This window comes from Variovorax sp. J22R115, assembly GCF_030317005.1.
Taxonomy (GTDB): domain Bacteria; phylum Pseudomonadota; class Gammaproteobacteria; order Burkholderiales; family Burkholderiaceae_C; genus Variovorax.
In genome coordinates, this window is sequence record NZ_JASZYM010000006.1 from 53,875 (window position 1) to 109,828 (window position 55,954).

At 65.1% G+C, this 55,954-nt stretch carries 56 protein-coding genes and 3 pseudogenes (2 of these 59 running past the window's edge); 29 read left to right on the plus strand and 30 right to left on the minus strand.

Annotation, left to right across the window (positions count from 1 at the left end; all coding sequences use genetic code 11):
* The 10 genes from QTI04_RS11895 to QTI04_RS11940 all read right to left on the minus strand — a co-directional run.
* On the minus strand, positions 1 to 1,602 hold the 5' portion of the coding sequence (locus QTI04_RS11895) for an AsmA family protein (RefSeq protein WP_286615821.1). Its footprint begins 438 nt before the window's first position; the window shows 1,602 of its 2,040 coding nt (coding positions 1-1,602); it begins with the start codon at positions 1,600 to 1,602; its stop codon lies beyond the left edge, outside the window.
* 202 nt (positions 1,603 to 1,804) lie between these two features.
* Positions 1,805 to 2,092, minus strand: a complete 288-nt coding sequence (locus QTI04_RS11900) for a hypothetical protein (RefSeq protein WP_286603220.1) — start codon at positions 2,090 to 2,092, stop codon at positions 1,805 to 1,807.
* Positions 2,093 to 2,497: 405 nt separating this feature from the next.
* On the minus strand, positions 2,498 to 2,779 hold the full coding sequence (locus QTI04_RS11905; RefSeq protein ID WP_286615823.1) for a hypothetical protein: 282 nt from the start codon (positions 2,777 to 2,779) through the stop codon (positions 2,498 to 2,500).
* A gap of 52 nt (positions 2,780 to 2,831) precedes the next feature.
* Positions 2,832 to 3,719: a Ku protein gene (locus QTI04_RS11910; RefSeq protein WP_286615825.1), complete on the minus strand. Its 888-nt coding sequence runs from the start codon at positions 3,717 to 3,719 to the stop codon at positions 2,832 to 2,834.
* A gap of 1 nt (position 3,720) precedes the next feature.
* Positions 3,721 to 3,900: a DUF3606 domain-containing protein gene (locus QTI04_RS11915; protein WP_286603216.1), complete on the minus strand. Its 180-nt coding sequence runs from the start codon at positions 3,898 to 3,900 to the stop codon at positions 3,721 to 3,723.
* 143 nt (positions 3,901 to 4,043) lie between these two features.
* Positions 4,044 to 5,669 (minus strand): UdgX family uracil-DNA binding protein, encoded by a 1,626-nt coding sequence (locus QTI04_RS11920; protein ID WP_286615827.1) that lies wholly within the window; start codon positions 5,667 to 5,669, stop codon positions 4,044 to 4,046.
* A 3-nt stretch (positions 5,670 to 5,672) separates the two neighbouring features.
* Positions 5,673 to 7,076, minus strand: coding sequence for a putative DNA modification/repair radical SAM protein (locus QTI04_RS11925; RefSeq protein ID WP_286616113.1), 1,404 nt, complete (start codon positions 7,074 to 7,076; stop codon positions 5,673 to 5,675).
* 173 nt (positions 7,077 to 7,249) lie between these two features.
* Positions 7,250 to 7,891, minus strand: coding sequence for a glutathione S-transferase family protein (locus QTI04_RS11930; protein ID WP_286615828.1), 642 nt, complete (start codon positions 7,889 to 7,891; stop codon positions 7,250 to 7,252).
* Between the two features lie 269 nt (positions 7,892 to 8,160).
* Positions 8,161 to 8,652, minus strand: coding sequence for a hypothetical protein (locus QTI04_RS11935; RefSeq protein WP_286615830.1), 492 nt, complete (start codon positions 8,650 to 8,652; stop codon positions 8,161 to 8,163).
* A gap of 31 nt (positions 8,653 to 8,683) precedes the next feature.
* Positions 8,684 to 9,856: a hypothetical protein gene (locus QTI04_RS11940; RefSeq protein WP_286615831.1), complete on the minus strand. Its 1,173-nt coding sequence runs from the start codon at positions 9,854 to 9,856 to the stop codon at positions 8,684 to 8,686.
* A gap of 643 nt (positions 9,857 to 10,499) precedes the next feature.
* Between QTI04_RS11940 and QTI04_RS11945 the strand changes: the two genes are divergently transcribed.
* The gene (locus QTI04_RS11945) at positions 10,500 to 12,170 is read left to right on the plus strand and encodes a helix-turn-helix transcriptional regulator (RefSeq protein WP_286615833.1); all 1,671 of its coding nucleotides are present in this window, start codon (positions 10,500 to 10,502) and stop codon (positions 12,168 to 12,170) included.
* Between the two features lie 63 nt (positions 12,171 to 12,233).
* The gene (locus tag QTI04_RS11950) at positions 12,234 to 13,199 is read left to right on the plus strand and encodes a class I SAM-dependent methyltransferase (protein ID WP_286615835.1); all 966 of its coding nucleotides are present in this window, start codon (positions 12,234 to 12,236) and stop codon (positions 13,197 to 13,199) included.
* 277 nt (positions 13,200 to 13,476) lie between these two features.
* Here the strand turns inward: QTI04_RS11950 and QTI04_RS11955 are convergent, their stop codons facing one another.
* Entirely contained in the window at positions 13,477 to 14,298 is an 822-nt protein-coding gene (locus QTI04_RS11955) for a methyltransferase domain-containing protein (RefSeq protein ID WP_286615837.1), read from the minus strand.
* A gap of 65 nt (positions 14,299 to 14,363) precedes the next feature.
* Positions 14,364 to 15,203, minus strand: coding sequence for a class I SAM-dependent methyltransferase (locus QTI04_RS11960; protein ID WP_286615838.1), 840 nt, complete (start codon positions 15,201 to 15,203; stop codon positions 14,364 to 14,366).
* A 560-nt stretch (positions 15,204 to 15,763) separates the two neighbouring features.
* Here QTI04_RS11960 and QTI04_RS11965 point away from each other — a divergent pair.
* Entirely contained in the window at positions 15,764 to 16,549 is a 786-nt protein-coding gene (locus QTI04_RS11965) for a methyltransferase domain-containing protein (protein WP_286615839.1), read from the plus strand.
* Between the two features lie 93 nt (positions 16,550 to 16,642).
* On the opposite strand, the gene QTI04_RS11970 is transcribed toward QTI04_RS11965, so the two are convergent.
* From QTI04_RS11970 to QTI04_RS11985, 4 genes are all read right to left on the minus strand, one after another.
* A complete protein-coding gene (locus QTI04_RS11970) occupies positions 16,643 to 16,828 on the minus strand; it encodes a hypothetical protein (RefSeq protein WP_286615840.1) in 186 nt (61 codons plus the stop codon).
* A gap of 46 nt (positions 16,829 to 16,874) precedes the next feature.
* Positions 16,875 to 17,177, minus strand: coding sequence for a hypothetical protein (locus QTI04_RS11975; RefSeq protein WP_286615842.1), 303 nt, complete (start codon positions 17,175 to 17,177; stop codon positions 16,875 to 16,877).
* A 794-nt stretch (positions 17,178 to 17,971) separates the two neighbouring features.
* Positions 17,972 to 18,766: a response regulator transcription factor gene (locus tag QTI04_RS11980; RefSeq protein ID WP_286615843.1), complete on the minus strand. Its 795-nt coding sequence runs from the start codon at positions 18,764 to 18,766 to the stop codon at positions 17,972 to 17,974.
* Positions 18,767 to 19,748: 982 nt separating this feature from the next.
* Complete coding sequence (locus QTI04_RS11985) at positions 19,749 to 20,060, minus strand: hypothetical protein (protein WP_286615845.1); 312 nt, start codon at positions 20,058 to 20,060, stop codon at positions 19,749 to 19,751.
* A gap of 189 nt (positions 20,061 to 20,249) precedes the next feature.
* Here QTI04_RS11985 and QTI04_RS11990 point away from each other — a divergent pair, with 189 nt between their 5' ends.
* Positions 20,250 to 20,915: a M48 family metalloprotease gene (locus tag QTI04_RS11990; protein WP_286615847.1), complete on the plus strand. Its 666-nt coding sequence runs from the start codon at positions 20,250 to 20,252 to the stop codon at positions 20,913 to 20,915.
* A gap of 525 nt (positions 20,916 to 21,440) precedes the next feature.
* Here the strand turns inward: QTI04_RS11990 and QTI04_RS34285 are convergent.
* Together QTI04_RS34285 and QTI04_RS11995 are read right to left on the minus strand one after the other, a co-directional pair.
* A pseudogene (locus QTI04_RS34285) lies at positions 21,441 to 21,521 on the minus strand (hypothetical protein); the annotation flags it as partial.
* A 1,184-nt stretch (positions 21,522 to 22,705) separates the two neighbouring features.
* Positions 22,706 to 23,719, minus strand: a complete 1,014-nt coding sequence (locus tag QTI04_RS11995; RefSeq protein ID WP_286615849.1) for a LysR family transcriptional regulator — start codon at positions 23,717 to 23,719, stop codon at positions 22,706 to 22,708.
* Between the two features lie 137 nt (positions 23,720 to 23,856).
* Here QTI04_RS11995 and QTI04_RS12000 point away from each other — a divergent pair, with 137 nt between their 5' ends.
* From QTI04_RS12000 to QTI04_RS12010, 3 genes are all read left to right on the plus strand, one after another.
* Positions 23,857 to 24,846: a tripartite tricarboxylate transporter substrate binding protein gene (locus tag QTI04_RS12000; RefSeq protein ID WP_286615851.1), complete on the plus strand. Its 990-nt coding sequence runs from the start codon at positions 23,857 to 23,859 to the stop codon at positions 24,844 to 24,846.
* The gene (locus QTI04_RS12005; RefSeq protein WP_286615853.1) at positions 24,846 to 25,871 is read left to right on the plus strand and encodes a methyltransferase; all 1,026 of its coding nucleotides are present in this window, start codon (positions 24,846 to 24,848) and stop codon (positions 25,869 to 25,871) included. Before QTI04_RS12000 ends, QTI04_RS12005 begins: the two co-directional genes overlap by 1 nt.
* A gap of 390 nt (positions 25,872 to 26,261) precedes the next feature.
* The gene (locus tag QTI04_RS12010; protein ID WP_286615854.1) at positions 26,262 to 26,777 is read left to right on the plus strand and encodes a hypothetical protein; all 516 of its coding nucleotides are present in this window, start codon (positions 26,262 to 26,264) and stop codon (positions 26,775 to 26,777) included.
* A gap of 20 nt (positions 26,778 to 26,797) precedes the next feature.
* On the opposite strand, the gene QTI04_RS12015 is transcribed toward QTI04_RS12010, so the two are convergent.
* Positions 26,798 to 27,310 (minus strand): MFS transporter, encoded by a 513-nt coding sequence (locus QTI04_RS12015; RefSeq protein ID WP_286615856.1) that lies wholly within the window; start codon positions 27,308 to 27,310, stop codon positions 26,798 to 26,800.
* A gap of 59 nt (positions 27,311 to 27,369) precedes the next feature.
* Positions 27,370 to 27,980: pseudogene (locus tag QTI04_RS12020) on the minus strand (FMN-dependent NADH-azoreductase).
* Between the two features lie 123 nt (positions 27,981 to 28,103).
* Here QTI04_RS12020 and QTI04_RS12025 point away from each other — a divergent pair.
* From QTI04_RS12025 to QTI04_RS12035, 3 genes are all read left to right on the plus strand, one after another.
* Entirely contained in the window at positions 28,104 to 28,724 is a 621-nt protein-coding gene (locus QTI04_RS12025; protein ID WP_286615857.1) for a GntR family transcriptional regulator, read from the plus strand.
* A gap of 116 nt (positions 28,725 to 28,840) precedes the next feature.
* The gene (locus tag QTI04_RS12030) at positions 28,841 to 29,296 is read left to right on the plus strand and encodes a carboxymuconolactone decarboxylase family protein (protein ID WP_286615859.1); all 456 of its coding nucleotides are present in this window, start codon (positions 28,841 to 28,843) and stop codon (positions 29,294 to 29,296) included.
* An 18-nt stretch (positions 29,297 to 29,314) separates the two neighbouring features.
* A complete protein-coding gene (locus QTI04_RS12035; RefSeq protein WP_286615861.1) occupies positions 29,315 to 29,635 on the plus strand; it encodes a multidrug efflux SMR transporter in 321 nt (106 codons plus the stop codon).
* 230 nt (positions 29,636 to 29,865) lie between these two features.
* Here QTI04_RS12035 and QTI04_RS12040 read toward each other — a convergent pair whose 3' ends face one another.
* The 4 genes and pseudogenes from QTI04_RS12040 to QTI04_RS12055 form a co-directional block, all read right to left on the minus strand.
* A complete protein-coding gene (locus QTI04_RS12040) occupies positions 29,866 to 32,109 on the minus strand; it encodes a xanthine dehydrogenase family protein molybdopterin-binding subunit (protein ID WP_286616114.1) in 2,244 nt (747 codons plus the stop codon).
* 107 nt (positions 32,110 to 32,216) lie between these two features.
* A complete protein-coding gene (locus tag QTI04_RS12045; RefSeq protein WP_286615862.1) occupies positions 32,217 to 32,681 on the minus strand; it encodes a (2Fe-2S)-binding protein in 465 nt (154 codons plus the stop codon).
* A gap of 1,133 nt (positions 32,682 to 33,814) precedes the next feature.
* Positions 33,815 to 34,222: an MBL fold metallo-hydrolase gene (locus QTI04_RS12050; RefSeq protein ID WP_286615864.1), complete on the minus strand. Its 408-nt coding sequence runs from the start codon at positions 34,220 to 34,222 to the stop codon at positions 33,815 to 33,817.
* A 76-nt stretch (positions 34,223 to 34,298) separates the two neighbouring features.
* Positions 34,299 to 34,514 (minus strand): annotated as a pseudogene (locus tag QTI04_RS12055) (tripartite tricarboxylate transporter substrate-binding protein); the annotation flags it as partial.
* 35 nt (positions 34,515 to 34,549) lie between these two features.
* Here QTI04_RS12055 and QTI04_RS12060 point away from each other — a divergent pair.
* Entirely contained in the window at positions 34,550 to 35,170 is a 621-nt protein-coding gene (locus tag QTI04_RS12060) for an AMP-binding protein (protein ID WP_286615865.1), read from the plus strand.
* A gap of 190 nt (positions 35,171 to 35,360) precedes the next feature.
* Here QTI04_RS12060 and QTI04_RS12065 read toward each other — a convergent pair whose 3' ends face one another.
* Positions 35,361 to 36,119, minus strand: coding sequence for an SOS response-associated peptidase (locus QTI04_RS12065; protein ID WP_286615867.1), 759 nt, complete (start codon positions 36,117 to 36,119; stop codon positions 35,361 to 35,363).
* Entirely contained in the window at positions 36,119 to 36,325 is a 207-nt protein-coding gene (locus tag QTI04_RS12070; RefSeq protein ID WP_286615869.1) for a hypothetical protein, read from the minus strand. The genes QTI04_RS12065 and QTI04_RS12070 overlap by 1 nt, the downstream gene beginning before the upstream one ends.
* Before the next feature lie 71 nt (positions 36,326 to 36,396).
* On the opposite strand from QTI04_RS12070, the gene QTI04_RS34200 reads away from it, so the two are divergent.
* The 4 genes from QTI04_RS34200 to QTI04_RS12085 all read left to right on the plus strand — a co-directional run bounded on the left by QTI04_RS34200 (position 36,397) and on the right by QTI04_RS12085 (position 39,356).
* A complete protein-coding gene (locus QTI04_RS34200; RefSeq protein ID WP_336621883.1) occupies positions 36,397 to 36,816 on the plus strand; it encodes a hypothetical protein in 420 nt (139 codons plus the stop codon).
* Positions 36,817 to 36,952: 136 nt separating this feature from the next.
* Complete coding sequence (locus tag QTI04_RS12075) at positions 36,953 to 37,849, plus strand: tyrosine-type recombinase/integrase (RefSeq protein WP_286615871.1); 897 nt, start codon at positions 36,953 to 36,955, stop codon at positions 37,847 to 37,849.
* A 269-nt stretch (positions 37,850 to 38,118) separates the two neighbouring features.
* A complete protein-coding gene (locus QTI04_RS12080) occupies positions 38,119 to 38,706 on the plus strand; it encodes a sigma-70 family RNA polymerase sigma factor (RefSeq protein ID WP_286615873.1) in 588 nt (195 codons plus the stop codon).
* Positions 38,703 to 39,356 (plus strand): ChrR family anti-sigma-E factor, encoded by a 654-nt coding sequence (locus tag QTI04_RS12085; protein ID WP_286603195.1) that lies wholly within the window; start codon positions 38,703 to 38,705, stop codon positions 39,354 to 39,356. The genes QTI04_RS12080 and QTI04_RS12085 overlap by 4 nt, the downstream gene beginning before the upstream one ends.
* A gap of 313 nt (positions 39,357 to 39,669) precedes the next feature.
* Here the strand turns inward: QTI04_RS12085 and QTI04_RS12090 are convergent, their stop codons facing one another.
* The 4 genes from QTI04_RS12090 to QTI04_RS12105 all read right to left on the minus strand — a co-directional run bounded on the left by QTI04_RS12090 (position 39,670) and on the right by QTI04_RS12105 (position 42,021).
* On the minus strand, positions 39,670 to 39,975 hold the full coding sequence (locus QTI04_RS12090) for a hypothetical protein (RefSeq protein ID WP_286603193.1): 306 nt from the start codon (positions 39,973 to 39,975) through the stop codon (positions 39,670 to 39,672).
* Positions 39,962 to 40,216 (minus strand): hypothetical protein, encoded by a 255-nt coding sequence (locus tag QTI04_RS12095; RefSeq protein ID WP_286603191.1) that lies wholly within the window; start codon positions 40,214 to 40,216, stop codon positions 39,962 to 39,964. Before QTI04_RS12095 ends, QTI04_RS12090 begins: the two co-directional genes overlap by 14 nt.
* A 105-nt stretch (positions 40,217 to 40,321) precedes the next feature.
* Entirely contained in the window at positions 40,322 to 41,236 is a 915-nt protein-coding gene (locus QTI04_RS12100) for a ParB/RepB/Spo0J family partition protein (RefSeq protein ID WP_286615875.1), read from the minus strand.
* Positions 41,236 to 42,021, minus strand: a complete 786-nt coding sequence (locus QTI04_RS12105; protein WP_286615876.1) for a ParA family protein — start codon at positions 42,019 to 42,021, stop codon at positions 41,236 to 41,238. The genes QTI04_RS12100 and QTI04_RS12105 overlap by 1 nt, the downstream gene beginning before the upstream one ends.
* 333 nt (positions 42,022 to 42,354) lie before the next feature.
* Between QTI04_RS12105 and QTI04_RS12110 the strand changes: the two genes are divergently transcribed.
* The 14 genes from QTI04_RS12110 to QTI04_RS12175 all read left to right on the plus strand — a co-directional run.
* Positions 42,355 to 42,891 carry a hypothetical protein gene (locus tag QTI04_RS12110; RefSeq protein ID WP_286615877.1) on the plus strand — a complete coding sequence of 179 codons (537 nt, stop codon included), beginning with the start codon at positions 42,355 to 42,357 and terminating at the stop codon, positions 42,889 to 42,891.
* Between the two features lie 64 nt (positions 42,892 to 42,955).
* Entirely contained in the window at positions 42,956 to 43,258 is a 303-nt protein-coding gene (locus QTI04_RS12115) for a hypothetical protein (protein ID WP_286615879.1), read from the plus strand.
* 11 nt (positions 43,259 to 43,269) lie between these two features.
* Positions 43,270 to 43,572 carry a TrbC/VirB2 family protein gene (locus QTI04_RS12120; protein WP_286615880.1) on the plus strand — a complete coding sequence of 101 codons (303 nt, stop codon included), beginning with the start codon at positions 43,270 to 43,272 and terminating at the stop codon, positions 43,570 to 43,572.
* 11 nt (positions 43,573 to 43,583) lie between these two features.
* The gene (locus QTI04_RS12125; protein WP_286615882.1) at positions 43,584 to 43,964 is read left to right on the plus strand and encodes a type IV secretion system protein VirB3; all 381 of its coding nucleotides are present in this window, start codon (positions 43,584 to 43,586) and stop codon (positions 43,962 to 43,964) included.
* Entirely contained in the window at positions 43,961 to 46,477 is a 2,517-nt protein-coding gene (locus tag QTI04_RS12130) for a VirB4 family type IV secretion/conjugal transfer ATPase (protein ID WP_286615884.1), read from the plus strand. The genes QTI04_RS12125 and QTI04_RS12130 overlap by 4 nt, the downstream gene beginning before the upstream one ends.
* A complete protein-coding gene (virB5, locus tag QTI04_RS12135) occupies positions 46,470 to 47,204 on the plus strand; it encodes a P-type DNA transfer protein VirB5 (protein ID WP_286615885.1) in 735 nt (244 codons plus the stop codon). The genes QTI04_RS12130 and virB5 overlap by 8 nt, the downstream gene beginning before the upstream one ends.
* A gap of 251 nt (positions 47,205 to 47,455) precedes the next feature.
* Positions 47,456 to 48,508: a type IV secretion system protein gene (locus tag QTI04_RS12140; protein WP_286615886.1), complete on the plus strand. Its 1,053-nt coding sequence runs from the start codon at positions 47,456 to 47,458 to the stop codon at positions 48,506 to 48,508.
* Positions 48,509 to 48,663: 155 nt separating this feature from the next.
* Complete coding sequence (locus QTI04_RS12145; RefSeq protein WP_286615888.1) at positions 48,664 to 49,386, plus strand: virB8 family protein; 723 nt, start codon at positions 48,664 to 48,666, stop codon at positions 49,384 to 49,386.
* Positions 49,383 to 50,216: a TrbG/VirB9 family P-type conjugative transfer protein gene (locus QTI04_RS12150; RefSeq protein WP_286615890.1), complete on the plus strand. Its 834-nt coding sequence runs from the start codon at positions 49,383 to 49,385 to the stop codon at positions 50,214 to 50,216. Before QTI04_RS12145 ends, QTI04_RS12150 begins: the two co-directional genes overlap by 4 nt.
* Entirely contained in the window at positions 50,213 to 51,571 is a 1,359-nt protein-coding gene (gene virB10, locus QTI04_RS12155; RefSeq protein WP_286615892.1) for a type IV secretion system protein VirB10, read from the plus strand. The genes QTI04_RS12150 and virB10 overlap by 4 nt, the downstream gene beginning before the upstream one ends.
* Positions 51,540 to 52,673 carry a P-type DNA transfer ATPase VirB11 gene (virB11, locus tag QTI04_RS12160; RefSeq protein WP_286615894.1) on the plus strand — a complete coding sequence of 378 codons (1,134 nt, stop codon included), beginning with the start codon at positions 51,540 to 51,542 and terminating at the stop codon, positions 52,671 to 52,673. The genes virB10 and virB11 overlap by 32 nt, the downstream gene beginning before the upstream one ends.
* Positions 52,639 to 54,543 carry a type IV secretory system conjugative DNA transfer family protein gene (locus tag QTI04_RS12165; RefSeq protein ID WP_286615896.1) on the plus strand — a complete coding sequence of 635 codons (1,905 nt, stop codon included), beginning with the start codon at positions 52,639 to 52,641 and terminating at the stop codon, positions 54,541 to 54,543. Before virB11 ends, QTI04_RS12165 begins: the two co-directional genes overlap by 35 nt.
* Before the next feature lie 33 nt (positions 54,544 to 54,576).
* Complete coding sequence (locus QTI04_RS12170; RefSeq protein ID WP_286615897.1) at positions 54,577 to 55,746, plus strand: LPD7 domain-containing protein; 1,170 nt, start codon at positions 54,577 to 54,579, stop codon at positions 55,744 to 55,746.
* Positions 55,747 to 55,756: 10 nt separating this feature from the next.
* Positions 55,757 to 55,954, plus strand: the start of a protein-coding gene (locus QTI04_RS12175) for a phospholipase D family protein (protein WP_286615899.1). 402 nt of this gene lie beyond the right edge of the window; 198 of the gene's 600 nt are visible here — the first part of the coding sequence; its start codon is at positions 55,757 to 55,759; the stop codon falls past the right edge of the window.

Here is a 55,954-nt window from a genome sequence, read left to right on the forward strand (position 1 = left end):
AAGCGCTTTACCGCCGTTGAGCCCGCTCAATGCGTCCAGCAAGTTGGAGACCTCGCCATTGACGATCGTGGCTGAAAGCTTCCCATTGGCCACGGCCGCCGCATCCGCGATCGAATTGCCGCTGCCTTGCAGTTGAAGCCGTGCCCCCAGGCGCCCCGCGCCTTTGGCCAGGGTCTTTGAATCGGGGATCAAACGGTCCACGCGCACGCGCTGCAAGTCGACCTGAACGTCTGCCCGGATGGTCGGCTCGCGTGCGTCAAGCGTGACGCGTCCAGCGATCTTGCCGCCGGCGAACCCAAAGTCCAGGCGTGGCATCTTCAGCACCGAATCATGCAAATGCAATGCTGCGTCCAGACTTTCCAATGGAAGCGCATGGGGCACAACCAGTTTGGTTGCGGTCAGGGTGACATCGGCATCGATCTTCTGCAGGCGGCTGCCCTCGAACTCGCCGGCGGGCAACAGGCGGTCCGGCGTCACGGCCTTGTCTTTCTGCTTCGCGGCAGGGCGAGTGGCGGTCTCGCCTTGCGACAGATCTGGCTTTCCGCCGGTCTGTTTTGTCTCGATGCCGATCAGCGGTCCAAGGTCCGCGATGTTCAGGAGCTTGCTGTGCAGATCCGCCGTAAGCAGTGGCCGCGGCTCCCGCTCGAGATATGCGCCCTTGCCCGTCACGTCGGTGGATCCGATCTTTCCGGAGAGATCCTCCATCGTGTAGCGAGGACCTTTCTGTGTCAGGTGGCCCTGCAGCCGGTAAGGCGGCGAGGCCGGCAGCGGCAGAAGCAGGAAGGGATAAAGGTTTGCAAGGGTCCGACCCTCGATGAGCAGCCGTACATCGATGGCGGATATGTCCACCGCATCGGCGATCGTGCCTTCGACCTCGACCTTGGTGGTACCCGCGCTCAGGCGGCCCTTGAGCGGAAACGGAACGCCCGACTCCTGGAAGCTGAGGACCTCGCCCGTGAGGGCTTGGCCGGAAAAGCTGGCATCGTGGTACTTGCCCGTGAAGGCGTACTCGGTCGAGTAGCGCGCATTGACGGGGGGAGCATCGGCATCCTTGACCTTCTCCCGGCTCGCCGGATCGAACGTGGATGCGCGCACGTCCAGCTCGAAAGGCTCGCCGTGATCGATGTAACGCAGCCGGCCTTGGTCGACTGACAGCGTACTGATGCGCAGCTTGCTCGGCTCATCGCTCTCCGATGGCTCGGCAAGCGTCCAGTTCCGGCGATCGTCGGCAAGGCGCTCGAAGACGAGATCCGGCCGCGTCAGTGCCACACGCGGCACCAGGATCTTGTCAGGGAGGTCGCGAAGAGAGACCGAGAACTCGACCATCTCCGCCTGCGCCATGGCCTTGTCGGTTGCCCAAGGCGCGTTGCCGAAATACACGTCGCGCATCCGGATCGTCGGCGTCCACCCGAGCCGCACGTGCAGATCGGACATCCGGAATTCTCGCTCGGTCTTGCGCGAGATGTAGCGCTCGATCGGTGGCCTGACCCAGTTCCAGTCAAAGAGCACGAGGACGATGACCAGGACCGAGATCACGGCACCAGCGATCACCCAGCCGCGGCGTCGATGCACGCGCGGCGTCGGCGGGCTGGCGGAGATCATCAATCATTCCCCCAAAGAGGTGCCTGCAGAACCAGGCAACTCATCCTCTACGCGCGGGCCTGGTGCGCAGTCGGCCGCTGCGCTCGCTTGGTGTGGGATTTGGCTTGCGGCGTAGCCTTTGCCAACGCACCTTCAACGACGGTCGACGTCAGCCCCTCGCTTTGAAAGCGGCCGCGGGCCTAGGCACGCTCTCGGCGGGAGCTCATCTAGGTTCGGCAGCGCCCTTTGGCCTTCGGGGTGAGGGGCCCGAACGGCGGTAGATCGCCCATTTCACGGTCAGGATGTCTGCGGCGATCTTGGCCGCGTTGACCCCGGCATACGGCTCGTCCGGATTGAACTGAAAGGCCTCGTGGAAACGGATCACCTCTGCGTAGTCTTTGTCGAAGGTCATCGGACCCATGAGCTCAGCGGGATCGACTCCGGCCGGAATCGCCAGGAACTTCTTTGGATTTGTAGCGCTGTGGTAAAGGTCGACGCTCATCAGATTCATACAACTACCCCTCGACATGCTGAGAATGGTGAGGCGAACCGCGATAGGGTTCGACGCCACGGCCGAGCGCCCACGTCAGTTAGGCTGTCCATTGGTCTATCAAATGATCTGTCGCATTGGCGGACCGTGCAATCAGCGTGCGCCTACAGGGGTGTGGGCCCGCCGAATCTGGCAAGTCGCCCTGAGACGGGGGCACGCCCCACCGACGCCGCCCGACTCGCTCGCCTGCTGATCGGCCGGGACCTGTACGCGGTGCGCCACGCGAACAACGCGAGAAGCGCCTCTCGCAGGTGCGCCTGCGCTCTCCGACGACAGCGGCAACGATGCCGGGCGGCGGGCTGATGGTCGACTTTCCTTTTGACGCTGGTGTGGCGAGCGTTCCCGGCGTGCTGACCAGCCGGTCCTTCAGGATCGCAGGTCACCAAAACCGAATCGGCTCCCCGACCTGCTCGGCGCAGGTTCCGCATCCGCGACCTCGCGCGGCCCCTTGTCCAAGTCATCGACCATGACCTGCAGTGCCAACAAGCCGGCAGCCATGGCCTCGTGGTAGCTTGCTGTTGCGTCCGCCGCTGAATCGATCCTGGTCCACTGCGAGGACTTCGCCTTTTGCTCGATGAGGATCCAGCGATACCCGCCGTCTTGCGACTCATCGACGTAGATCGCGATGCGGCGGATGGACGCAAGCATTGGAGACCTTTGTGAGTCGACCGGCGCTGAGCGCGGCATGCGTGCTTTCCGATCACGCAGCCTTGCGCGCCCTGGCCGGCGCCGCATTCTTGGAAGCAGCCTTGCTCCGGGTCTTTTTCGAGGCCGGCTTCGAGGACTTCCTGCCCTTGAGGCTGCGGGCAAGCAGCTCAGTCAGATCGATGATCTCGGCACCTTCGGAGGGAGCCTCTTCTTCCGGCTGGATCACCGTTTCGGTGTCCCCCGCCTTCACCTTCTTGTCCACGAGCTTCATGACCTCGTGCTTGAACTCGTCCTTGAAATCCTCGGGCTTCCATTCGCCCGACATGTCCTTGACGAGCTGTTCAGCCATTTTCATTTCTGCTGCGCTGATCTTCGCCCCCTTCGTACCGGCGGGAGGCAGATCCAGGCCTTCGAGGGATTTCACTTCGTCACCCCATCGAAGCAAATTGAGCACGAGCGCCTTGTCGCTGGGCACGAGGGCGGCCAAATGCTGCTTCGTCGCAATCACGACCTTGGCCAGGCCGATTTTCCCGGTCTTGAGGAGTACCTCCCTCAGCAGCGCGAAGACCTTCTGGCCCTTGTTGACTGGGGCGACGTAGTAAGGGCGCTCCAGGTAGACGAACGGAATCGCGTTGGCATCGACGAAGCGTTGAATCTCAATGGTCTGGGTCGTGCGCGGGTACACCGCTTCGATCTCGTCCGGCGATATGACGACGTACTTTCCGTCGTCGTACTCGACGCCCTTCACAATGTCGTCCTTGTCGATCTCCTTGCCGGTCTTCTTGTTGACGCGCTTGTAGCCGACCGGATCCATGGTCCGCTTGTCGAGCCAGTCGAAGTCCACCCCCTCCTCGGTCGTAGCGGTGTGGAGACCGACTGGGATGTGGACCAGTCCGAAGGTGATCGCGCCCTTCCAGAGGGTTCTACCGCCTGTGGCCATCTCACTTTTTCCCGAGTTGCTCGGCGATTCGGTCGACGGCGACGCCCACTTCGGCAACCGCCTTGCGGAGGTCCTCCTCGGTCACATCGAAGCGCTGCATCCAGTAGCGAACTTCGTGCGGCTCGTTGACGTTGATCCGGCTACGGTCCTCTGGCCCGCGATTGTCCAAGTCGTCTGCCATGGCGTTCTCCTTTTGTTGCCTGCGCACAATTTACTTCCCGCGGCCGGCTTCGATGGCAGACAGGACTCTGCTCGCATGAAGGACAGTGCCGATGTCGAGCCAACACGGTCCGCTGCATGCCCACTCAGACGCGGACCACGGTCTCATTGATGTCGGCTTGAACTTGCGATCTGATCAGAGGTGCCGGTTGGGCCGGCGCGTAACGCGCGCAGTGCGTCTCCCGCCCCGGCGAGCAGAGCGGTCCACTCCGCCTCGCGTCGCGGCAAGCTGTCGCGGCCCGCCCGCAGCACCGCCGCTGGATGAGGCATGACATAGACCGGAAGCCCGTCGCTCGTGCGCGTGAGCCATCGGCCGGCATGCGCTTCGATGCTGACAGCTTCCTGCAGGAGACTCGCCAGCGCCGTTCGGCCCAGTGCGACGAGGGCGCGCGGACGCACGGTGGCGATTTCGGCCTCCAGCCAATGCGCACAAGCCGATGCTTCTCGCTGCGCGGCGGTTTTGTGGATGCGTCGCTTGCCGCGCCACTCGTACTTGAAGTGCTTGATGGCATTCGTGAAATACAACTCCTCCTGCGGCCACTGCAGCGCGCCGATCGCGCGATGCAGCAGTTGGCCGGCCGGCCCGACGAACGGCCGGCCGGCCAGATCCTCCTGATCGCCTGGTTGCTCGCCCACCAGCATCAGCGTCGCGCCGGCACGGCCCTCACCCCAGACGGTTTGCGTGGCGTCGGCCGCGAAGTCACACTCCTCGCAGCAGGAGGCCTGGTGCGCGAGCGACGCCAGCCGTTGCGACGGCGAGGCAGGCGGCGGCTCTGCAACCTGCCCGGCCTGGGTTCCGCCGCAAGAAGGGTGGACGCCTTCATGGCATCCCTCCCCCGGCAGTGGCACGGTTCGGCCCGCGCGGCGCTCGCGCGCGGGGCTGACGCGGGTCTCCATGCCATGAGCGCGTTGGTCCGCCTGCTGCATCAGCGAGGTGATTTGCGACGCCTCGGGCAGGTTGCGCCAGAAACGCACTGGCATTTCCCGGCGCATCATGGCGGGCTTGAGGCGCGCCGGGTTGAAAACGCTTCGGTAGTACGCCAGCCACAAACCCTCGCCTTCGTCCGGGCCAGGAGCGTCCTCGCGCGTCGCCGGCGGGCCGAAGCGCAGTGCATGGCGATCCCAGTGCACGCTGCCCCGCGGGGTGAGGATCGCCCAGCGCATGCTGGCGAACCGATCGACGAAAAAAGGCGCTGCCGCGCGCACCACATGGTGCGCTGGCTCGAACCAGGCGACGTGGCATTCGCCGGCCTCGTCGAGGAGCGGGCGAAAACGCACGAAGGCGTGCATCTTGTGAATCTCGCGGCGCACCTCGCGCGCCATGCGCTCGAGCCGCAAGCGGTCATCACGCAGGGTGTCGTTCCAGGCCCGCCGGTCGCCCAAGATGGCAGCGGCCAGCGTATGCGCCGCATGGAAGCGCTCTGGACTGTCGTGCAGCAGTGCGCTGCGCAGCAGTTCGATGAATGCGCGCGGCAGGCGCACCGGTGGCGCAGCGGGATCCGTGTGCGGTGCGCGGCTTGCCTCGGCGGGCGATCGGCCGTGCGTTTCGAACTCGCAGGGGGTCCCGCCGTGCGACCCCTGCAGCGGGTCGTCGATCCATGAGGACTGGCGCACTCGCCCGTCATCCCACCGCACCGCGTCAGGGTTGAACCCGTGGTGCAGGGCACCGCGCAAGGCCGAAAAGATGCCTGGCAGGTCATCGGGCGCAGGGATGATCAGCGAGATGAGCACGGGTCATTCCTGGCTGGACCCGCCCCAGCCGGATGCGAGCACCGTCGGTTGCAAAGGTGGGGCCAGCGGTGCTTCGGTGCCGAGCGAAGCCCTCTCGCCACCCGCGGCGAACAGGTCACGCTGCTGCGCCGGGCGCATCGCCATCCCGGCCCTTGTTTGCTCGGAGGATCGACGCCGCGCGACGATCGCATCCAGCCGAGAGGCGGCGTCGCTTCCCGGCCGATGGTCGGGTAAAGCCACGAAAGCCAGAATCCGTGCGCTGGGTGCGCCCAGGCGCAGGATGTCGGCCTTGCGAAGGCACCGCACGCTGCGCGCGCTCAGCAGGCGCTCGACCGATTGCGTGCCCAGCCCCGGCACACGCAGCAGCGTCTCCTTCGGTGCGCGATTCACATCCACCGGGAACCAGTCCGGGTGGGCAAGCGCCCACGCCAACTTGGGGTCCACGTCCAGCGACAGCATGCCGCCATCGGTCACCAGCTCGTGCTCCTCGAAACCGTAGAAGCGCATGAGCCAGTCGGCCTGGTACAGCCGGTGCTCACGCATCAGAGGCGCGGCGCGGCCAGGAAGCAGCGCGCTGGCATGCGCGATCGGACTGAACGCGCTGTAGTACACGCGCTTGAGACGATAGCTGCGATACAGGGAAACGCTTGTGCGCAGGATTGCGCGATCGTCGGAGGCATCGGCGCCAACAATCATCTGTGTGCTTTGACCGGCCGGAGCAAAGCGCGGTGGCGGCGGTTGCGCCGCAGGGGCGTTGGCCATGGCTCGCGTTCGCCGCGCTGCATGGCCCAACTGCTCTGCCGTGTCGTCGAGCTGCAGACGGATGCGGGCCATCGAGCGCTTGATGGCGCTCGCATTCTTTTGCGGCGCCAACTGCGTCAGTGCGCTCTGGCTGGGCAACTCGATGTTGATGCTCAGGCGGTCGGCATGAAGACCGGCGCGGCCGATGAGGTCGGCGCTCGCGTCAGGAATCGTCTTCAAGTGGATATAGCCGCGGAAATGGTGGTCCTCGCGCAGCCGACGCGCGACTTCGATCAGTTGCTCCATCGTGTAGTCGGGCGACTGGATGATCCCGGAGCTCAGGAACAGGCCCTCGATCACGTTGCGCCGGTAGAAGTCGAGCGTGAGCTGCACCACTTCGTCCAGCGTGAAGCGCGCACGCTCGACGTCGCTCGATTCGCGGTTCACGCAGTAAAGGCAGTCGTAGACGCACCAGTTCGTCAGCAACACCTTCAGCAGGGAGATGCACCGGCCGTCGGGCGCGTAGCTGTGACAGATGCCAGTCCCGCTGTTCGACCCCAAGCCCACCTGATCGCGCGAATGGCGCTTGGCGCCACCGGACGATGCGCAGGACGCGTCGTACTTGGCTGCATCGGCCAGGATGGCGAGCTTGCGCAGAATCGGGATGACCATGGTACTGTTATTTTATACAGTATTACTCCCTCAGCGCGCGCTCTTGTCAACCCGCAGGCCGGCATGCTCGGCGGGTATCAGGAAGCCGCTCGCTGCCCGGGGGTAGGGAGCTTCCAATGGGGGACTGCTCTGAAGCGAAGGGTCGGCAACCGATGCCGAGCTCGGCATCAGGTGAGCAGAAGCGGCATGCCGGGGTCGCCCTTCTGCATGGCGCGCTGGTAGGGCTCCCGCCCTGCAATGCGCTGCAGGTAAGCCAGGATGCTTGGATACGGCCTGAGGTCGAAGGGCATGAAGTAGCGCATCGTGGTCAACGAGAAGAAGGTCATGATGTCCGCGGCGGTGAAGTTCTCGCCCGCCAGGAACGGTACATCGCCGAGGCGCTTCTCGATCAGCGCGAAGGCGCCGACAAGCCGGCCGTTCAGGCGCGCGGCGATGGGGTTGTCGTCCGGCAGCTTCAGTCGCCGCATGAACATGTTGCGGCCCATGTTCGGCTGGAAATTGCCGTTGGCGTAGTGCCACCAGAAGAGGTAATGAACGTAGTCCGGATGGTCCGGTCCGAGCGTCAGCCGGCCGTTGCCGTACATCGCGATGATGTATTCCATGATGGCGCCGGACTCCGCAAGCAGGAGATTCCCGTCGCTGATCACGGGCGCCGTGCCCAGCGGGTGCAGCGCGACAAGTTCAGGCGGCGCCAACGCGGTGACCGGATCCCGCACATAGTGCTTGAGCTCGTACATCAGGCCGAGCTCCTCGCAGAGCCACACGATGCGCTCCGATTGCGACTTGCCGAGATGGTGGACGGTCAGCACGGTGCTTCCTTGAAGGTGGGACGCTGGATCATCGCAGGTGTATGCGGCTTCAAGCCTCCCAGGACGCGGCGGTCGCGATCAACATGCTCAGACTTCGAGCTTTGCGAACTCGTGCTGGCCGCGCTGCTGCGACGTTGGCTCGCGCGAGTAGGCGCGATACCACCAGGCCATTCCGATCGTGACCACGAATGGCTTCGGGCCCAAGAATGATGCGGCGCTGGTTCCGCTAAGCGACTTCGAAGCTGCAGCGGGAGCCGACTTGCCCCGACTCAGGCTGGCGCGATGACGGTCACAGTTCCATTCGATCCGCGGTACTTGAGAGCTCCGTCCTCGACATACAGGATCCCGCCGCCAGTCGGGTTGGCCCCGGGGGCGAGCGTTGCATTCGCGATCGCCACCACGCCCTGACCGCCTCCAAACTGCGTGGCGGTACGGATGCCGACATTGCCTCCCGCCGCCAGCCGCTGAAACACGACCATGGTTTCGAACGCGGTATTTCCGGCATTGCGGCCATTCAATTGCAGCTTGTCCGCCTGCACGGCGATCTCGTACTTCCCCGCCGGAGCGATCTGGTCGCTTTCGACGAACTCAATGTCGGGATTCGGATCGTCGATCCGGATCGACGCCGCGCCGCCGCGTGTGCCAGCTTGCCTGATGCGCAGCGCCGGTTGGTTGAAGTCGGGGTTCGTCGCGACCACCTCCAAGACCGCGGAGGCGGACTGCTGGACGGCGTCATTCGATGTGATGGAAACCGTGGTCATTTGCATTGCTCCTGTGCGTGGGGGTTGCGGGTCAGGAACCGAAAGCGCCGAAACGCGAGACGAGCGCCGTGCTCAACGTGTGCGAATCGGCATAGCGGCTCGCGAGGTTGCCGAAGGCGAAGGCCAGCACTTCGATCAGTCGCCCGCGTTCTAAAGGATCGGTGCGCAACGGCCTCGTGATTTCCAACTGCATCGCGTCGAGGCCGTCGGGATGAGAACTTCCGTACGTCCTGATCGTGAAACCCCCGTTGAACTGCGGGACCTCCGTACCATTGGGGTCCGGCGGCGAGACGCGGTAGCCGGCACCCTCGAGAAAGCCGCGCAGGCTGCGCCTGCGCGCCAGCACTTGCAGGTCCGCGGCGCGCAGCCGCGCAATACCGTCCTCCTCGTCTCGCGCCGTGCCGAGGAAGATCTGCGCCGGATCGGACGGGATGCCCCCCGTTCCATGGATGTCGAACAGAAGGCCGAGCCCGCCGTTGTCGGCGCGGATCTCGTCGACGAAGGCGCGCACGGTGTCGTGGTACTCGTCGTAGAACGGCGCTGCCGCATCGACCTCGAAGCCGCATTCGCGCGACCGGTTGGCGTCGATGAACTTGCGATGGAACTCGGCGATCACGACATAAGGCGCCTCGCCGAAGATCTCCAGCACGCGCTGCGCCACCCCCGCGGCGATCAGGTTGGTGTCGACGTCGCGCGACGGCTCGAAAAGGCAACCCTCGCGGCCGTTGCGCGGCAGCGGCACGCCCGGAACATCGGCCACGCCGCCGTGCGGACAGGTGATGAGCACCGGCATCGTGCCTCGATGACGCGCCACCAGGTTCGTTGCGTTGAAATCGATCTGCCACATGGAGTCCATCCTTTCGGAGCGACGGTCGAAGTCGATTCTGCTGAGAAGGCGTGTCAGCTCGGCGCGAGCTTGTTCAGGCATCGCACCCTCCGTCGTTCGCAAGTTGCGGTTGAAAATGATCTCGTCGAGCCGAACCAACAGGTCGCTTGGTTCGGCGCGCGCGGCCTCGCGGCGAAAGCGGTCGAGGCGCGGCCGACCGCGTTCAATGCCGATCTTTCGTAGCTGCCGAGTCAGCGTGCATCGCGTGTCCATCGGCGCGTGCTGCTCATCGGCTGCCTGGCGTCTCTTTGCTCTGCCATCCACTGGCAGGGTCAGAGCATGCGCGATTAGTCTAGTTCGAGTCTCGGCGTCGTGCATGCCGATTGGGGGGTGGCAGGAGCCTGCGCGTTTGCCTCTGCCGGAGGCGGCTTTTGTGGCTTAAGCCCTGGAGCAGTTTGACGTCCCCGGCGGCTATGCGAGGGGGGCCGCATCGCGCGCTGGGGACGAAAATCCCTAGAGCGTGCGCACTGTTCGCTCTCGGCTTTTGCCGGAATGGAACGTCGGATGACGGAACAGAATATGGCGCGGCGGCCTGGGATCTTGGTTTGGGGGGGCTGCTTGCGAGAGACTCAAGAGCGAACTGCACGCGGCCCCGCACATTGCCACCGGCGACGCCCGAACAGGTCGCAGAAGCGCTGGCGCCTCGCCCCCCAGGATCTCGACGAGCTTCGGGGGTTTCAGCTCATGGGACCGGCACAGGCGCTCTGGGCTGAAGTCTACATGCCCCATTTCTTGGCCCGGAAAAGCCACGGCCATTTTCTTGAAAGCCGCCAATGCCCTGGTCGCCGACCATGTAGACGGACGCAGCGTGCGGGAGGTTGTTACAACGCCGCAGTGCAAGCGGTTCGCACGAGCTTCTCAGGGAGCAGCCGGATCCCCCTCACCGAATCCCGAAGGAACGCATCTGCAGATGCATGGCCTCGCCTGTCTGCTAGATTCGCTGCAGACGGGATTGAAGCGAATGAGCGACCCTGACCCGCACTGCCCGGACGCCCGCTCCGAGCCTTGTGATGAACTCGAACGCGGCCGCGAATGCTTCCGCAGACGAGCTTGGGCGCGTGCGCGTGAATTGCTTGCTGCGGCTGACCAGACTGCGCCGCTAGGACCCGAGGATCTCGAGTCACTGGCGATCTCTGCCTATCTGGTCGGACGCGACGAAGACTATCTGAAGGCGCTGGCTCGCGCACATCAGGCCCATTTGGTTGCAGGCGAAGGCGTGCGTGCTGTTCGTTGCGCATTCTGGCTTGGCCTGCGTCTTCTGTTTCGGGGCGAGACGGGCAGCGCGAGCGGATGGCTCGCGCGCGCTCAGCGGCTGCTCGAACACGAGGGAGAGGAATGCGTCGAGCAGGGCTACCTGTTGCTGCCCGTTGTGCAGCAGCAGCTCGACGCCGGCAACAGCCGCGCTGCCTTCAGGAGCGCGGCCGATGCTGCCGGGATCGGAGAGCGCTTCGGCGAAATCGACTTGGTCGTGTGTGCACGCCACCTCCAGGGCCTGGCCCTGATCCATGAAGGGACGGTCGAAGCGGGCCTCGCGCTGCTGGACGAGGCCATGGTCGCAGTGATCGCAGGCGAGCTGTCGCCTCTGGTCACCGGCTTGATCTACTGCAGCGTGATCGAGGGCTGCCACCAGGTCTACGCCTTGGACCGTGCCCGCGAGTGGACCACTGCATTGGCGAATTGGTGCGAGGCGCAACCCGAGATGCTCGCTTTCTCGGGCGTGTGCCGGGTGCATCGCTCGGAGATCATGCAGTTGCGCGGCGCCTGGCCGGCGGCGATCGAGGAGGCGCACCGCGCCCGAACTCGCAGCGCTCAGGCTGGCAACGCACAGGCGGTAGGCGCCGCGTTTTATCAGCAGGCCGAAGTGCATCGGCTGCGCGGGGAGTTTGCGGCAGCGGAGGCGGCGTATCGCAGCGCGAGCGAGTCAGGGCAGGAACCGCAGCCTGGACTGGCGCTGTTGCGGCTCGCCCAGGGACGCGCGGGCACGGCGGCCGCAGCGATCCGCCGTGTCGTGGGAGCGACGACGGGGCACCAGCGCACCCGCTTGCTGACCGCTTGCGTTGACATCATGCTAGCCGTGGGCGACAGCGAACAGGCGCGCGCCGCCTGTCGCGAGTTGCAGGAGGTCGCCCGGAGACTCGATACGGGCGTGCTGCATGCGATGGCCGCGCAGGCCCAAGGAGCCCTCGAACTGGCCGACAGCGACCCGCAGGCCGCGCTCGGCTCGCTGCGTCGCGCGGGGGCGGTGTGGCAGGAAGTGGAGGCTCCGTACATGTGCGCCCGCGTCCGTGTGATGGTGGGACTGGCATGTCGCGCACTCGGCGACGACGAAGGGTGCAGGCTGGAGTTCGAAGCGGCCCGTGCCGTGTTCGAGCAACTGGGCGCCGCGCCGGACCTTGCCCACATCGACAGGCAGAGGGGCAGCGCTGCGGAGGCGAAGCAACCCCGCCTGACCCCGCGTGAACTGCAGGTGCTGCGTCTGGTCGCCACGGGCAGGACCAACAAGGCCATTGCGAACGAGCTCTTCGTGAGCGAAAAGACGATCGACCGGCATGTGAGCAACATCTTCGACAAGATCGCCGTCACGTCGCGCAGCGCCGCCACGGCTTACGCCTACCAGCACCAGCTCACCTGACTCGCCGGGTTGCTGGGTTGCTGGGTTGCTGGGTGAGACTACCCATGGCGCCGCGTGGCCGAATTGGGGGATCTCGCCGACGCGCCGTCTCGCACCTGTTTGTATGGTGAAGCCATCGACAAGGAGCAGGCCGTGACCACCCGCGAAGAAACCCAGCAACTCACCCACCTCCCGACGGAACCGGCGCGGAATCCTTGGGACAGGATCGCGCCTGGATACGATCGCACGAACACTCCCACACAGATGTGGGTGGGTGACCAGGGCCTACGCCGCGCCGGGGTGCGCGCCGGCATGAGATTCCTGGACGTGGCCTCCGGCAGCGGTGCGCTCAGCATTCCCGCAGCGCGCCTCGGCGCGCAGGTTCTGGCGACGGACCAATCGCCCGCCATGCTCGAGCACCTCAATGCGCGCGCACGCAAGGAAGGTGTCGCCGTCGAGACGCGCGTCATGGACGGCCATGCTCTTGCGCTCGAGGACAACAGCTTTGATGTCGCCGGATCGCAGTTCGGCGTCATGTTGTTTCCGGACATGCCACTCGGAATCCGTGAGATGGCGCGAGTCGTCAAGCCGTCGGGGCGTGTGCTGATGACCGTGTACGGCGATCCGAGCAGGATCGAATTCTTCAGCTTCTTCGTGGCCGCCATCCGGTCCGTCGTCCCTTCGTTCGAAGGTCCGCCGCTGAACCCTCCTCCGTTGCCCTTTCAGCTGCAGAACCCTGAAAGGCTGCGCGAAGAGCTCACGAAGGCCGGACTTCAAGGTGTCGTCGTGGAAACGATCACCGAGAAGACATTGTTCGAATCCGGCGAGCACATGTGGGACTGGCTCGTGCACAGCAATCCCATTGTCGGAGAGGTTCTCGGCCATCTGGACCTGACGCCGGTTCAGGTCGTTGCGATCGGGCAGACGCTGCACGACATGGTCCGACAGCGCGCGGCCGGCAAAAGCGCTGCCGTCTTGGAAGCACCCATTCATATAGGCGTCGGAACCAAGCCTTTCGGCTCGACCACGTTGGAGAGGGATAGAGGGTGACAATCCTCGGCGCCGGGCCGCGAGATTCGAAGTAGAGCGTCAGCCAGTTCGGTCGGTGCCGCTTCTCGCGGCTCACGGCCAGAGCCTCGGAGATCCGTCGAGATGGACCGGCAGCGAACCGCATATGACGCGGGCCGAGTCGCCGCTCCAGAAGAAGCAGACGCGCAAGCGACGGCATGCTCATCGCGTCCGTCACCCCTGCCAAAATACCATCTCAGGCGTCAGTGCTCCTTCCCGAGGACGACCTTGCCAACGCCGGCTGCCGCGTCGGAGGTCGTCAATGCCGCCTGGCGACGAAACTATAGTAATTGCTGGCGCCGAAGAAGACGCCTTGCTCTGACCGTTTGAACATTGTGTCAGCCCATGACTGAGCAACGCTCTCAGTCATGGCGCCCGCTTTGGGAAGAAGGCGCCGGAAGGACTGAATCGCGGACGTCCAGAAGTCTGCATGGCCAATGTCAGCGACGACATATGAGAACGAAACGGAGAGTTCAAAGCCGGCGTCGCGCAACAGTCCAGGTATTTGTCGCATGACTCGAGGATTGGTCACGATGGCATTGATGATCGTCTCATCATCGATCTTGCCCTGCAGCGGATCATCGCTCCCGAAAGTCAACGAAGCGTAGTCGCCATCGAAGATGCCAACCACGCCCTCTGGCTTGACCACACGTGCGATCTCTCTCAAAACGGCAAGCGGGTGCTGAACATGGCTGATTAACGTGTGCGCAACGACTGCGTCGAACGAAGCGTCAGGGAGGTTTAGCGCCTGAGAGTCGCCGGTCCGGAATTCAGTGACACTTTCGAAGCCTTCCGCTGAAGCGAGATGCTTTGCCGCGGCCGTCAAATGGGGACTTACGTCGATACCAGTGATGTGACCGGCAAAGCCTGTGCGACGCGCAATCCTCCGGGCTGCTACCCCCGTACCACAACCCAAATCGAGCACGGTCGCGGCAGACTCGATTTTCATCGCATCGAAATAGTCGTCCATCATTTTTGTGAAGCGCGGGTGCTTGCCGCGAGATTCCAAGCGAGTCACTAACGCCTCGAGTGTGGAATCATCGAGCCTGTCGGTGATTCGATATACGTCAACGGTTTCCACGAGACCCCCTTTCCTGGTCCGATTCGCTCACCCGTCCTTTCAACGCAGTGAGGGGCGCGAACCCCTTATTCGCTCTGGCGCCGGCCGACTGCGATCTTGAATGCAACGGGAATTTCGATGCTTCCGCACTGGGCATACGGTTGCACGAGCCGATCGTACGCCGCCCGAATTCGATCGCGCACATCCATTGGCTGGCGACGAATGCCTATCGACGTCCGGACCGTTCCACCGAGGATCCCGTTCCATAGCTCATCCGCGCTCGCCAGACGATGAATGAAAGCATAGGCCTGAACCGCCACCCGCGTCAGTCCTGCAGCGCGCAGGAGTTCCGACAGTTCATGATCATCCGAAAAGCGGAACATTGGAGGACCTGCCGGGAGATCCGCAGGTGTACAGGCGTGGGCCTCGTTCACAGCGTCGAAAAAAATGCCGTTCAAACGATGGCGAGCAGGAACGTCCCACCACGAAAGCGCGACAACGCCGTGCGGCGCGAGTACGCGTGCGAATTCACGAACGGCGCGCTCAGGGTCAGGGAAATGACCGATCCCGAAATTGCTCACGACGGCGTCGAAAGATCGCGCGGTGAACGGAAGGTCCTCCGCATCACCCTCACGAAAGTCAAGACTGGGATACTGTGTCGCGGCTATCGCCACCATGCGCGGCGCCAGATCGACGCCAACGACTGGTGAGGCGCCGCGACGGGCGGCGCGAGACGCAACGACTCCGGGCCCGGTCGCGACGTCCAGCACGCGCATGCCCGCACCTACCGCGGCCGCGTCGAGCAAAGGCTCGGTCGCATAGCCGGTAACTGCCGCAAAGAAGTCGCGATAGCCTTCAGCGATCTCATCGTGCGAGGCCCGCTCAAACTCCCGAAAGGCGTCGGCGTCGATCGGGGTTCGGGTCATTGGTCGGCTCCATCAAGTGAGCATGCGGCGAAGAGGAAACCTGCTCTCAAGATGCGTAGGACTCGGGCGTTCAGGCACGGATGTAGTGCGGCAATTTTGCGCTGCAACGCTCTGGATTTCTTTTGTTTCATCAGTCTTCGCCTTGGGGCCACCAGGCCGATGGCTGACTCTGGCGATTGGCGTCTCGCAGATGAATCGGCTCGAGACTAGGCCCGGCGTTCGTAACGATTGGAGGGTCCATCCCGACGCTTCGACCGAGAGTTGGATGGCCACCCGTCCACTCCGCGCGCAAACTATGACGTTGCATTGTTGGTCGAAGAAGGCCCTCATGCCGTCGCGCGCATCGTCTTACATGGCGTGAAGGCCTTCTGCCCGGCCCCGAATCTCGTCTGCAAGGTGAACCAGCCTAAAGATCCGGACTGCCGGCAAGAGCGCCCGTGAGCCACCCCTTCCAGCGGACTACGATTCTCTAGCTGACCTTGTGCGCCGGGTTGTCCAATCCGGAGAGGCGACTGTGGGTACTGCCGACGGGCCAGCATTCGCATCAGGAGAGCATGCCAATGGCGACGACACTGAACTTCGACGCAGACCTGGCCGGCCGCGTCGAGACGGCTTACGCCACCCCGGACGTGAGTGCAACGCGAATCGCCGTTTTTCGCGCAGCCGCACCCCGCACGGGCGAAATAGCGCTCGACCTGGGCTGCGGGCCGGGTTACCTGACGCGCGAGTTGGCCATTGCGGTGGGGCCCGAAGGCGCGGTCATCGGTGCGGACATCAGCGAGCCGATGCTCGGCCTGGCCGCGCGCCGGTGTGCCGACCTCGACCAGGTGCGACTGGTAAACGCTGACGCGTGTCAGCTGCCGGTCGACGACGGGACATTGAATGTGGCCTGCGCGCTTCAGGTCTATTGCTACGTGAAGGAACTGGACGAAGCGCTTTCGGAATTGCACCGGGCACTCAAGCCCGGCGGCCGCGCAGTGATCCTCGACACCGACTATGCCGGCGTCGTCTGGGAAACCCGCGACCGCGACCGCATGCGCAGGCTGCTCGACGCGTGGGACACGCATGCCGCGTGGCCCGACCTGCCGCGCGTGCTGCCGCGTCGCCTGCGCGCGGCCGGTTTCGAAGTCGCGCGCTGCGAAGCGGTGCCGATGCTCACGCTGAACTACCATCCGAACACCTATGTGCACGGGCTCGCGCGATTCATGCACCAGTTCGTCATCAACAACGCGAGCTTTGCTGCCGACGAGGCCGATGCCTGGCTTGCCGAGTTCGATGCCCTCGAGCAGGAGCGGGCCTTCTTCTTTGCGATGAATCGACTCATGTTTGTTGCCGTCCGCACCTGATGGGAACGGGAAAGCCAGCCACAGCGAGGAGGCTTCCCCTTCCCGCGCGGGGGTTGCTACTCGAACTCAATCGGGCGCAGACTCTGAACAGTGTCACAGGCGGCCTTCGCACTCATCCGCCTCATTGACCGCGCCGTGTCGTGCAACCTCAGATGCGCGCGCGCCCGCAAAATCGGCGCGAAATCCGAGGTGCTGTGCTTGCCCAACGACGAATTGGAAAGACGGAGTGATAGGCAGCGTTCGAAGGACGACCGCGATGGCGCCCTTGTCGCGGAACATGGATCACATCTGAGCCATCAGGCGACCAGACACACTTGCGCGCGTTCTACTTCAGCACGCCAAAGAGATTGTTGAAGTCATCGGCCCAGACCTGCAGACCCGGGATGGGCTTCGAAATCGAGGTCGTTCCTTGGATCGGCACGCGCACAAGCGCCGCCGGATCGCGCGCAACCAGAATCCAATCCGTTCGGCGCAAGTCGGTGCCTGTCGACTCGTCGTGGACGAGCACTGCCTGGAGGCCCCTGGCGTGGCGATCTTTTCGACCACAGGGGCGCAGAGAGAGAAAACTGTTGGTCATGTGGAAGGCCACGACACCGTCGGGCGCCATGTGACGCCAGTACACGTCCATCGCCTCGGCACCGTACGCTCGCCGACCGCGAATGACGGAAATCGGTCAAGTCTGGAGTCGACTTTGCAGTGGACCTTCCTCCTCGAATGTGCCTTTGCTGTGCGCATTGAGCCGAGCGAGCTCCCTATATGACCTTTCACGTGAATCAAGCATGCGAGGCTGCGCCGAATAGCCGCCGTTTGCGGACTCACCTATTTGTGTATTGCCCTGCGGGTCAAACCGCGCTTGAATGGCTGCGACGGTGGATTCGAGCCGACCCGGCCTGCGTTGCGGCTCGAATCAGGCGTTGCCCGCGCAAGGCTTCTTGCGCTCCAATAGGAGGGTGCATCATGGTCGGAGACATGGTTGCTATCGCCGCTGAGTGCATTAAGCGGCCTGGAAGGCGCGCCGTCTGGTCTCCCCAGCTCGGGGCGTACGTGTGCCCTGACATCGACAACGTACCCGAAAGCCAACTTGAACGAGCATCCCAGACGCGCCCACCCATCAGCCCAACGTTCAAGCTTGTCTTTGGGGCCGCCGCAGCCGGCACCGTCTTGTCCCTCGCGTTGTGCGCAGTCCTCGCTATTGCTGCCGGAAGAGAGCCGCCAAGCCTGATGACTGAAGTTGTTCGCGGCTTATTCAGCCTTGCTCAGATTGGGTTCGGCGCGATCGTAGGGCTGCTAGGTGCAAAGCGTCTTGAAGGAGACGCAAGCAATGGGCGAAGCAGCTGATCCTGCCCACAGTGTGCCCCCAAGCAAGGTCAACCAGCCATAGAGGCTGTGGCCATCAGCTGTTGTTTTCGGCGGATGGGGGTGTCACTTCTCCGGCTCGCCCTCGCCGCTTGGACGATGGCCGAGCCACCGCGCCGATGGCTTGCGCGAGCGTGGCACGCGCCTGTGCGTACGCGGCGGATGTTCGGGGTGCGCGAGCGCGGCAGCGGCACGAGACGGCTCAGGGCCTTGGACGTGCTCTTCTGTCTCGAACGACGCGCCGCCATGCGGGCCGTCGAAGCCCAGCAGCGCCATGGCGTGTACCAGACCAGGCACGGAGTCAACGGCCAGTTTCTGCAATGCCAGTTTTCGATGGTTCTTCACGGTACGCTCAGCAACCCCGAGCTTTTCTGCAATGGCCCTGTTGCGGTGGCCTTCGCTGACGAATCGCGCGACTAACTGTTCCTGATAGGTCAAAGATCCAAATCGTCCTTTCAGGAACGCAATCCTGGACGCCCTGCTGCGCAGCGTGCGGCCGCGAACAATAGCCGTCTGGATGGTCTCGCGCAGTACCTGCTCCGCGACGGGTCTGATCAGGAAATCCGAGACGCCAACCTTCATCGCGGCAATGATGTCAACAGGTTCCGGGCGCGTCGCGAGGACCACCGTAGCGACGCCGTGGACGGCGGCATATGCCAGGAAGCCTGGAAGTGCGCTTAGATTCTCGGGGACGTCGATGTCGACGAGCACGCAGCCGACCTCGGGACGCGCTGCAGGTCCCTGGGTCGCGAATTCCTTAAGGTCCTCGCTCGCGTGAACGCGATGCCCCTGCCGATGAAGCGATCGCGAGAGCTGCCTCGCAATTGCGATCGAACCAATCAATTGCACAACAGCCAACATCGGCTCCAAGGAAAGACAGTCGGTCAGGCGCCGACGCCCCGCGGCCCATTGCCGTCGTCGAGACGAGATCATCCATCATTGGTTCGAAGTTGGCATCAGCGAATCGGCGAAGCACGGTCGAGCTATAGTTTGCCTCATGAAGGCGAACCTTGAAAAAGTCTGACGCGAGAGAGCGTCTGGATCGCACGCACCCGCTGACGAACGCGCAAGCTCGGAACTTTGGCAGAAGTCTGGCCATCGCTGATCGTTCCAATGAGCCCCTCCCGTCTCCAACGGGCGGAAAGCATGATCCGCCGTCCAAACCGCGAGACGCTGTGGCGCGCAGGTGGCGCCGACCGAGACCGCGTTCGACCATGCCGTCGAGGAGCCTTACCCGCCAGCGACCCAGCGTCCCGGTCGGCACGCCGACCACGAAGTTGAGTGTGCCGATCCGGGTCTGCGTCTACGCCCCTACTGACAGCAACTCCGTTCGCGTCAAGCGCTCAAGCGCCAGGGCATCGGCATGACGGCATGCGCCTGAGGTGCCTTCGGTAGAGCGAAAAGTGAAGTCGAGGCAATCTTCCTCGAAAAGCGATGGAGCAAGGGCATGTTGCGCGGACCGTGCACTCCGCTTCGTCGCAAATGGACGAAACCTGATCCGGGTTTCGCCTCTTAATCAAAAACAAACTTGTCGGAGGAATGATGAGTGTTCTCTGAACTTTTCGGATGACCCGTCATTCCTCCGCAGATTCCGACGGATACCGCAGGAGCCTCGATGGATCGCCCCGCGCACCAAGTGGCCCGCCGCCAATGGGCGCAAAGGTGGGAGGCAAGGGCCAGAGCGTCGCCACGGCGTGGGAGTCCGTGAGCTCTTCAAGCAATAGATGCCAGGTGCCCGTACCTACTTCCCATGGGGCGTCGAAGCAGCGCGGGCGGTGCCCACGGGCATCAAGGGCACGAGGTCCCCTTAAACGCATTGGTGGGCGCACGCCTATCGGAAAAGTCAAGGGTTTCGAGCAGCCAGCAGCAATTCGGCCGTCACCGTCCGTCCCGCGCGACAACAGATCCCTTCGAGTTCCTCGATGACGACGTCGACGCGTCGCAGGAACAGTGCCCGGCTGCCGGGTGTGGCACGTGTGCACAACGCCCATGCGAGCTCGGCCAAGCGTTCTTCTCGCGCCTGACGCGCCCACGGCCGCAATTCGCAATAGCACAGAAGCGCCAAGCGCCCGAGGTCTTCATGCCGGCGCGCGTAGGCTACGTCGGCCACGAGATCGTCGAGACCCAACATCAGACTGTCCGAAAGCGTATCCATGGTGCAATGCAGCATTCTGCGGGCTGGGCGATAGGGCGCGCTACCTAAAGCTCATCCTTGCCCTGATCTTGCTTCACCCGGATTGATCCCATTCGGCGTCGCCGTCGTATCGAGCGGGAGGCGCCGGCTGGCATGTTTGTTGCAATGCAGCAAAGGCGCTCGCTCACTAGAGCGCCGCGGAGTGTGCCCATGCGATGGCTGCTGATGATGTGGATGGTCCTGGTCTGCGGCGCGGCCCGCTGCGAGGACACACGCCCGACGTCGGACATCGTCGAGGTGTTGCGGGTCTCACAACAGAAGCAGCTCGATGCCATGACGCCGGCCGATGCCACGAGTCCACGCGCCCTGAAGGTGCGCGAGTCCTTCGAGAAGCTCTTGCGTGGCCTGAGCGGGCCCGCCCTTTCGAAGGTCGAGCTTCGCGTGGTGCGCGGCGACATCGTGGGCGAGACGCTGCAAGGCCGCATCGTGGTGGCCAATGTTGCCCTGGCGGACCTGCCGGAAGGCGAACGCATCTTCATCCTCGCGCACGAACTGGGACACGTGGTGCTCGACCACTGGTCGCAGATGGGCCTCGTCTACACGAAATGGGTGCCGGGCCCCGTCGAGCAGCAACACACCGACGCCATTGCGGACCGCCTGGGCCGTGACGCATCGGCGTTGGCCTATCTGCAGGAATTTGAAGCCGACGCCTTCGCCCTGAGCACCCTGCGCGCCTTGGACCTGCCGGACCGGCATGTGGTTGCGGCCTTCATGAATCTCGGCTGGCGCAACGACACCGCGACGCATCCGGGCACACGCAAGCGCCTCTCGGCATTGCGTAACCTGGCGCCGGACTGGCGTTCGGTGCAGCCTTGAGCGTTCCGCGTCAGATCGTCCATTGCCACCCGCGCGGTCTGACGTTGTCGCCCAGATCAAGCGCTGTGAGAAAACGGCTGCGACGGGCAGGTTCCGGGGTGCACCCGTCGTCCGCCGTGAAAACTGCCAACGTTGGCTTTCATCAGCCGCCGTCATTCGGCGGAGCACCTTGAACTTCGGCATGCAGTCTTGAGTTCGCGTTGGGGCTTAAACCTCAAATTGGAAAAGCCACAAGCGGCAGCTCACTCAAGATTGCAGAACCAGCCGTTCGTCGGAGCCCCGATCACGAGGGTGCCGCTGCGCGGTGAAGACTGGGCGTCCTTCATCCCTCAGCGCCGCTGAGCGCCGATTCCGAGCAGCGCGAGCCGGCCTGGGTGGATCGCAGATCTGTCGGTGGCGTTGATCCCGCGGTGGGGGCCTTGACCGATGGTGCCGGTCCCAACCGACGCGCCGCGATGCAGGCTGTCCATGCCTAGGAGCGCGAAAGCGTAACCAGATCAGGCACGGAATCAACGGCCAGCTTCTTCAATGCTGAGGTTCGCTATTCTTCACGGTGCGCTCGGCGACGCCAATCTTCGCTGCGATGTCCTTGTTGCGATAGCCTTCGCTGACAAGAAGGGCGACTTACCTCTCCTGATAGGTCAGAGATTTATATCGTTCCTTCAGGAATGAAATCTGGACGCTCAGCTGCGCTGCATGCTGGCGCGCACAAGGGCCGTCTCAACGGCCTCGCGCAGCACCAGTTCCGTGACCGGCTTGATCAGGAAATCCGAGACCCGCGATCAATTGCACGACAGCCATCGCTCGCTCCATGACATAACCCCTGCGCAAGCGCCGGTGCCCTGCGGCCTACACCGTCGCGAGCCAGCATCAGCCATCAACGGCAGACATGCGGCACGACGAGGTTTCGCGGCCAGCAGCATGTTTGCGACCGTGCGACGGCGGCGCTTGAAGGGGCCAGTGCGAACGCCGTCATTGGCAACGTCACCGCCTTATTGAGCTTGTCCGAGGACGTCAAACACGCGCCTGGCTGCCCGCGAAAGAGCAGCAGTGACGCTTGGGCTCGCACACGACCGCAAGCGTCTTCGAGAAGCTCTGCTCCTACAAGTCTACGAAAACCGACCCATCGCTTTGGCGTTTAGTGTTCCACCGGTCGATGTACTGACGCGACCTCTCGGCCAAGGAGGCAATTGCGCTCGCGCCGTCCTTGTGTTTGCCGGTCAAGGCGATTCGGCATTTGTGCTCAGCTCGTCGTTGAAGGTCTGCGTGACCGCTCATGAACCCCTCGGAAGTCGAGCCAGTGAGCTCGACCGATACGTTCCAACCGTCGTACTCAAATCGATGAATAGCTCCGTTGGGCAACATCGCCGAGATCCTCCGAAGTGCTCCCGTCTCCCGCCTTGTCGAAAATCCTATCGCTGGGCGTTTAGCCTGTCATTACTGTATTTATGTGCAGTTTCCGAACCGAGCAGGCATTAGCCCGTCCGCCGGTCCAATGCTCGGACAGCTGCTACGCAGCGCGCCCTTCCCTCTCGCCGGAAGAATTCGCGCGTCAATGCCGGTTCCGGTCGTTCAGAGCCGAGAAGATCCCAGAATCGATGACCGGTCGCAAGGTGAAGCGGCTCCGGCACAACTATTTTCTCGAGGCAGACGGCATGGTGGAGCGGACCCGCCAAGTTGTGTTGGCCGTCGTGTCGGCGGCGGAAACTGCTTGTTGCCCGCCCAGCCCTGGCCCTCGCAACTTTGCCGCTTCTCCAGCCAGAACACTTTGATTCTCCGGATGAGAGATTTCAACCCCCGTTTGCTCGCATTGCCGCCGACGCGCGGGAGCGGCGCCCGATGGCCCAACGCGGCATGGACGTAGCAGGCGAACGAAACTCCCTTTGCTGCTCGATGTCGCGGAAAAGCTGGGTGACAAAATCCATGAACAACCTGACGCGAGCGATGCGCCGCGAGCTTGGCGGATACAGCAGGTTGACCGGCGGTACCTCCACGTCCATCTCCCAGTCGGTGAGGGCCGGAACCAGCATGCCGCTCGCGATTTCGCGGCCTTGCCGCTTGTGCCAGTCGAGCACCCGGACCACACCCGCGCCGGCGATGGCCAGATCGCGCACCATGTCCCGATGGGCGTTGTCGACCGTAAGCCAGCCGCCCGCCGTGATCGACACTTGTTCATCCCCGCGCCGGAACCTCCACAGGTCCATGACCGATCCATGGTTCGAGCGAATGCACATGCAGTTGTGATGCTCCAGCTCATTCGGGTGCCGTGGCATGCCATTCGCCGCCCAATAGGCTGGCGCGGCACACACGACGAAGCCGGTGGCGCCGATCGGCCGTAGCACTAGGTCGCCGACGGCTTGCGGCCAGCCCATCACCAGGAAGACGTCCACGCCGCGAACCTGCTCATCCGTGACCCGCATGAAGTAGCGGATGTCCAGCTGGATCTCCGGGTACATGGCGGCAAATCGCGGCAAGGCAGGCGTCAGGCACTCCTGCGCAATCACCGGCTGCACGCCGACCACGACGGTGCCTCGGGCGCGCGAGGTTGAGGCACTTGCCTGCTCGTCGGCCAGGGCCAGTTGCTCGAGCGCGGGCAGGCAGGCCTCCAGGTAGTTGCCGCCGGAGGCCGTGAGTGCGAGTCCCTGCGAATGCCGTTCGAACAAGGTGACGCCGAGTTCGCGCTCCAAGGCGGCGATCATCTTCGCGACCGCCGCCACACTCACGCCCAGCCCGCGCGAGGCAGCGGAAAAGCTGGAGGTCTCCGCCGCGGCGACGAAGTATTTGAGCGACCGCAGTTTGTCCATGCCGGCTCCCTTAACAATGCTCGACTGCTCGACGCCTCAACCGCTGGTTGAGGCCGCCGGCGCGCGTTGGAGTATTCCCTTCCTGCTTGCTGCCGGTCATATTGAGCGCATCCGTTCGTTGCGACAAGGAGCTCACGATGAACACCGGACGCCGTTCCTTCTCTCTGGCCGCCTTGGCCGCCGCGGGGCTTGGTGCCGCCGGCGCAGCGGTTGCGCAGGCCCAGCCTGCCCCCTGGCCCACGCGGCCCCTGAAGATCGTGGCCGGCGGCGTCGGCAGCGTGACGGACATCCGGGCGCGCTGGCTGGCGGAGCGCCTGGGCAGCGCCTTCGGGCACCCCGTCATCGTCGAGAACAATGCCGCTGCCGGTGGAAACATCGGTGCCGCAGCCGTTGCGCATAGTGCTCCCGATGGCTACACGCTGTTGCTGATCCACCAAGGCACGGCGGCTTTCAATCCCTATCTCTTCGCACGCACGGGCTACGACCCGTTGGCCGACTTCGCGCCGATCACGCGGTGGGGCCATGGTTCCCTGCTGCTGACGGTCGCGCCAGCCGTGCCGGTGAACTCGGTGCGCGAACTCGTGGCGTTGGCCAAGACGAAGCCGGGTGCATTGAATTTTGCTTCGCCGGGCGTCGGCACGCCGCCGCATCTGGCCAGCGAGTTGTTCAAGCGGGCAGCGGGCATCGACGCGGTCCACGTTCCCTACAAGGGTGGCGGAGCCATGATGGCCGCGCTGCTTGCGGGGCAGGTTACATGGGCCATCGAAGGGCTCACGGCGCAGCTGCCGCATGTGCGTACCGGATCACTGCGTGCACTGGGCGTGACAGGCGCAACGCGATCGCCTTCGCTGCCGGAGGTTCCGACGATCGCCGAAGCCGGCGTTGGGGGTTATGAATTCGCCGGCTGGACTGGCATCGCGGCGCCGGCTAACACTCCTAGGCCGGTTGTCGATCGCATTCACACCGAGATCGCGCGCGTCAGTTCTACCGACGAGGCTCGCGCCTGGTTCGCCAGCGGCGGTGCGGAGCCCGGCCTCATGACGCCAGAGGCTTTCGGCGAGTTCATCCGCAGCGAGACCATGCGATGGGGCCAGGTAATCCGGGAAGCCGGCATCAGGATGGAATGATGGACCCCAGCACGGAGCTGCTCGCCTTGATCAACGCCAACTGGACGACGCAGGCCGTCCGCGCGGCCTGTGAACTCGACATTCCTGGCCACTTGGTGCAAGGCAATTGCAGCCTGGATCAACTGGCCGGTGCAACCGGGTGTCACGCGCCGTCGCTGCGCCGGCTGCTGCGCGCGCTGGCCACGCTCGGCTTGTGCGTCGAGACGGACGCGGGGCAGTTTGGCCTAGCGCCCATGGGTCGCCTCCTGTGCGACCACGACCCGCAGTCACTGCGTGCCTGGGCCTTGCTGGTGGGTGGACCGCACTGGGCAAGGTGGGGCGAGTTGCACGAGAGCGTCCGCACGGGACGCAGCTTCAAGCAGCGCCATCTTGGCGAGGAAGGCTTCGGCGACCTCGATACCGACCCGGCCGCCGCCGCGCTGTTTCATCGGGCCATGGTGCAGATGACGCGACGCACGGCGGCCTCCGTCGTGGCGGCGATCCCGACCGGCAAGGCGGAATGCGTGGTCGATGTGGGCGGCGGTCAGGGCGAGCTGCTGGCAACGGTACTGCAAGCCAACCCGTCGGCGTGCGGCATTCTCTTCGATCTGCCAGCCGGCGTCGCCGGGGCGCACGATGCATTCGAGCGATCCGGCCTGGTTGATCGCTGTCGCATCCAGAGCGGTGACTTCTTCCGCGCTGTCCCCGAAGGGGGCGACATCTACCTGCTCAAGAGCGTCCTGCACAACTGGGACGACGAGCGGGCCATCCGCATTCTGGCGAACTGCCGCGACGCCATGCGACCAGGCGGAACGGTCATCGCCGTCGAGCGGACCATGTCGCGCCGGCCTGACGCGTCCACCGCCGACCGGGTCACGGTTCGGTCCGACTTGAACATGCTCGTTGCGCTCACAGGCCGGGAGCGCACGCATGTCGAATTCGATGCGCTCTTTGCGCAGGCCGGCCTCGGCCCAACAACACTGATCGCAACGGGTGGTGATTTTTCGCTCATCGTGGGCGGCGCGCTGGATGCTTCGCGGCAATAGTTCATTGCAGCATCGGCCTGGAGGGCCGCAATGCAGCAGCGGTTGCTGTCCTTGCCTTCAGTAGCGTGAATTCACGGTGTGGGGCCGACTCCGGGCGCTCAATGGCGAAGGACACCTTGGTATCGACTGCCGGTCCCGAGGTATTGCAGTCATAGCCCGAATGCTTGCGCTCTGGCGCCGTGCTTTCAAAGGATCGAACGTCCGATCTGTTAGCCATCGAAGCGGAAGTTCGGGCCCGGAACGCCGGTTCGCGACATTCAGAAGCAGTCGCTCACGCAGAGCAGCGTGGGATCATCCTTTTCATGGACGCGGAGCCCGATCCAGTCCTCAAGACTTCATCTTCTTGCTGACTTCCCCCGATACGAAATGACCCTACGTCGCGTTCTGCTTGTGATCGCCTTCCTGGTCACCACGGGTGCCTGGATTGCCTTCGTCTATTGGATGACGGGGATGGAACGCAAGGAAGCTTCCTACCTGGACATCGACCTGACGGAGGTTCCGACTGGCAGCCCGAAGTTCTACACCTTCCAACGTACACCGCTGGCTCTCGTTCGAACCACCGATGTGATGCTCGATGATCTTCAGGCGCAAACGGTCCACACCTGGAACCAGCGTCCGATCGCGGCCGAGCGTCCATCGTTCTTCGTCTACTCCCTGGTCAACCCGGCCGACGGATGCGAGGTCGAACACGTGCCCAAGGGCGCGGACCGCTATGCCCCGGTGCGCCCGTGGCAAGGCGGCTATCGCGATCCATGCCGCTTTGGCGAATGGGACTACGCTGGCCGCGCGATCAAGCAGTACGCGGACCAGGACGCGCAGCTGCTGCAGATGGCCGACCTGGATGTTCCGGACTTCGAATTCAGGGAACACCATATCCTGCGCATCACTCGTGCTCCGAAGCGATAGTCGAGACTGGTGGTTTGCTGCTACCGCGCAAGCGCCGCAGCCTGGTTCTGCATCTCTCTCCGCAGCTCACGCTCCATTCGCCTTGCCGACATCCATCCCCAGTACTTGTCTGAGAGACCCTGCAGCATCCGGTCGGGCGGCCGCTTTGCGTCTCTTGTTGGCGTGACGCGTGTCGCTACCTTTACGGCCGCGATGGACAACGAAGCGGGCGTCAGGAGGGCGGCGCCGACCGCCTGCAGGATTCGTGCAGCCACCAGCCAGCCCACGTTGCCGGCAGCCCACAGGCAGTCGATGCCGCGAGAAAGAGGGCTGACGCCCAGCAGGAAGATTCTTTTGCGCCCATGGGCGTCTGCAAGTCCGCCAGCGGGTATCAACGCCGCGGCATACTCCACCGTATAGGCATTGAGTACCCACGACATGTCGGCTGCCGACGTTCCGGGAAAGCTCGCACCGATCGCCGCGCATGCGGCAAACAAGATCGTCGAATCCAGTGATACCAGGAACACAGCGATGCTGGCGATCCAGAAGATCATCCACGGCGACCCGTGGCGACCGGCGGCAGGGTCTGCGACCGTGCGAGTGGCCAAGCGGTTCATCGCACGCTCCCCCAACGCCCGGCAGCAAAGTGATCCTGCAGGGCCAGCCTTGCCTGCGCCCTCGCCCCTGCAACCGCGGCCGGGCCGGAGGCGACGCCTTCGACGCAGAAGAACTTCACGTCGCGAAGGCCGATCATGCCCAGGATGGCTTTCAGGTAAGGCGTCAGGAAGTCCGGTTGCCGTGGACTCTCGCCGGAGAATCTGCCGCCCGAGGACACCGCAACGAAGACAGGACGGTCACGCAACAATCCCACCTTTCCGTTCGGACTGACATCGAAGGTGCGTCGCACGCGAGCGACGTGGTCGATCCAGAGGGGACGGTGTAGTTGTGCATGGGCGTTGCGATGACAAGGCAATCGGACTGCTCGAGCTCCTTGATCAGGACTTCTGACCTTGCCGCCGTCCCCGCCTTCGACGCGTCCGCAGACGACTGTTGCGACAGTGCGTAGTCTTCGTCGATGCGCAACAAGGCGTCTTCCCCGAGCAGGCGCTCCACCACTGTTGCGGCCGGCATGCTCGCCAGCAGGTGGTCGATGACTTCTTGGGAGAGCCGGTGGCTCTCGGAGGCGCGGCCACGGGGGCTGCAGCTGACATGCAGGATACGCATCGTCCGGTCCTTCTAGTTGGAAGCACAAGGGAAGGTGATCAGTCTACGAACGGTATGGTCCTGGCCAAAGAGCCATGAAAAGGCATTGCGACTGGGCCATGATTTGTGCGATCCTGACCTGCCATGAACCGCAAAACAACCAAGCTGGGCTTGTCCCTGGACAGGACTGCGGCGCAACCGTACTACCGGCAGATCTACGGGCGCATTCTTGGCGCCATCGCGAGTGGCGTCCTCAAGCCTGGTGACCGCATCCCCTCGGCGAGGGCGCTGACCCAGGAGCTGGGCTTGGCCAGGGGCACCATCGAGGCGGCCTATTCGCTCCTTGCGGAACGGTTCGAGCAGATCAGCCATGCGTTTGCCGGCAGCAGTCCAGGGATCACTCAGTCACTCGTTAGCGACTTCATGGAGGAAGGATATTTCGCACGGCACATCCAGCGGATGCGCAAGCTCTACGCAGAGCGCAGAGAGGCGACAGCCGCGGGCCTCGAAGGCGTGCTGGGGAAGTACTTGCACATTGACCCGCAGCCAGGTGGCATGCACCTGGTGTTGCGACTTCGTGGCAGACGTTCAGACCGAGGGGTGGTGGCTCGCATGCGGGAAGACGGCCTGCATGGGGAGGCACTGACGGACTGGATGGCGGGCGGAAGCAGACCCTCGGCCGTGCTCCTCAACTTCACGAACGTCGAGTCGCAGCGGACCGCCGAGAAGCTTGCCTTGCGCATCCTGGCGCGGCTTCATCCATAGTGACAATCCAGCGCTGTCGTGCAAGGATCATGGCCCAGTACGCAAGGCCATTCTTGGACCTTTCGGCATGGACCAAGACTGCGCATCATCGGATCCTTCAACTGAAAGGATTCTTCATGACTCATCGCATTGACTATTCCAGCGCAGCACCCGAAGGCTACAAGGCATTCGGCGGCGTATACGCAACGCTTCAGAGAAGCAGCCTCCCTAAAGCGCTGATCGACCTCGTGTACCTGCGCGTCTCGCAGATCAACGGCTGTGCCTACTGCATCGACATGCATTCGCGCGACTTGCTCAAGACGGGCCTGGCGGTCGAGAAGCTGGTGCTGGTTCCCGTCTGGCGCGATGCGATCGAGGTGTTCAGCACCCGCGAATGCGCCGCGCTTGCATGGGCCGAAACTGTGACACGTGTCGCCGAGACCGGCGCTCCTGATTCCGAGTACAGGGCTGCAGCGGACGAATTCAGCGACAACGAACTGGCCGTGCTCACCTATGCCATCGGTTTGATGAACGCCTTCAATCGATTTGGGATCGCGTTCCGTTCGACCCCGGCCGCTGCTGCCGCTGCCTGACGAGCGGGCTTGGCAACCATGGCATGGACACTGCTTTGTATTGCGGGGATCCTGGAGATCGCCTTCGCTTTCAGCATGAAGGCATCCCAAGGCTTCACCAAAGTGATGCCTGCGCTCATCACGGTTGGCTCAGGCCTGACGAGCGTCTTTCTTCTTTCACTGTCGATGCGCACGCTACCCATGGGGACCGGCTACGCGGTCTGGACGGGCATCGGCGCGGCTGGCACCGCGATCGTGGGAATGCTGGTGCTGGGCGACTCTGCGGCGCCGATGCGGCTACTGTGCATCGGACTGATCCTGGCGGGCGTCATCGGGCTCAAGCTGGTCACGCCAGAATGATCCGACCGTACACCCATCGACCGCATCAGGGGCTGATCGCAGCCTTTCAAATCTCTCTGTCAAATGGCGCCGGTTGCCGAAAACACAACTTGGCACTTTTCCTCGCGAACGGCCGGTCAACTCTGAAGTTGACCCTCACTCCCACCTCGTCGAGGAAATCCCGCAGCGCGTCGATGACCCCGGCGCCCGCAATTGCACGGGCTCTCCGGTTCCTGTCCATCAACGTCCCGTCAGGACACTTGCGCGAGCTGCGCACGCAGCGGCAATTGGCGGATGCGCTTGCCGGTCGCTGCAGCGATCGCGTTCATCAGCGCCGGCGCCACCACCGGCACGCCGGGTTCTCCGACACCGCCCAGCGGTACGTCGTACGCCGACGGCATGATGTGCACGACGATCTTCTTCGGTGCCAGGTTCATGCGCACGACTTCGAACTGGTGGAAGTTGTCCTGTTCCGCGCGGCCATTCTTGAAAGTGATCTCGCTGACAACCGCCTGACTGAGGCCCATCACGCAGGCGCCCTCCATCTGCGAGCGGACGCGATCGGGATTCACCGTCGGCCCGCAATCCACGGCGATGTCGACGCGCGGAATCACAAGGTTGCCCGTCGGGTCGACGCTCACTTCGATGACTGCGGCGACATAGGTCACGAAGCTGTAGTGCGCCGCGAGCCCCAAGCCCTGGCCGCTGCCCATCTTGCGTCCCCATTGGGCTTCCTGTGTGACGCGTTCGACGACCTTGCGCAGCCGACCGACGTTGATGGGATAGCGCTCGGGCGATTCGCCATGGTTCCAGCCGTCGCTGATCTTGCTCGGGTCGATCAGGCGATCGGGCCCCAGCAGTTCGATCAGGAAGTCGCGATGATCCCGTCCCTGCGCCTGTGCGATCTCGGCGATGAACGACTGCGCTGCGAACGCATGCTGGATGTTGTTGACCGAGCGCAGCCAGCCGATGCGCGCATGGGCGGTCGCTTCCGGGTTCTCGATTCGCACGTTCGGGATCGCATACGGCATCCCAGCCAGGCCCAGCCCCAGCTCGAACGGCGCCAGCGTCTTCGGGTCCGGGGCAAAGATCGAAAGGATCGTCGGCTCGGCGGTACGGTGCAGCCAGGCGGTCACCTTGCCGTTGGCGTCGAGGCCCGCTTCCAGATGCTGTGCGCAAACCGTGTGGAAGTAATCGTGGTGCAAGTCGTCTTCGCGCGTCCAGGTCAGCTTGACGGGCTGGCCCCCCATCTCCTTCGATACCAGCGCCGCCTCGACGACGAAGTCTTGCTTCGACTTGCGCCCGAAGCCGCCGCCGAGCAGCGTCACATTGACCGTGACCTTGTCCGCCGCCAGGTCAAGACGCTTTGCCACGCGGTCGTGCGCCGCCTGGGGCGACTGCGTGCAGGCCCAAATCTCGCAAGCGCCGTTGACGATGCGCGCGGTCGCGGCCGGGCACTCCATCGACGCGTGCGCGAAGTGCGGCACGTAGTAGTTGGCCTCGATCCGCTTCGCGGCCTTTGACAGGGCGCCATAGGTGTCGCCTTCGTTGCGAACTTCCTTGCCGCCGGGCTTCAGCACGGCCGCTTCGAGTTCACTTCGGAAGGCGGGTGAGTTGTAGCTCGCGTGCGCGCCGTCGTCCCAGTCGATCTTCAGGAGACTTCGCCCCTTGATCGCGGCCCAGGTGTCCTTGCCGACCACCACGACGCCACCGATCGGCTCGAATTCGGAAGGCGGTGGCGTCCCGTCCATCGCGAAGACCTTGACCACGCCGGGTACCTTCAATGCCTCGGCGGCGTCGAAGCTCTTGAGCTTGCCGCCAAGCACCGGTGGACGTGCAATCACCGCGTACAGCATGCCCGGCAGGCGGGTGTCGATGCCGTACCACGTCTTGCCGGTCGCGATCGCCTGGCCATCGGTCAGGAAGGTGTCTTCCACGCCGATGTATCGGAACTGGCTCGGCTCCTTCAGCTTGACCTTGCCCGGCGGCGGGACTTCGAGCTTGGCAGCGTCGAGCGCGAGGGCGCCGTAGCCCAGCTTGCGGCCGCTGGGGGTGTGCACGACCTCGTGGTTCCTGGCTTGCACCGAGTCGAGCGGCACCTTCCACCGCGCGGCGGCCGCCTGTTCGAGCATCACGCGGGCACTGGCGCCGCAGCGGCGCATCGGATCGAACCAATGGCGTGTGCTGCGAGACCCGTCGGTGTCCTGGTTTCCGTATTTGGCTTCGTTGCCTTGCGCCTGCACCGCGCGCACGCGCTTCCAATCGGCCTCGAGTTCGTCGGCGACGATCTTGGGAATGCTGGTGCGCACGCCCTGGCCCATTTCGGAGCGGTTGACGATGATGCTGACGATGCCATCGGGAGCGATCGACACGAAGATCTTCGGGCTGTCGCGCAGGCCTTGCGGCATGCCCTCGCCGCCGTACTTCTTGGGTTCGTCGGCTGCGGTGCCGATCGCCGGGATGCCCACATAAAGCACCAGGCCTGTCAACTGCATGGCCTGCAGGAAGCGGCGGCGGCTGGTACCGACCGGGGTGTCGGTTGCGCTCACCGACGCGCCCGGTGTGACGCATTCGGAAAGGGATTGCATGTTTCGGCTCGTGTTCATGATGCCTCTCCCATGCCGGCAGCGGTCTTGATGGCCGTGCGAATGCGTGTATAGGTGCCACAGCGGCAGATGTTGCCGCTCATCGCCTGTTCGATGTCGGCGTCGCTTGGTTTGGGGTTCTTTTGCAGGAGCGCAGTGGCGCTCATGATCTGGCCGGACTGACAGTAGCCGCACTGGGCCACGCCGATCTGCATCCACGCGGCCTGGATCGCCTTGCCGGACTTGCTGGCACCAATGCCTTCGATGGTCGTGACTTTCTTGCCCGCCGCGGCCGACAGCGGCGTCTGGCACGAGCGCACAGGCGCGCCTTCGAGGTGTACGGTACATGCGCCGCAGAGGGCCATGCCGCAGCCGAACTTGGTGCCGGTGAGGCCAACATGGTCGCGCAAGACCCATAGCAACGGCGTGTCATCCGGCGCGGCGACGGTGGTCGCCTTGCCATTGATAGTCAACGTGGTCATTTGTGAAGTCCTTCCATCGCGGGTGGAAATCGGAAGCCCTGGGCCGGCTTCTTGCCAAACACAGCCTCGAAGACATCGTGATTCTGAAACGTGCGAGCGCGAGCCGCCAGGTCAGCACGCGCCGGATCGACGTTCCCGGAGTCAGGGTGCCATGGGTGCCGGAAGGGATTGTGCTGCTCGGCACCAGCGAGCACAACTGTCCGACAGGCGCGTGCGCAACACGACGCTTCGCCGGCCCTTCAATGCTTCGATCGCTTCCCGTAGGGCGTCGACCTGGCCCCCGAGCCCACTGTGGAGGCATTGGAAGCGAATCTGCATCTCGCCTCCGCACGCCATCCTCCGGCCGCGGCGGTGGCATCGTCGACCTCGACGCCAACCGTCCAGTCGTCACCGATGGCGAGGGCTTCCATGGTCGCCGACGCGACCTGCGAGTCGACGCCGGGACCAAGGATTGGGGGGCGGCTGCGCTGGTTACGACGTTGCAAGCCGCGGTGTCGCATTGATACCAGAAAGACTGCGCTGGGAGAGGCGCAACTGGATTCCAATCTGCGGTGGTCGTGCTCTTGCACATGCTCAAGATCGAGACCCGGCGCTCATCGAGGTCGCAGGGCGGGTGCCCCGAGCAGCCGAAGGGCCGCTGCCTCTTGGAACGTGCGACGTCGTTTTGGACAAGGCTTCCTTCTGAAGAGTGCCCCCTCTCCAACGGCCGCTTCCGCCAGCATCGCGGACATTCATGCAGGTGTGCTGTGAGCCCGCAGTGGGCTCACAGCGGTTGTCCCTGGTTCAGCCCTCAAGGGCTGCAATGCGAGTTGTAGCGGCCGTCGGGAGGCGAAACGCACCGCAACCTCGGCGCTAGGTTCGTGCCGACGAGCAGGGGCAGGAAATAGACAGCAGCTACGCCGAGCGCCGGTGCGCAACTCCCGTCTCATGATCTTTCTGAGACGATGTCTCTGAAGCCGTGCGGTCTATTGCAATTCAGCCCACCAATAGCCAGTGCCTGCGGCCTTGATGCGTCCGGCGAAAGGTGTCAAGAAATGCGCAGGTAGAAGCATCGCGCCACGCTCCTCGCATTCGGCCAACACCCGTTCGCGGGTGCTCGCGGATTCGACTTGGTACTTGCAGCCGAAGCAACTTCATCCCGGGTTCTTCAACTGCACCGGGTGGTGGATGATGTCTCCGGTGAAAACCCCCGCTTGGCCACGCGAACTCAGCCACAGGGCAACGTGGCCGGCCGTGTGTCCCGGCGCGGGCGTCACCAGCAGGCAGTCGGCGATCTCGGCGTAGTCGTCGACCACCAGGGCCTGCCCGGCCTCCACCACCGCCAGCACGCTGTCGCGATAGCCGGCCATATGGCGGGTGTTGCCATCGGTGGCGAACTGGGCTTGCCAGACGTCGTATTCTTTGCGCCCGAAGACATACTTGGCATTCGGGAAGGTCGGCACCCACCGCCAATCTACTAGCTGTGTGTTCCAGCCCACATGGTCTGCGTGCAGGTGGGTGCACAACACAAAGTCGATTACATCTGAGTATCGAGGTTGCACCAGTGGGGCCGGCCAGGGCGATCCTTGTCGTTTCCGATGCAGGTGTCGATGAGGATTTTGGCGGCGCGATGTCCTGGCGGATCTTGTCGCTGACCGCCAGCGGCAAGCCCTTGGGGGTGGCGATCGCGTTCCAGCCGCTGACTTCGTAGTCCTTGGGGCCGCCGGCCTCGGCCACGGTCGGCACGTCGGGATAGGCGACCAGGCGCTGAGGCGCACCCACGGCCAGGAAGCGAACCTTGCCGGCCTTGTACATCGGCCCGGTCGTGCCGGCCGTGCCCAGCGTGACCGGCAATTCGCTGGTGGCGACCGCGGTATAGAGCTGCGAAGATGGGCGGCATCCTGACCGGCACCGTGATCCATCCGCTCAAGCCCTGTGCCTTTGCGGGTGCCGTGCCGGGCACCGGCGCCGACGTGGTCGACGCCAGCAGTGGCGCCTCCGTTGGCGTGGGGGTCACCGGCGAACTGGTGATGCGCACGCCGACCATCGGCCTCACGCGCGGGCTGTGGCACGACCGCGAGCGCTACCTGGAAAGCTACTGGTCGCGCCTGCCGGGCCTGTGGGTGCACGGCGACTTCGCAAGTCGCGACGCCGATGGCATGTGGTACGTGCACGGGCGTTCGGACGACACGCTCAAGATCGCCGGTAAACGCACCGGGCCCGCTGAAATCGAGGCGCTGCTGATGGGCACGGGCCTGCTGGAGGACGCGGTCACCATCGGTGTTCCCGACCCCATCAAGGGCACGGCCGTGGTCTGCCTGTGCGTCGCACGGCCTGATACGGACCGCGAGCAGGCGGTCAAGGTCCTGTCGACCGCGGTGACTGCGGGCCTGGGCGGTGCCTTCAAGCCAGCCGAGGTGGTGTTCGTTCCCGACCTGCCGCGCACCCGCAACATGGAGCTCATGCGGCGTGTCGTTCGGCCTGGCTCGGCGAGGACGCGGGGGATCTGAGCACCCTGGTCAACTCCGAAGCCGTGCAGGCGATCCGCGCTGCGCGGCGTTGACGGTCATCGGCTGTTCGTTGCCGTTCAATCTTTGCGCGTGAATGACAGAAACCAGTCGTTGAGCGGATGAACTGGTCGGGCGCGTCGGGCTTCAGGAGCGAGACGCGGTGGCCAAGGCGTCCGGGGCAACGCAACAATCAGAAAAGCGAAGGCTCTTCCGGCGGCGCCTTCTTCGCCCGGGCAGGTTTCGGCTTGGGCTCCTTCGGCGGCAGCGGCTCGGCCACCATGCCCAGGCGCTCGGCCGGAAACTGCCGCATGAACTCCATCGAGCGCTCGGGCGGTGCATCGAGCCACTCGCCGTACTGCGCCTCGGGCAGGATCACGACCATGCGCTTGTCCTGCATCTCCGGCGGGCGCTTCAAGTCGGGCCGGTGCATGAGCCTGAAGAGCGGATGCGTGTCGGCGTTGATCGTGAGCATCGCAAAGCTCAACTCCCACTCGGCGGTGGCCGGGTTCCTCCAGGGCGACCAGAGGCCAGCCACGCCGAGCGTCTCGTCGTTGGCGGCCGTGAAGCGTGTCGGCACGAACTCGCCGCTGCGCCAGTCCGGCTCGTAGATCGCCTCGCACGGCACGATGCAGTGCCGCGGCCTGGCCCAGGCGTTCTTGAAGCTCGCGAGTTCGCGGACAGTCTCGGTGCGCGCGTTGTACGTGTTGACGCCGTAGCGGACCTCCTTGGCGAAACCGGGCAACAGACCGAAATGCCCCTCGACGAGTTCGAAGTCCGGCACCGCCTCGTCCCCCGACTCGCGCTCGGGCGGCCGGCGAATGAACGGCGCCATCTGCGTCGGGTAGATGTGCAGCCCTCCTGGCGGCGGCTCCCACTCGGGCGGCAGCCGGATGCCGAAGTGTTTCTCGATCTGCCTGCGGCGCTTTTCCGCTTGATAGTGGCTGCACATCAGCGCATTGTGCGGGGCCTCGGTTCATGCGCCACCGGGGCCAGCCATTCGACAGCCGCCGACACGGGCGACATGGCGCGCAGGCGTTCGTCGTCCCAGAGGTCGGCCGCGATCTCGTCGAGCTGCTCTGGATCCACCGTGCGCCAGCGCCGGTGCAGCTCGTGTGCACACGCAGCGATCCAGATCTCGGCGGCGACAGGGTCCATGTAAAGTACTGTACGTACAACCAGTGTTGTTGTCGAGACCTACCGCGTTAAATACTGTACTGTTATCCAGTATGCTCGACACCCCGCCGCTCCACGCGAAATGCTATCCCGCTCCAACCACAGCTTCCTGGTCGGTCGGTGCCGCCGAGCTCTTCGCCGCGTTCGCGCTCACCGACGAATGCTGCGTCTCCGGTGCCCGCATTCGCACGCGCCATCCGGCAGCTCGGGTACATGCCAGGGCCAGGGGCGCCGCCCGCTCGGCGATCTGCATATGCCTCTACGTGACCGAGGTCGATCCCGAGCGCATGAGCGTGCCGTTCGAGTGCTTCCTCAGAGTCGAGCGCAAGGAGCCCCAGGCAGCGACTTCGAGCAGCGGCAGGAGGAAGTCATGCTGGACACCCGCGTCAATTACACTAACGGCATCCACATCGCCACTCCTTAGCCCTACTAAAAACTCCTCCAAGACACGAAACACCACCCCGTGCCGTTAGTGTATTTATGACGTCACTTCCCCTCTTCGAAGATGCCCCCCGCGAAAGCCATCGCCTGGCCTTCGAGCGCTAGCTGCATGACCAGCAGGCGCAGGGCTCGCTGCGGCTGGCGTCCTCGGTCGAGGTCTATCGGGACATGTGGGGGGCCTTTGCTGCCTGGTGCCTCGGCCAGTCGCCCGCCGTCACGCTGGAGGCGCTCGACGCGCGCGATCTCCAGGCCTTCCAGTCCGAGCGCTATGGCATGAAGAGTTCGGACCTGTCGCTGTCACCGCGCCACGCCTTGCGTCTGCTGCGGCTCATCGATCGTGTCCTGCGCCACCACGCGGCCGTCACGGACACGCCCGTCAACACGGTCGCGGCCGATTGGATCGCCGCGAATCCCGAGATCCGCTACGCAGAAGCCGCAGCCTCGGATCCGTTGCCGGAATTCCTGTCGGTGTCCGAGACCAAGCAGCTGATCATCTTTCTGTCGCACGCACGGCCACGGCCGCACCTGTCGGAAGAAAGGCGGGCCGCGCAGGCGTCGTTCAGCTGGCAGGAGGTCCGAAACCGCGCGGCCGTCGCACTGCAGTTGGGCGCCGGGCTGACCCCGGGCGACGTGCGCGTGCTGACGCTCGATGGACCGACCTCGCAGGGCGGACGCGTGCGCGAGCGGCCTTGGAAGGTGGCGGTTCCGGGCAACGGCACCTCGCCGGCGCGCGAAGCGCCGATCGCGCCGTGGGCCGGAGATCTGCTGCAGCATTGGCTGCGGGTGCGCGCCGACGCGCGCATCGAGGGCCACTTTCTCTTTCCCTCCACCCGCAGCGGCAAGGCCTGGAGCAAGGAGTCCCACTACAAGGCAGCCAAGCAGGTGCTCGACGAGGCGGGGCTCGATGCCGCCGACGGCGGGTCGTTTCGCTTGCGGCACACGTTCGCGCTGCGTCAGCTCCGACGCGGAGCTGACAGCGAGCAGGTCGCGCGCTGGCTCGGTGTCGAGCCCGAGGCCATGGCCAGGTACCACCGGGTCGTGGCCGCCCCGCAGGACGTCATCTAGACAACCGCCTCCGCAACCGGCGTCGCGCGACGGAGCTCGACGATCACGCCTTTCGGGCCGCGCGGCAAGGCTCGGGGTCCGATCGTCGGGCTGCCGGGTGTCGCTGCCACCTCTGGCCAGCCCAGGCCCCGGACGGATTCATTCGTCTGCACGTCGTGCTGTGATCTAATTTCCCGCGCGGACCGTACCAGCTGCATATGGAACCTGCTCCACAGCCATCGATGTCGGCGTCGCAGATCGCAGCGCAACGCTCCTCACGGCTGTCGATCGTGACTACCCATTCCCATCGGAAGGCCATGCCGACCAGCGAAGAATTGAACGGCCTGGCGCGGGCCGTGGCTGTCGAATCCGACCGGCAGGCTTTCGCCGTGCTCTTCAAGCACTTCGCCCCGCGCGTCAAGACCTATCTGATCCTCGGCGGCACGGGCGACGCCCTGGCCGAGGAGATCACCCAGGAGACGATGGTCAACGTGTGGCGCAGGGCGTCCACCTTCGATCCGGACCGCGCCAGCGTATCCACCTGGATCTTCACCATCGCCCGCAACCTGCGCGTGGACTACTTTCGGCGGCAGGACGCCCGGCTGGTCTACGGGGCCGAGGAGGAGGCCGAAGCCCAGGCGGACACCCAGCCCGCGCTCGACGAACATGTGCTCGCACGGGAGCGCGAATCGCGGGTTCGCGTGGCCATGGCCCGCTTGCCCGATGAACAGGCGCTGGTGCTGCGCCTTTCCTTTTTTGAAGAACGGCCTCATGCACGCATCGCCGCGGAACTCGGAATACCGCTCGGCACCGTCAAGTCGCGCGTTCGACTCGCCGTGAACCAACTGCGCCGGCTGCTCAACGGCATCGAATCATGACCCAACATCATCCAGCGGACGATCTGCTGCTTGGCCTGGCGGCCGGCAACCTGACGAGCGGCGTGGCCGTCCTCACGGCCAGCCACGTCGAAACATGCGCGCATTGCCGCGATCGCCTCCAGGTGCTGGAGGCCGCGGGCGGCGCGCTGCTCGAAAACCTGGCGCCCGAAACGCTGTCGCCCGACGCGCTGGCCCGCACGATGGCGGCCATCGACGCGCCGCAACGCGCGCCGGCCGCGACGCAGACCGAGGGTCGCCTTCCTCGGCCACCGGAAGGCATGCAGTGGCCTCGGGCGCTGAGCGACTGCGTGGCGACCCCTTGGCGCTGGCTCGGCCCCGGTATGCGCTGGAGCCGCGTGACGCTGCCGGCAGACCCGGCTGCCAAGCTCTTCCTGCTGCGCATCGGCGCCGGCCGGAAGCTGGCGATGCACACCCACGCCGGCATGGAGTTGACGCAAGTGCTGTACGGCCGCTTCCACGATGGCCGCGACCACTTCGCGGCCGGAGACTTCGACGAGACCGACGACACGGTGCACCACCAGCCCGAAGTACCGGCGTCTGGCGAATGCATTTGCCTGGCCTATGTCGGCGGCAAGGTGGTGTTTCAGGGCGTCCTCGCACGCACGCTCGGCGCGATCATGGGCATGTAGGAACGCCCATCGCTAGCTGAAATGCTTTGGGCGCTCGGTGCAAGCGGTCGACAAGCTGTTCGAGGGGTCCGCCAGCAAGGCCACCGGGCACCCGTCCCTGCCTTGCTCATCGTGAGGGGCGGCGGTACCCACTGAGGTATCGGATGGCACGTGGGCGGTGGTCGAGTTCATCACGCAGCCGGACCGCATTGAAGTAGGCGTCAGCCCCATCGGGATCGAGCTGCAGCCGCTTGTCATCGCTGTCGAGCGCTTCGGGGAAGCGGTTCAGGTCCTCGCCAGAACTCTGACCGGTGCGTCGCCGCAGCAGCCCGCGTCACTGCTCAGAGCGAAGCCGCGCACGCTTCTGCCTCTCGAACCGCGCTTTGGCTGCGCGCACCAGGTCCGCGGGACCGCTCAAGGTGACTTCCGACCATCCGTCGGGAAGGCCATAGCTCTGGACGGCTTCCTGCACCATGCGACGAATCGCATAGATGCGCTGGTGAATCACACCGTACTCCGTGGACAGCATCTTGGCCGAATCGTTGCCGAGGAACAATCGCCGCGCGATCTCGAGCGTGCGCGGATCGAATCGGCGCTCCCGCGCCACACGCTCCAGCAGCGCTTCGTCAACGACAGTCATGGTCGGGGGGCAAGGTCATGAAAAGGCTCATCAGGCCCAAGAATAGCCAATAGAGCATCAGGGTGCCGACCGAGAAGCCGAGCATGCCCCAGCGCGGGAAGCGCGGATCGCCGATCAGGAAGCCGAAGATCAGCGTCACCAGAAAGCTCAAATACGCGATCGGCACCAAGGTCGCGCGCAGCACGGGCTCGATCAGCACGAGCAGCGCGCAGCAGGTGATGCGAAGCAGCTGCAGCGCCACGAAGCACACGCCAAGCAGAAGCCTCAGCGCAAGCGGCCGAGCCAGGCGCCGAGACCTTCTCGCAGCGCGTGCCGCCCGGCTATCGATCATGGAGCGACTCATGGGCTACTCCTCGGTGGCCCAGCACAGGGGCCTCAGTTCGACCAGCCGCACCAGGGTGCGGCTGCCATCCCCGAAGTGCACCTCGCCGACGTCCCTGTCGTGCGCCTTCAGGCGCAACGAGCCGCGCCGTCCGCTGTGCTCGACCACGAGCACCGTGCGCCCCGCGCTGACAACGCCGCCGGCACGGTTCGGGACCGTGGCCGGCGAACGGTCCGCAGCGGCCGGCTGCGGGCGCGCGACTTCGAGCAGCGCGTCCACGTCGGCGCGACGGATCGGACCCGCCTGGGCCAGCACCGCAGCGACCTGCTCCGGACGCTCCTTGAGGGCGCCGGCCAGCCGGTACAACACGCGCAGGTCGGCGCCCAGTCGACCTTCCTCGAAGGCTTGCCGCACCGCGGCCGGGGCGTCGATCAACGCTGCGATCTCGGTGACGAAGGAACGCGGCTTGCCCAGGCGACGGGCGATCTCCGCCCTGGGGTGCCCTTCGTGCTCGCGCTCGGCAATGAAGCGCGCCACGTCGAACGGAGACATGTCTTCGCGGTGCAGGTTCTCCACGGCCTGTGCATAGGGATCGATGCGCTCATCGAGGAACGCGGGGATCCTCACCAGTCCCGCCATCCGACTCGCACGCAGGCGCCGCTCACCGCGGTTGACGACATAGCCGCCCGCGATGTCCGCGTGGGGGCGCACCGAGATCGGCTCGAGCACACCATGCAGGCGGATCGACTCGGCCAGTTCCGCAAGGCTGGCCTCGCTGAGCGTGCGCCGCGGCTGGCGCCGGTCGAGGTCGATCCGCGTGAGCTCGATCTGGAGCAACCCGATGGGCGAAGACGTGGAAGCCACGTCGATCTCCGCCAGCAATGCACTGGCCTTGAACTGCGCGAGGGCGCTGAGGTCGAGCGCTTCGATGCCGTCCATCACGGACCCTCCTGCACGGCGTTCGCGCGCTCCACGCCGTCGATGCGCTGCATCAACAGGTCGAGCGCCACGGCGACCTCGGCCGCTGCGTCGCGCGCCGAGCTCTTTGCCAGGCGCCAGAGCGGCACGCCTGCGGCCAGTGCCTCGGGGATCGCCGAGCGGGTGGAGATCTTGGCTGGGATCACGAACTCGCTGTAATGGGCGACGAGATCGTGCAGCGCGGCCTTCTGGCGCACGGAATGCGGGTTGTAGCGATTGGCGAGCAGCCCGGCCAGCCGCAATCCGGCGTTGTAGCGCCGGCGGATACCGAAGATGGTCTTGAGCATGTCGGTGACGCCGTCGATGCTGTATTCCTCGAGCTCGATCGGGCAGGCCACATGCGTCGCCGCGATCAGCGCGGCGCTCATGCGCAGCCCCAGCGAGGGCGGTGTGTCGATCACGAGGAAGTCGAAGGACTCCGCGAGCGTCGTGACCTGCCGGCGAAAGACGGGCAGGATGAGCTCGGGCCTTGCCAGTTCCAGATCGGCCAGCCGCTTGGTTCCTGCGAAGAGCGTGAGGCATGGCGTGGCCGACGCGAAGGCCGCAGTCGCTTGCGGCTCGAAGAACTCGACGGCCTCGCGCCCGCTGGCGAAACGGGCGAGCGATTTCGAAGCGTTGGCCTGCGTATCGAGGTCGATGACGCCGACCCGCAGTCGGTGCCGCTCAGCGAGCCACTCGGCAAGCAGCACACTCAGCGTCGACTTGCCGACGCCACCTTTTTGATTCGTCAGGACCACGACACGCATTTCCGGCTCCTCGTGCAAGCCTCTTGAGAACCTTCGGCCGACAGCCGCGAAACCTTCTGTTGCCCCTCTTGCGGCGGTGCAGCAGGCGGTGCATTGAGGCCCGCCGTTCGACGCCCTACGATGGGATGGCCCGACATCGCCGCGCGTTCGCATCGATTGGCACCGAACTGACGCATGCCTCTCCGACAGCGTAGCTCCGAAAACTTTCCATGTCCATACATGCTATAGCTAGCTATAGCAATAAAAATAACGCAATCTGTCTTGACCGTGTATTTGGGGTTGTGGAACAGTGCGCCCATGGAAGCAGGGTCTCGTCAACGCCAACGTGCTGTGTTGAAGGGCTGGACGGGGCCCGAGGCCGTGCGCTGCTTGATGCTCCTGCTCGTCCTCGTCGCCCCTGTGGCGATGGCAGAACCCGCGTTCCCCGGCGCCCGGCCCACCGTCACGGTGGTCGAGCAATCCGCCCGCGACAGCGAGCGGATGCGCGTCCTTCACGACGAATTGAGGCAGTCGCGCCGCGACGCCGAGTCGCTGGCGCGACGCCGTGCCGAGCGGCTTGCGGCCGGCGATGCGACGGGGGCGGACGAAGCGGAGGCCCAAGGAGCCCGGGTGCTCCAGGATATTGACGCGCTCAAGCGCGAGATCGGCACCGCGCAGCCCGGCCCGGCGGCGCGGGGCAGCACGGCCGCACCACCCGCCGCGGCCGCGCCTGCCACGGCATCCAAAGCGGCGCCCGTGAAGAGTCGACCGCCCGCCCGCTGGTGGGACGTGTACGGCAGGGCCGCCGCGGCCCGCGCCGCCGCCGATTCCTCCGCCACCGCGTCGGGCGTCGACGCCACGCGCCACGCCCTGACCCGCCGCCTGGAGTAGAGCATCATGGTCCGCTGCCGTCTCCGTCACAATCCTGCGCCATCCAGAGGAACCAAGGACAACCATGGCCACGACGCGTCGCGACACATCCGCGGAGACGAAGCGCACGACGCCGCCCCTTCCCGACGAACTGACGGCGATGGAGTTGCTCGAGTTCCTGCGTCGCCGCGAGGTCAACGAGCTGATCGTGGTGGAGACCGAGCCCCATCGCTACCAATTGCAGGCCCGGATCACGTGGCGGGCGGGTCGCTCGACGGTCTCGGGCACGCGCGGGCCGCGCACCTACCGCAACCTGAACACCCTCGTCACCTACCTGAAGACCCAGGACATCGGCAGCACGCTGGTGCGACTCGAGCTGCTGGCCTGACCCGCCGCGCCATGGCGCAGCGGGTCGGGCGCGCTGGCCATGTCCCGCTGTGGGCCGTGCTGGCGGCAGTGGTGGCGTTGGCGCCGGAGTTGGCCGCCGCGGGCAGCCCGTTCGCGACCGGCGCCAACGCCACGCAGTCCCAGTTGGTCGCCATCCTGACCCCGTTGGCCGCGGTGGCGGTCATGGTGTCGGGGGTGATGGCCTGGTTCGGGCGCATCAGCTGGTTCTGGATGGTCGGCGTCATGCTGGGCACGGTGCTGGTGTTCGGCGGGCCACAGATCGTCTCGTGGATCCGCGGGATGTTCGGCGTGTAAGGCGCATCGCCATGGATCGCAACCAGGGCATCGTGGCCGACCCCCTCTTCGTCGGCATGACGCGGCCGTCGATGGTCTGGGGCGTGACCTACTCCGCGATGATGTTCAACGTCGTGCTAACGACCGAGGCGTTCATCTTGACGAAGAACCTCGCCTGGCTGCTGGCCTTCCTTCCGATCCACGGCGTGCTCTATCTGGTGTGCCTCTACGAGCCTCGCTTCTTCGACCTGCTGCAGCTCTGGGGTCGCACCCGGCTGCCGGCGCTGCTCGCGGGCAACCTGCGGCACTGGCGCGCCAGCTCGTACAGCCCGTTGGCCCTGGACTTGCCGGATGCACGCGGGCGGCGCCGCCGCCGCCCGCCACCGGTCGTCCTTCACGGGAGGCAATCATGACGCTGGGCCTGCAGAAGGACCGGCTCTTGCGCCGCGAAGCGGGCGCCGAGGGCATGATTCCGCTGGTCACGCACGTCGATGCGCACGTCGCGCGCACGCGCGCGGGCGACTACGTCCAGACGCTGCGCCTGGCGGGCGCCAGCTTCGAGAGCGCGGACGATGAAGACATCAACAACTGGCACGAGCGCCTCAACGTCCTGTGGCGCAACATCGCCTCGCCCCATCTCGCGCTGTGGACCCACGTTGTTCGTCGGCGCGAATCGGCCTGGCCGCCGGGCCGCTGCGTTGCCGGCTTTGCCGGGGAGTTTGAAGAGCGCTATCGGCGCCAGATGGCCCGGGAGCACCTGATGGTCAACGAGCTCTACCTCTCGCTCGTCTTTCGGCCGCAGCCCACGCGCATGGGCAACGTGACGCTGCGCTTGCTGAAGTCCACCGATCTGGACGGCGCACGCGCGGAAATGCGCGACTCGCTGGACGAGTGCGCCAAGAAGCGTCAGGAGCTCCTCGCGGCGCTGGAGCGCTACGACCCGGAGACCCTTGGCGTCTACCGGCGTGACGGCAGCGACGTGCTCTGCTCGAGCCTCCTGGAGTTCCATGGCCTGCTGATCAACGGTGAATGGCAGCGCATGCCACTGCCCCGTGCGCCGCTCAACGAGGTGCTGGCCACGAGCCGGCCCTTTTTCGGCAATGAGGCGATGGAGTACCGGACGGGCACCCAGACCCGGATCGGCGCCTTTCTGGGGATCAAGGAGTACCCGACCCCGAGCGCGCCCGGCATGTTCGGTGCCCTGCTCACCGCGCCTTTTCCGTTCGTGCTGACGCAAAGCTTCACGTTCCTGAGCAAGGGCAGCGCGACCGACATGATGACGCGCCAGCACCACCGCATGGCCGCCGCCGGGGACATGGCAGTGTCGCAAGCGGAAGAACTCAAGGAAGCGCTCGACGACCTGATGAGCAACCGCTTCGTCCTTGGCGATCACCACTTCACGCTCCATGTCCTCGCGGACGCCTTCGATGGCGCGGGCACCGCGGCGGTCGCGCCAAGGCTCAAGCAACTCAATGACCATGTCGCGCAGGCGCGCTACCTGCTGGGCGACACGGGCATGGTCGTGGCGCGCGAGGACCTGGCACTCGAGGCGGCCTTCTGGGCGCAGCTGCCGGGCAACTTTGCCTATCGCACCAGGAAGGCGCCGATCACGAGCCGCAATTTCGCGGCGATGTCACCCTTCCACAATTTTCCGACGGGCCGCGCGACAGGCAACTTCTGGGGTGATGCGCTCGCGATGCTCGTGACACGCGCAGGCTCGCCCTTCTATTTCTCGCTGCACGCGAGCGACCCGCGACGCGCCGACGGCGGCAGTCGCCGCGATGTCGGGCACGTGACCGGCGTGGGTCCGGTGGGAACGGGAAAGACCACCCTGCTGGGCTTTTGCATGATCGCCATCTGCAATCGGCTCGATGCCACGCAAGTGATCTTCGACAAGGACGAGGGATTGCATATCCTGGTGCGGGCCTTGGGCGGGCGCTACCTGCCTCTCAAGAACGGGGTGCCCACCGGTTGCAATCCGCTGCAGCTGGACGACAGCCTCGCCGACAACCTGGAGTTCATGCGGCAATGGCTGCGCCGGCTGGTGCTTCGCAGCCCGGCCGACATCCTCACCGTCAGGCAGGAGGACGACCTCGACCAGGCCCTTCGAGGCACCCTGCGCCTGGAGCTACCCTACCGCCGGCTGTCGCGCCTTGCGGCGTTTCTCGACGTGACGGACCCCGAAGGCATGCATGCCCGGCTGCGCCCGTGGTGCGCGACCGAGCATGGCGAGTTCGCATGGGTCTTCGACAATCCTGCAGACGAAGTCGCACCGCTGCTGGACCGGCATGCGCTCGTTGGCTTCGACGTGACGGACTTCCTCGACCACGATGTCGTGCGTGCGCCGCTCACGATGTACCTGTTCCATCTGGTGAATCGCATGGTCGATGGCCGGCCGCTGGTCTGCTGGATGGACGAGTTCGCCAAGTTGCTGAACGACCCCGCCTTCGCGAGATTCGCCAAGAACGGTCTCGAAACCTGGCGAAAGAAGAACGCCAACATTGCCACCTTCACCCAGAGCACCAGCCACGTCCTGGACTCGGCGATCGCCCGCGCGATCGTGGAGCAGACCCCGACGAAGATCCTGTTCCCGAACCCCGAGGCCGATCACGCGGAGTACACCGAGGGCTTCAACCTCACGGACCGCGAGTTCGCCTTGATCAAACAGGAACTGGAGCCCGGCTCGCGCCAGTTTCTCATCAAGCAGAACCATGTCAGCGTCGTGGCGCAGCTGGACCTGCGGGGCTTCGACGACGCACTGCAGGTCATCTCCGGCCGCACGGCCCATGTCCGGATCATGCGCGAGGTCATCGCGCAGGAGGGCCCGGAGCCCGCGCGGTGGCTGCCACGCTTTCGCGCCGCGCTCTCGGGTGTATCGATGTCGGGCCACAGCGCCCCCACCTCGAAGGAGCATCGCCATGCGTAGACGACTCATCGGTCTCATCCTTGCAGCCGTCGCGGCGATGATGCCGTGGCACGCGCAAGCGGGCATCCCGGTCATCGACATGGCCGCCGTGGCCAGCCTGATGCAGCAGCTTGGCGCCTGGCAGCAACAACTCTCGGGCATGCAGCGCCAGTACGACCAACTCACGCAATCCAACGCACAACTGCAGCAGACGTACACCGCCTTGACCGGCACGCGAGGCATGGAGCAACTGCTGCCTGGGTCCGACATTGCCCGGAACTACCTGCCACCGAGCTACAGCGAACTGATGAACACCGTCAATGCCACGTCCGGTGGGTATGCCGGCCTGTCCGGCCAGATCCAGTCGATCATGCGCGCCAACAGCATCCTCTCGGGCTCCCAAATGAGCGCACTGAGTCCGGAGATGCGCCAGGTCGTCGAGCAGGGCCGCCAGGCTTCCGCAATGTTCAGCGCCATGAGCCAGGGCGCCTATCAAAATACCAGCCAGCGCTTCTCCGCGTTACAGCAGCTGGTTGACCGCATCGGGACTGCGAGAGACCCCAAGGCAATCCAGGATCTCCAGGCCCGCATACAGGCCGAGCAAAGCATGCTGACCAACGAACAGATCAAACTGCAGGGCTTGTACGAAATCGCCCGAAGCGAGGAGCTCACAAGGCAACAAAGAGTGCGTGAGCAAGTAATTTCTGGTCACGGGGGTTTTCCTTCGAGATTTGCGCCGTCACCGTGAGGCTGCCATGTCAAGACCGATTGTCTACATCGTTATCGTCGTTCTCGCCGCTCTTGCGGCGGGCGGTGCCTATCAGGTCCTCAAGCCAGACGTCATCGAAGTCCAAGTTCCAACAACTACTGATGAGGCCGTGAAGCCAGCTCCGGCTCCATCACCAAAACCCGAGCATGGGGATTTTCAAAAGCGCTTTCAGCCGGCCCCCCCGGTGCCGGGGGGCAGCGGCAAATAAGACTCGTCCTGGGGAGAAGAGCATGTTCTTTCAGCAGTTCTGGGCGTGGCTAGATACGCAACTGACCGGCTACATCGCTAGCCATTCGGTAATTGTGGCGGCCGCAGTGGAACCAGCCGTTGTAACGCTCGCCACGATCTACGTGATGATGTGGGGTTTTCTGAGTTTGACAGGCCGAGTCCAAGAGCCCGTGTGGGAAGGAGTCAGGCGTATCGTCTTCATAGCGCTCGTTTTTGGGGTCGGGTTGCGACTCTGGAACTACAACAGTGTCATCGTCGACACCTTCTTCAATGCACCCGGTCAACTCGCCGCTGCCATTACTGGGGCATCGAATCCCATAGCCGTCATCGACACGATATGGGACAAGGGCGGCACTGTCGCATCCATTCTCTGGAACAAAGGCGGAGTCCTAAGCGGAGACTTCGGCTTCTACCTCGCGGGAGCGATTGTTTATTTCATCATGGGCGGCGTAGCGGTTTATTCGCTCTTCCTCTTGGCGCTTTCCAAACTGGCCTTAGCGATCATTCTGGCCATTGGGCCCGTGTTCATATGTTTGCTCTTCTTCGAGGCAACAAGGCGCTTTTTCGAAGCATGGATCGCGCAACTTGCGAACTACGCCCTAATTGCCGTCCTCAGTACTCTCGTTGCGACTCTGATGTTAAAGGTCGTCTCATCGTATGCAACGCAAACGGCGGCCCTCGGATCGGCCATCGTTACTGTGGATGCTCTGAATATGGTGCTCTGTGCATCGCTGGTCTTTCTGATCATGCGACAAGTTATGCCTATTGCATCCGGCCTGGCCAGCGGAGTTGCACTAAGCTCTTTCGGATTTGTGAGCGGCATTGCTCAATGGGCCATGGGTGGTGTGCGCCGCACCACCTACGAATTCGGCCGCGGTGTCCTCGACGGGCTGCACCGGGAGCCGGGCAGCAGATGGGATTCGTTCCGGCGGCTGGCTGGGAACCGCGTCGGGACGGGCGTCGCCAACACTTGGAATCGGATGGGTGGCAACAGGCGTGGAGGCACGGTGGTGCCGCGCGAGCAAGTGATGCCCAACCCGAACACCCTGCGCTAAGGACAAGGAGGACAGGTTGAGGCTCTTCCTTCTGCTCCTTTCCGTTGTCGCGCCGCTGTCGGCCTGCGGGACACGTCCACCGCTGCCTCCGGGGTGCGAAGGCGCGCTGAGTCCGATCAATGCGCCCGCCGATGTCTCAGCCCGAGGAGCGATTCATGAATCGCGAGCCGGACCTTGAGCAATACCTGCAGGAAGCCAGAAGCTGGGAAATCGATCGCGCGCGCAGCGCTGTTCGTTCCTCACGCATCGCGTGGACGGTCGCGGCCCTTGCTTCCCTTGTCGCGCTGCTCGCCGTCTCGGCGGTAGCGGGCTTGACGCCCCTGAAGCAGCCGGTCCCTGTCGTCATCCGCGTTGACAGCACCAGCGGGATCGTCGACGTCGTGCCTACCTACGAAGGCACGACGGATATCGAACAGGTCGTGACGCGCAATCTTCTGTCGAACCACGTGATTGCGCGCGAGCGGTACTTCTACGGAACGGCCGAGGCGGACTACGAGCTGGTCGCGGCGCAGAACTCGCCGCGCCTGAACCAGGAATGGGCGGCCCTCTGGAACGTCAACAATCCGGCCTCACCCCTCAACCTGTTCAAGGACGGCACCACCGTTCGCACCCAGATTCGTTCGGTGAGCTTCCTGAAGCTCGAGAGCGGTCGCGACAAGCTCGCGCAGGTCCGCTTCAGTCGCTCTACCCGCCCGGGCGGCAGCGGGGATGAGCAGACAAGCCACTGGGTCTCGACCATCGAGTTCGCCTACACGCAGCCCTCCAAGGACGACAAGCTCCGGTCGCTCAACCCGCTCGGGTTTCGTGTAGTCGAGTATCGGCGCGAGCCCGAGGTTGCGACGGGTTCGCCTGCAACCGGCAAGGGAGAAGTGCGATGACATGCCTGGCCATCACGCGCGCGATCGTCGTCGCGGCCATGGCGACGGCGGGCTTGGTGTCGAGGGCTTCGGCAGGCACCGTGCCACCCGCAGGCGCGGTCGATGCACGCATTCGAGTCATTGCCTACAACCCGGATGACGTGGTCGAGCTGCAAGGCTACGTCGGCTTCCAGATCCACATGCAGTGGGCGGAGGGAGAGGAGTTTGTCAATCTGGGCTCCGGCGACAACGGCGCCTTCGACGTCGGCGCCGAGCGCAACCACTTCTTCATCAAGCCGAAGGAGGCCCATGCGACGACCAATCTGACGGTGCTTACCAACCGTCGTGCCTATCACTTCGACTATGCCGTGTCCTCCACGGCCCCCACCGGCAAGGCGGCGCGTCGCATGGTGTACTCGATCCGATTCACCTATCCCGCGGATGATGCGCGAGCTGCGGCCGCCGAGCGCGAGCGGCTTTCGACCGAAGCGCGCTTGAGGAAAGCGTCGACCGATCGACCGCGAAACCGCGACTACTGGTTCTGCGGAAGCGGCACGTTGAAACCGATGAGCGCCTATGACGACGGCGTTCAGACCCGTCTTCGCTTCCAGGCCCGGTCAGAATTTCCGGCTCTCTTTGTGCAGAACGACGACGGCAGCGAGTCGCTTCTCAACTTCAACATCGACGACGACGAAGTCGTGATCCACCGCGTCGCTCGGCGCTTCGTGCTGCGCCGCGGCCAGTTGGTGGGTTGTGTGGTGAACCGATCGTTCGCCGGCGGGGGAGCGCGCACCAGCTCGAACACCACCGTGCCGGGTGTCGAGCGGACCACGCCCGGAGCAGCGCCATGAACTGGAAGGATCGTTGGCGCCGCGACGCCGGCTTGCCGCATGGTCCAAGCCGCCCGGTAGGCGACGAGCGGCTGGAAGTCGATCGGGAAACCGGCGAGATCCTCTCGGGCCGTGATGAACCCTTCGATGGCGCGCCTTCCGCTGAGCCGGATGCCACCGCCGTGCAGGGCGAGCGCGCCATCCCGTCCGTGAACCGTGAACGGTCGATCCAGTCGCGCGTGAGCAGCAGCCTCGCACTGGGCACCATCGTCCTGCTGGGCGCCGGCTTCCTGTTCTGGTACTACACGGCACAGTACACCAGGACGCAGGACGCCGAAGACGCCACCAGAAAGGCCGCGGCGGCGCGCGCCGCCGGGGAGATGAAGGTGCCGCCGTTGGGCCGCGTCGATCCGCCCGCAGCGCGTACGATGCCCGACGCCGCGGCGACCGCGCCGCCTCCCTTGCCGTCGCCCGCACCCGTCCCAGCGACCCCGGGGGCAGCGCCCGCCAAGACCCCCGAGCAGCTGGCGCTCGAGCGGCAGCTTGGCGTCCCGGTGTTGCGGCGCGCGCAGACGAGCCCCGCGGCGGGCGCTGCGAGCCCCTCCCCTGCTGGCGCGTTCGCCGCAACGCCACCGATGTCCGGCCTTCCGATCACAGCCCCGGGGATGGCACAGTGGCTCAGTGCGCTGCAGGCGCCCGCGACCGCACCCGCGGGCAGCGGGAACCTCGCGGCGATGTTGAAGCCCACGCCGACCCCGGCGGTGAGTGCGCAACTGCTGCCGACCCGCCGCATGCTGCTGCCCAAGGGCGCCTTCATCGATTGCACGCTCGAGACCGCAATCGACTCGACCTACGAAGGCATGACCACCTGCATCGGCGCGAGCGACGTGTACGGCGCGGACGGCAAGGTGGTCCTGCTGGAGCGTGGCACCAAGTTCGTGGGCGAGCAGCGGGGCGAGCCTCGCCAGGGCCAGGGCCGCGTGTTCGTGGTCTGGAACGAGGCGCGCACGCCCACCGGCGTGGTGGTTCAGCTGGCATCGCCGGGCACGGACGAACTCGGCCGCAACGGCCTGCCGGGCTTTGTCGACACGCATTTCTGGCAGCGCTTCGGCGCCGCAATCCTGCTGTCCGTGATCGACGGCACGATGCAGGCGATCACGGCCCACCAGCAAAGCGGCAACAACATCGGCAGCGGCGGCGGTGTGGTGCTCGGCCCGCAGGGCGGCCGCGACGTGATCGCCGAGGTGCTGCGCAACACCATGTCGATTCCACCGACGGTCATCAAGAACCAGGGCGAGCGCATCCAGATCCTGGTGGCGCGCGATGTCGACTTCAGGCCCGTCTATGCACTGCGCAGCGACCCCGACCGTCCCTAGCACGGCGACTCCCGGCGCCCCGGCATCCGATCGGACCGGTGATGCGGACCCGCACGCGACGGCGCACGACGAGCCGTCGTCGCTCGCGCTGTTCCTGGGCCCGCTGGCCCCCCTGCTCGGCGACACGGCCGTGACCGAGATCTGCATCAACCAGCCGGGCAGCGCCTTCGTCGAGCGACAGACCGGCTGGACACAGGAGCTGCTGCCCGCCGCCACCTTCGACTGGTGCATGTCGATCGCCAAACTGGTGGCCAACTTCACGCGTCAGCGCATCTCGGCCAGCGAACCTCTGCTCTCGGCCACCCTGCCCGGGGGCGAGCGCATCCAGGTCGTGCTGCCGCCGGCGACCGAGGACCGCACGGTATCGATCACGATCCGCCGCCCTTCGAACACGCTCTGGAGCCTCGAGGAACTCGGGCAGGCCCGCATGTTCGAGCCGACGCGGGTGGTTCCGCTCGTTCGGTGCGCGGTTGCGGCGGGAACGGACCTTCCTGCGGCAGATCGCGAACTCACGCAGCTGCTGGCGCAGCGCCACTTCGTCGCGTTCCTGCGCCGCGCCGTGCAGCTGCGGCGGAACATCCTGCTGTCCGGTGCCACCGGCTCGGGCAAGACGACGCTGAGCAAGGCGCTGATCCTCGAGGTGCCTCCCGAGGAGCGACTGATCACGATCGAGGACGTCAAGGAGCTGTCGCTGCGCAACCAGCCGAACCACGTCCGGCTGTTCTACTCGCAAGGGGCCCAGGGACAGGCCAGCCTCACGGCGGGCCAGTTGCTCGCGAGCGCCAAGCGACAGCGCCCCGACCGGATCTTCGTGTCGGAGCTGCGCACCGCAGACGAGGCGTACGACTACCTCGTGTCGGTCAACACCGGCCATCCGGGGTCGATCACGAGTGTGCATGCCGACAGCGCCCAGATGGCCTTCGTCGCGCTCGCTCAGCTGATGAAGCGCAGCGATGCCGGGCAGGGGATGAGCACGCGCGAAGGCGTGGAGCTCGCGCAGTTGAGCGTCGACGTGGTGGTGCAATGCGCGCGGGACCGACAGCAGCGTGCGGTGACGGAGATCTGGCATGACCCCGGGACCAAGCTCAGAGGGCTTGCGTAGCCCGCTGAGGATCACGGTGGCGCTGCTGCTGGCGGCGGTGGTGGGCCTGTACCTCGCCGGCTACTTCTTCCTGATGGCGGTGAAGCTGCCACCGCACCAGGCCACGCCGCTGACCGCGTACCGCTACTGGCAGGACCACGGCGAACGACCGGACATCCGGCGCACGCTGATCCTGGCGCTGGCTGGCGGCCATGGCCTTGCGTTCGGTGTCGTCGGCTTCGCGCTGTTGCCCAGGCGCCGGCCGCTGCACGGCGAGGCAAGGTTCGCGACGAAGCGGGAGATCGCGCGGGCCGGGTTGCTTGGCGAGCACGGCATCATCCTCGGGCGGCTGGGCAATCGCTACCTGGTTTTGCCGGGCCAGCAAGGCGTCGAGCTGGAGGCGCCCCCGCGCAGCGGCAAGGGAGTCGGACTGGTCGTGCCGAACCTGCTGAACTGGCCGGGCTCCGCGATCGTCAGCGACATCAAGGGAGAGAACTTCCTGCGCACGGCCGGCTATCGCGCGGCGCACGGGCAGGAAGTCCACCTGTTCGATCCGCTGTCCGAGCGCGAGCGTTCGGCGCGCTGGAACCCGCTGGGCTACGTGTCCAGCGTGCCCTACCGATGCATCGATGACCTGCAACGCATCGGGACGATGCTGTTCCCGGACCCGCATGCGGGCGACCCGTTCTGGACCTCTTCCGCGCGATCGCTGTTCCTGGGCATTGCGCTCTACCTGTTCGAGACCGAGGGCTCGACGCGAACCCTCGGCGAGATCTTGCGCCAGGGCATGGCGAGCGACGACGAAGGCTTTCAGAAGCACTGGAAGCGCGTGATCGACGCCTGCGAGCGGGCCGGCTACCCGCTCTCCCAGGAGGCCGTGCAGAGCCTCTACGACGTGATCGACCTGGCGCCGACCACGGCCTCGAGCATCCGCAAGACCTTCACGAGTCGGCTCGACCTCTGGCTCAACCCGCTGATCGACGCGGCGACCTCGGCCAACGACTTCGACCTGCGCGAGTTGCGCCGGCGGCCGATCTCGGTCTACGTGCAGATCAACCCGGACAACGTCGCACGGCTGCAGCCGCTCCTGAACTTGTTCTTCCAGCAGGCGATCGGCCTGCAGACGCGCGAGCTCCCGGAGAACAATCCGGCGCTCAAGCACCAGCTGCTCCTGATGCTGGACGAGTTCCCCGCACTCGGGCGCATTCCGGTGATCGCCGAGTCCACGGCCTTCCTGCCGGGCTACAACGTGCGCACGGTGATCATCGTGCAGTCGAACTCGCAGCTGATCGAGAAGTACGGCATCGAGGGCGCCAAGTCGATCCGCAAGATGCTCGCGGCACGCATCGTGTTCCCGCCCAAGGAGTTCGACGATGCCGAAGCCGTGTCGCGCGAACTCGGAACCTGCACGGTCAGGCAGAAGAACGTGAGCCGCCCGATGTGGGGCGGCGCCGGCAAGTCACCGACCGTGAGCATCAGCGAGCAGCCGCGGCGCCTGCTGCTGCCGCAAGAGGTCAAGGAGCTGGGGCCGCATCGGCTGATCCTGTTCTACGAAGGGTTGCGCCCGGTGCTGGCGCAGCGCGTGTACTACTTCCGCGACCGCTTCTTCGCCCGGCGCGAGTGCCCGCCGCCCGAAGTCCCGCGGCTCGACATCGCGAGCGTCACGCGGCTGCGAACCGCCGCCGGACCGCTTGCCCCCGTCCCCCGACCCGGTGTCCACAGCGCTTTCAAGGAGGTCCCCGCGATGCAAGCCGACCCACAGCACTTCGATGAACTCGACCTCGACGATTTCTCGCTGGATTTCGACGACGTCGAGATCCCGAAGGGCCCGATGACCGACGACGAGATCAAGGCGGCGGCCGACACGTTCATCTCGAGGCTGCTCGACTGACAAGCCCCTCGCCCCATGCAGCAGGAGACCACCATGGCCGCACCTTCCAGTCCTCCCGCCAGTGCCGGACAACCCGGCGAGCTCCCCGATTTCGACGGTCCGGCGGGCGCGGCCGGCGTTGTCCAGGAGCACCTGCCGCGCCCTGGCGCGGCGGCGAACCGCCTGGTGCCGGATGCGGTCGTGCGCCGGTTCCTGCGCATCGATGACCGCTACTTCTTTCCCGATCGGACGCTCGCCTTTGTCGACCAGGGCTCCCGGCTCAAGGTGCGCACGCACAACCTCGAAGTGGTCCACAGCGTGGTGGCGATCATGCAGGCCCGGGGATGGCGAGCGATCAGGCTCAAGGGCACCGAGGCGTTCAGGCGCACGGTCTGGCACGAGGCCAGCTTGCAGGGGATTGCGGTCGACGGTTTCCGGGCCAATGCGCTCGATCGACAGCTGCTGCAGCGGGCCATGGATCGACGGCCCGGCAGGACCCTGACGCAACGAGACGAGGCGCCCGCCCGCGCGTCCGCCGATGCCAACCCGGCCAGCGCCGACAGTGCACAACCGGCGCCCTCGGCGCCCTCGGCGCAATTGCGGGAGCCCGTCACCGGCAAGTTGCTGGCACACGCGCCCGCGCCCTACCACTTTGATCCGGCCGAGCGGATGTCGTACTACGCGCGCGTTCGCACGGCAGCGGGCGAGCGCACGCTGTGGGGCGCGGATCTGGAACGTGCCTTCGCGGAATCGCGCTCGGGCGTGCGGGTCGGAGACGAAGTGACCGTGCGCCAGCGCGGTGCCCGGCCCGTGCCGGTCCGGCTTCCCCTGCGAAACGACGCTGGCGAACTGATCGGCGAGCAAAAATCGATCCGCCAGCGCATGGCCTGGGCCGTCGAGAAAAGTTCGTACGTCGCGACGCTGCGCCAGAAGGCCGAGATGGTTCGCGAGGGCCAGATGGCCGCAGACCTGGTGCTGGCCCAGCACCCGGATCTCGCAGGAGCATTGGCGGGCCTGAAACTGGCCGAGCAGTTCGCGCGCCGACTCACGCCGCGCGAGGACGAGCAGCGCCGTCTCGTGAAGGCGATCCGCGAGGGCATGGCCGATGCGCTCGCGCGCGGCGAGCGGGTGGACCTGCCCGGTCGTCGGACGCCGCCGCAACCACCCCTGCCTCCCCGCGGACGCGCTGCGCGGCGCATCGGCGATCTCGATCGCACGGCCTAGGGGCACAACCATGATGCGGCGGGTCCAACGATGCGCTGGCGCGAGTGCGGTCCTCGTGCTCGCCTCGGCGCTCGCTTTCGCGGCGCCGAGCGGCCTCCGCTGGGATTCGCCCCGGCAGTTGCCCGCTGCGCCACCGGCAGCCACGTCCACCGCGGGAGCGACCGCATCCGCGGCCTTCACGCCGGGGCAGGCCCTGCCCCTGGTCCTG

Coding starts and splice junctions, on each gene's coding strand:
- QTI04_RS11900 (WP_286603220.1), bottom strand. CDS start 2,092: ATGAATCTGATGAGCGTCGACCTTTACCACAGCGCTACAAATCCAAAG.
- QTI04_RS11905 (WP_286615823.1), bottom strand. CDS start 2,779: ATGCTTGCGTCCATCCGCCGCATCGCGATCTACGTCGATGAGTCGCAA.
- QTI04_RS11910 (WP_286615825.1), bottom strand. CDS start 3,719: ATGGCCACAGGCGGTAGAACCCTCTGGAAGGGCGCGATCACCTTCGGA.
- QTI04_RS11915 (WP_286603216.1), bottom strand. CDS start 3,900: ATGGCAGACGACTTGGACAATCGCGGGCCAGAGGACCGTAGCCGGATC.
- QTI04_RS11935 (WP_286615830.1), bottom strand. CDS start 8,652: ATGACCACGGTTTCCATCACATCGAATGACGCCGTCCAGCAGTCCGCC.
- QTI04_RS11940 (WP_286615831.1), bottom strand. CDS start 9,856: ATGCACGACGCCGAGACTCGAACTAGACTAATCGCGCATGCTCTGACC.
- QTI04_RS11945 (WP_286615833.1), top strand. CDS start 10,500: ATGAGCGACCCTGACCCGCACTGCCCGGACGCCCGCTCCGAGCCTTGT.
- QTI04_RS11960 (WP_286615838.1), bottom strand. CDS start 15,203: ATGACCCGAACCCCGATCGACGCCGACGCCTTTCGGGAGTTTGAGCGG.
- QTI04_RS11965 (WP_286615839.1), top strand. CDS start 15,764: ATGGCGACGACACTGAACTTCGACGCAGACCTGGCCGGCCGCGTCGAG.
- QTI04_RS11970 (WP_286615840.1), bottom strand. CDS start 16,828: ATGTTCCGCGACAAGGGCGCCATCGCGGTCGTCCTTCGAACGCTGCCT.
- QTI04_RS11975 (WP_286615842.1), bottom strand. CDS start 17,177: ATGGACGTGTACTGGCGTCACATGGCGCCCGACGGTGTCGTGGCCTTC.
- QTI04_RS11980 (WP_286615843.1), bottom strand. CDS start 18,766: ATGTTGGCTGTTGTGCAATTGATTGGTTCGATCGCAATTGCGAGGCAG.
- QTI04_RS11985 (WP_286615845.1), bottom strand. CDS start 20,060: ATGGATACGCTTTCGGACAGTCTGATGTTGGGTCTCGACGATCTCGTG.
- QTI04_RS11990 (WP_286615847.1), top strand. CDS start 20,250: ATGCGATGGCTGCTGATGATGTGGATGGTCCTGGTCTGCGGCGCGGCC.
- QTI04_RS11995 (WP_286615849.1), bottom strand. CDS start 23,719: ATGGACAAACTGCGGTCGCTCAAATACTTCGTCGCCGCGGCGGAGACC.
- QTI04_RS12000 (WP_286615851.1), top strand. CDS start 23,857: ATGAACACCGGACGCCGTTCCTTCTCTCTGGCCGCCTTGGCCGCCGCG.
- QTI04_RS12005 (WP_286615853.1), top strand. CDS start 24,846: ATGGACCCCAGCACGGAGCTGCTCGCCTTGATCAACGCCAACTGGACG.
- QTI04_RS12015 (WP_286615856.1), bottom strand. CDS start 27,310: ATGATCTTCTGGATCGCCAGCATCGCTGTGTTCCTGGTATCACTGGAT.
- QTI04_RS12025 (WP_286615857.1), top strand. CDS start 28,104: ATGAACCGCAAAACAACCAAGCTGGGCTTGTCCCTGGACAGGACTGCG.
- QTI04_RS12030 (WP_286615859.1), top strand. CDS start 28,841: ATGACTCATCGCATTGACTATTCCAGCGCAGCACCCGAAGGCTACAAG.
- QTI04_RS12035 (WP_286615861.1), top strand. CDS start 29,315: ATGGCATGGACACTGCTTTGTATTGCGGGGATCCTGGAGATCGCCTTC.
- QTI04_RS12040 (WP_286616114.1), bottom strand. CDS start 32,109: ATGCAGTTGACAGGCCTGGTGCTTTATGTGGGCATCCCGGCGATCGGC.
- QTI04_RS12045 (WP_286615862.1), bottom strand. CDS start 32,681: ATGACCACGTTGACTATCAATGGCAAGGCGACCACCGTCGCCGCGCCG.
- QTI04_RS12060 (WP_286615865.1), top strand. CDS start 34,550: ATGGGCGGCATCCTGACCGGCACCGTGATCCATCCGCTCAAGCCCTGT.
- QTI04_RS12065 (WP_286615867.1), bottom strand. CDS start 36,119: ATGTGCAGCCACTATCAAGCGGAAAAGCGCCGCAGGCAGATCGAGAAA.
- QTI04_RS12070 (WP_286615869.1), bottom strand. CDS start 36,325: ATGGACCCTGTCGCCGCCGAGATCTGGATCGCTGCGTGTGCACACGAG.
- QTI04_RS34200 (WP_336621883.1), top strand. CDS start 36,397: ATGCTCGACACCCCGCCGCTCCACGCGAAATGCTATCCCGCTCCAACC.
- QTI04_RS12075 (WP_286615871.1), top strand. CDS start 36,953: ATGTGGGGGGCCTTTGCTGCCTGGTGCCTCGGCCAGTCGCCCGCCGTC.
- QTI04_RS12085 (WP_286603195.1), top strand. CDS start 38,703: ATGACCCAACATCATCCAGCGGACGATCTGCTGCTTGGCCTGGCGGCC.
- QTI04_RS12090 (WP_286603193.1), bottom strand. CDS start 39,975: ATGACTGTCGTTGACGAAGCGCTGCTGGAGCGTGTGGCGCGGGAGCGC.
- QTI04_RS12100 (WP_286615875.1), bottom strand. CDS start 41,236: ATGGACGGCATCGAAGCGCTCGACCTCAGCGCCCTCGCGCAGTTCAAG.
- QTI04_RS12105 (WP_286615876.1), bottom strand. CDS start 42,021: ATGCGTGTCGTGGTCCTGACGAATCAAAAAGGTGGCGTCGGCAAGTCG.
- QTI04_RS12115 (WP_286615879.1), top strand. CDS start 42,956: ATGGCCACGACGCGTCGCGACACATCCGCGGAGACGAAGCGCACGACG.
- QTI04_RS12120 (WP_286615880.1), top strand. CDS start 43,270: ATGGCGCAGCGGGTCGGGCGCGCTGGCCATGTCCCGCTGTGGGCCGTG.
- QTI04_RS12125 (WP_286615882.1), top strand. CDS start 43,584: ATGGATCGCAACCAGGGCATCGTGGCCGACCCCCTCTTCGTCGGCATG.
- QTI04_RS12130 (WP_286615884.1), top strand. CDS start 43,961: ATGACGCTGGGCCTGCAGAAGGACCGGCTCTTGCGCCGCGAAGCGGGC.
- virB5 (WP_286615885.1), top strand. CDS start 46,470: ATGCGTAGACGACTCATCGGTCTCATCCTTGCAGCCGTCGCGGCGATG.
- QTI04_RS12140 (WP_286615886.1), top strand. CDS start 47,456: ATGTTCTTTCAGCAGTTCTGGGCGTGGCTAGATACGCAACTGACCGGC.
- QTI04_RS12145 (WP_286615888.1), top strand. CDS start 48,664: ATGAATCGCGAGCCGGACCTTGAGCAATACCTGCAGGAAGCCAGAAGC.
- QTI04_RS12150 (WP_286615890.1), top strand. CDS start 49,383: ATGACATGCCTGGCCATCACGCGCGCGATCGTCGTCGCGGCCATGGCG.
- virB10 (WP_286615892.1), top strand. CDS start 50,213: ATGAACTGGAAGGATCGTTGGCGCCGCGACGCCGGCTTGCCGCATGGT.
- virB11 (WP_286615894.1), top strand. CDS start 51,540: ATGCACTGCGCAGCGACCCCGACCGTCCCTAGCACGGCGACTCCCGGC.
- QTI04_RS12165 (WP_286615896.1), top strand. CDS start 52,639: ATGACCCCGGGACCAAGCTCAGAGGGCTTGCGTAGCCCGCTGAGGATC.
- QTI04_RS12170 (WP_286615897.1), top strand. CDS start 54,577: ATGGCCGCACCTTCCAGTCCTCCCGCCAGTGCCGGACAACCCGGCGAG.